The following is a 57,671-nucleotide window of genomic DNA, read 5'->3' on the forward strand; positions in this document are numbered from 1 at the left end:
TCTTCTTGCGTTATTTGAAGGTTTTCAATCAATGATTGATATGCTTCAGCTTCTTCTATTGGTGTAAGGTCTTCACGTTGCAAGTTTTCTAATAAGGCTAGCTCCATCATACGTTCATCAGACATTTCCTTCACGATGACAGGTACTGTGCTTAGACCCGCTTCTTTAGCAGCTCGATACCGCCGTTCACCAACAACAATTTCATAACCTTTAATACTTTTACGAACGATCAGTGGCTGGATAATTCCATATTCAAGAATTGACTCCTTTAATTCTTCAATCGCGTCTGCTTCAAACCTTTTCCGAGGTTGATATGGGTTAGGTCGACATTCTGTAACAGCTACTTCTTGAATTGATTCTTCATCCTTTTGTTCGACATCTTGAAAAAGGGCATCCAATCCTCTACCCAACCTTCTTGTCACTATTCACCACTTCCCTTGCTAATTCAAGATAAACTTCTGCTCCACGGGATTTAGGATCATAGACAGTAATCGGTTTGCCATGACTTGGGGCTTCACCTAAGCGAACATTGCGTGGAATGATTGATTGATATACTTTATCTTGAAAATATTTTTTAACTTCTTCAATCACTTGAATACCTAAGTTAGTCCGTGCATCCAACATCGTTAACAATACACCTTCTATCATTAATGATGTATTTAAATGTTTTTGGACTAGACGAATCGTGTTTAACAATTGACTTAATCCTTCTAATGCATAATATTCACATTGTACTGGAATCAATACAGAATCAGATGCTGTTAAAGCATTAATCGTCAAAATTCCTAATGATGGTGGACAATCTATAATTATGTAATCATATTCGGATTTCAGTTCTTCTAATGCCTTTTTAAGACGTATTTCACGTGAAATAATTGGTACAAGCTCTATTTCTGCACCAGCTAGTTGGATGGTAGCAGGAATAACATCTAAATTGTCAATTTCAGTAGGAAATAACACTTCCTTAGCAGATACTTCGTCGATCAATACATTATAAACACATTTTGCTGCATCTGCCTTGTTAATACCGACACCACTTGTCGCATTTCCCTGAGGATCAATATCCACAAGTAATACTCGATAACCTAATTTAGCTAAACTAGCACTTAAATTTACTGATGTCGTCGTCTTCCCTACGCCACCTTTCTGATTAGCGATGGAAATAATCTTTCCCATAATTACACCTACCTGTTTTGTTTGAATAACACTTTTCTTGCTCGCATTTCCTCGCAAAAAAATATTACTTCCTCTATTCTATCATTTTTTCACTAGATAAACAGCGAATTTACCTAATAGAATTATATTCATGAATAAGACTTAACAATTTTGGTAAATGACTGCATTTCATGCAAAAGTTAACCATTGTCATCTACTTACTTTAATGATATTAACTACCCTATCTACTTAATAAGTCAAAAAACATATTTTAGTTTAGTAAAATAAAAAAGCCTTTCGATATAAAGGCTTTTTAAAAAATAAATAAATATAATATATGATTACTTTTTTGGTATTTTTATCGTGATTTGATAGTAGTCTTCTAATTCTTCTTCATTTGATTCTACATCAATACCAGTCTCTGAAACCATTGTTAATGATTGACGTATTGTATTCATCGCAATACGTACGTCTTTACTAATTCCTTTTAGTCTCGGACGTCGTTTCGTTTTTTTCTTTTTTGGTTCTAATAATTCGCTTACTTTTTCTTCAGTTTGCTTTACATTTAATTGTTGCTCAATAATTTCATTTAATAGATTAACTTGGGTTTCTGCGTTTTGTAATTTAATTAACGCTCTTGCATGACGTTCTGTTATTTTTTTTGCTAATAAGGCTTGATGTACTTCTTCTGGTAAATTTAACAGGCGCAGCTTATTTGCTATTGTTGATTGACTCTTACCTAACCGTTGTGCCAAAGCCTCTTGGGTTAAATCATGAAGTTCTAAAAGCTTAGCATAAGCAACAGCTTCTTCAATAACTGTCAATTCTTCACGTTGTAAGTTCTCTATCAATGCAACGGAAGCAGTTTGTGTATCATTCATATCACGGATGATTGCCGGTACATTTTCCCACTCTAACGTTTGAACAGCACGCCATCTTCGTTCACCCGCTATCAGCTCAAATTGATTTTCATCTAGCTTTCTTACAACAATCGGCTGAATCATTCCATGTGTATGTATCGTTTGAGCAAGTTCACGGATCTTTTCTTCATCGAATAATGTCCGTGGTTGGAATCGATTAGGTTGAATTTGGTTGACAGGAAGTTCAATCACTTCATCAGGACGGTATACAATCGACTCTTCTTCGGATTTATCTTTCATACCAAAGAGACGGTTGAAAGGTTGCAACACGTTTCACCCCACCTTTTTATAATTCATTGTAACATTTTACGGTTCGATCTATATATCAATATCATTATTAGTTAGATCCACCTATTTCATTTCATATATGCCATAGAGGTTATCATTCATTGAACGATTAGCGTGATGTATATATAAACACCCAAATGTTTCACGTGAAACATTTATTGGATGGAACATCTTTCTTATTGACCACATATTACCATAATATCATATTTTAGCATGTTATCCATAGAGAACAAATGTGTTTCTATCTCGTTTATTTAAACGCGTAACAGACTCATCAAAACATTATAGCACGTATGTTCTCGTTATTCAATTGGTGTTCGGTTTGGTGTCCCTGGCTTTCGAGGATATTTCTTTGGTGTCGATTTTACTTTATCAATACATATTATCGTTCTTTCACTACCTTCTTTAGGCAGGGTGAATAAATATGTTTCTTTTACCTGTCCTCCTAGAACGCGTATTGCTTTTTCGGCATTTAATAATTCTTCTTCTCCTTGTGCGCCTTTCATCGCAATAAAAAGACCATTTATCTTCACTAAAGGTAAGCATAATTCACTTAGAACAGACATTCTGGCAACTGCTCTTGCTAAAACAACGTCGAAGGTTTCGCGGAATTGTTTGTTTTTCCCAAAATTTTCTGCACGGTCATGATAAAAATACACATTCTCTAATTCGAGTTTTGTTGCTAAGTGGTTTAAAAATCCAATGCGCTTCTTTAAGGAATCTACAATTGTCATTTCTAAATGTGGGTAGCATATTTTTAATGGAATGCTCGGAAAACCTGCTCCCGCTCCTACATCACAGATTTTTTCTTCTTTATTAAAGTCGTGATAAAAAGCAACGGAAATAGAATCATAAAAATGTTTTAAATATACCTCTTCTTTTTCAGTAATAGCCGTTAAATTCATTTTTTCATTCCAATCGACTAATGTACGATAATAAATAGAAAATTGTTCGAGTTGCTCATCTGTTAGAGCAATGCCTTTTTCCATAAGAGCTTGCTTAAACTGTTCACGATTCATGAATGTCATCCTTTTTATGTATTTTGATTAAAAACCGACGTTAAAAGTCGGTTTTTAATCTAATGAGCAAGTTTAGCAATTTTACCTTGTTCAATATAAACGAGTAAGATTGATATATCAGATGGGTTGACTCCAGAAATTCTTGATGCCTGCCCGACAGAAAGTGGACGCACTTGTTTAAGTTTCTCCTTAGCTTCTGTCGCAATCCCACTAATTTTGTCGTAATCAATATTTTCTGGTATTAATTTTCCTTCCATTTTTTTCATTCGTTCAACTTGTTCATATGTTTTCTTAATATAACCTTCATACTTAATTTGAATCTCTACTTGTTCTTTTACTTCATCTGGTAAATTTCGTTTTTCTATCACGGTTTCTAATAACTCGTATGTCACTTCTGGACGTTTTAATAAATCATAAGCACGAACAGCATCTTTCAGTAAAGATCCATTTACTGATTTGAGCATTTCTTGTACAGAATCAGTCGGTTTGACAATCATTTTATAAAGTCTTTCTTTCTCTTCTTTTACGAGTTGTTTCTTATTAAGAAATTTTTGATAACGTTCTTCAGAAATAAGGCCTAATTGATATCCAAGTTCTGTTAACCGTAAATCTGCATTATCATGTCGCAGCAACAAGCGGTATTCAGCACGTGATGTGAGTAGTCGGTAAGGTTCACGTGTTCCTTTTGTGACAAGATCATCGATAAGTACACCGATATAGGCTTGTGAGCGATCAAGTATAACAGGTTCTTTACCGAAGATCTTTCGTGTTGCATTAATACCAGCCATAATTCCTTGGGCAGCCGCTTCTTCGTAACCAGATGTCCCGTTTATTTGGCCAGCGGTATAAAGACCTGATATTTTTTTCGTTTCTAACGTTGGCCAAAGTTGTGTTGGAACTAACGCATCATACTCAATCGCATAGCCTGGTCGCATAATTTCAGCATTTTCTAATCCTTCTACAGAACGAACGATATCATGTTGTAGAGATTCTGGTAGAGATGTTGATAATCCTTGAACATAATATTCTTCCGTATGTCGTCCTTCTGGTTCTAGAAAAACTTGATGACGCGGCTTATCATGAAAGCGAACGATTTTGTCTTCAATAGACGGACAATATCTTGGACCTGTACCGCGTTTAGCACCAGAGTACATGGCGGATAAAGTAAGATTATCATTAATAATCTGATGTGTCTGTTGATTCGTATGAGTTAACCAGCATGGCATTTGATCTGTTATATAATCAGTCGTTTCATATGAAAAGCCTCTTGGTTTCTCGTCACCTGGTTGAATTTCAGTTTTTGAATAATCAATTGTCCGACCATTGACACGAGGTGGTGTACCCGTTTTAAAACGCGTTAATTGAAAACCGAGCTCTTCAAGATTCTCTGATAACTTAACAGATACTCGTTGGTTATTTGGACCACTTTCATATTCCAAGTCACCCATTAATACTTTTCCACGCATAAATGTCCCTGTCGTAATAATGACAGCTTTCGCATAATAAGCGGCTTTTGTTTCGGTAATGACCCCTTTACAAATGCCATCTTCTACAATTAATTCATTTACCATTGCTTGCCGAAGAGTAATGTTTTCTTCTTTCTCAATAATATGTTTCATTTTTTGAACATAAACAGGTTTATCGGCCTGTGCCCTTAGTGCTTGAACTGCGGGACCTTTTCGCGTATTAAGCATACGCATTTGAATATGAGCTTGGTCAATAACTTTACCCATAACCCCACCGAGAGCATCAATTTCACGCACAACGATGCCTTTAGCTGGTCCACCAAGTGAAGGGTTACATGGCATAAAGGCGATCATATCTAGATTTAAAGTAAGCATAAGGGTCTTTGCACCCATACGTGCTGCTGCTAATCCCGCTTCTACTCCGGCATGACCCGAACCAACTACAATCACATCGTAATGGCCTGCATCATATGTCATTTTGTTTCATCCTTCCTATACAGTTTTTATCTAAATCCATTTTGTAAATATATCATCTTTGAAACGGTATAACACAAAATAATATCGCTCGCTTCAAATCTGTAAGAGATGTTTTTTTGTTTAACATCTTAAAACGTACATTTGTCCCTCTAAAGAAAAGCATGATGAGATCAATTCACTTATTTTCCTAAACAAAATTGCGAAAATAGTTGGTCAATCAATGCTTCACTCGCAGTATCTCCAATGATTTCACCTAAGAGTTCCCACGTTCGGGTAATATCGATTTGGACGATATCAAGCGGCATTCCCATATCCAAACTTGCTTTTGCATCTTCCAATGCTTTTTTAGCTTGTTTCAAAAGCTGGATATGACGGGCATTTGATACGTAAGTCATATCATCTGATTCAATATCACCTCTAAAAAACAGATCACGAATCGCCTCTTCCAATGCGTCGATTCCTTCTTCTTTTATTAAAGATGTTGTAATAACAGGATGACCTTTCGCTAATTCCTTCACTTCATTTAAATCTAAATACTGTTCTAAATCTGTTTTATTAACGATGACAATATATTCTAACCCTTCGACTGCTTTAAATAAATGCCGATCATCATCTGTTAATGGTTCATGATAATTTAAAACGAGTAAAACTAAGTCAGATTGTTTTAACACTTGATGTGATCGTTCTACCCCAATTTTTTCGACGATATCCTCAGTCTCACGTATACCAGCCGTATCTACTAAACGTAAAGGAACACCACGAACATTTACATATTCTTCAATAATATCACGTGTTGTACCTGGGATATCTGTTACAATTGCTTTATTTTCTTGAACGAGCGTATTCATTAATGAAGATTTACCAACATTCGGTCTTCCTATAATCGCCGTAGACAAACCTTCACGTAAAATTTTCCCTTGTTTTGCCACTTGGAGTAATTGCTCAATTTGTTCACTAACTTTATTCGTCTTTTCACGCATTAACGCATGTGTCATCTCTTCAACATCATCATATTCAGGATAATCAATATTAACCTCTACATGTGCAATGGTCTCGAGCAATTCTTGACGAAATGATTGAATCAATTGTGATAACCGACCATCCATCTGTCTTAAAGCGACACCCATCGCTTTATCTGTCTTCGCTCGTATTAAGTCCATCACAGCTTCAGCTTGTGATAAATCAATACGTCCATTTAAAAAGGCTCGTTTCGTAAACTCACCTGGCTCAGCTAAACGAGCCCCGTTTTCTAAAACAATTTCTAAAACACGATTTACCGCTACAATCCCACCATGTGTATTAATCTCGACAACATCTTCTCGAGTAAATGTTTTAGGAGCACGCATGACTGAAACCATCACTTCATCAATAACCACATCTGACTTAGGCTCAATAACTTTCCCATAATGAATCGTATGTGAGTCAACCTCATGTAAATTTTTACCTTTAAATATCCGATTTGCAATCGTCAATGCCTCTTTACCACTCAACCTTACAATAGATATCGCCCCTTCACCAATCGGTGTCGATATAGCCGCAATTGTATCTGTCTCTATCATCATTACACCTCCTAAAGTATAACTTTATCTATTTATATCTATCATTATTTTTAATCTTCATGGCGTATAGGAAATGAAACGTCTATCATCAGGACTTAAGTAACGCCAAATTTTTAAAAATGCATATTTCATTCCATTTAAAACAAATTTAAACAATCCACAAAAGCGTCCTAAGTAAATAGATTACCATAAAAATGAGCAAAAATAAACTTATCCACAATGGAAATCATAAGTTGTTTTACCAAAAAAATAAAAACGGTTATCCACATGTGAATAACCGTTTTTCCCTTTATGTATTTACAAAAAAAGGATGAACGCTTTACTGCCACGTTCATCCCCTAAAATTGAATTTTTAATTATAAAACAGGTTCAATAATAATATGGCGATGTGGTTCTTTTCCATCAGAAGAGGTTCTAACACCATCTTCGTCTTGTAACGTGGTATGAATAATTTTCCTTTCAAACGCAGGCATCGGCTCTAAAGCTACTTTACGTTTAATCCGCTTCGCCCGTTCAGCCATACGATGCGCTAACTTTTCTAATGTAATGCGACGTCGCTCTCGATAACCTTCTGCATCAAGAATAACTTTGTAATATTTATCGCCACCACGATTGATCGCTAAATGGACTAAATATTGGAGAGCATTCAATGTTTGACCACGTTTTCCAATTAATAAAGCAATTTTTTCACTGCTTAAATTAAAAGTAACTTGTTGATCATCGCGTTCAATATCAATTTTTATATCTGAAACGCCCATATGATGACTGATGGTTTGAATATACTTCTCAGCTTCTATCACCGGATCTTTACGTAATATCACTTTTACGATAGCTGGTTTAGCACCAAATAACCCAAGAATGCCTTTTTTCCCCTCATCAATCACTTCAATTTCAACTTGGTCCTTCGATGTGTTTAACTGCTCTATTGCTGAATGGACCGCTTCTTCAACCGTTTCCCCAGTAGCAGTTACTTGTCTCACTATTCGTCTCCTCCAGTACTAGCATCTTTCATCATAGGCTTATTGATGAAAATTGTCTGTGCAACCATAAATATATTCCCGACAACCCAATATAATGCTAAAGCAGATGGTAAAATAAACGCAAAAATTCCGATCATAATGGGCATGACATAAAGCATCACTTTAAATTGCGGATTATTAGCTGTTGCAGGACTTCCTGCCATCATTAGGCGTTGTTGAAGATATGTCGCACCAGCGACGATAAATGGTAAAATATAGTCTGGCGTCCCTAACTGGAACCAAAGGAAACTCCCTTCCTTAATAGCCGATGTTCTCATAATCGCATGATACATCGCAATAAATATCGGCATTTGAATAAATATCGGTAAACAACCTGCAAGCGGATTAGCGCCGTGTTTCTGAAATAATGCCAATGTTTCTTCTTGTAACTTCTGTTGAGTGTTTGCATCTTTAGATTTATATTTTTCCTGTAGTGCTTTTAATTCTGGTTGAATCTCTTGCATCGCTCTTGAACTTTTAATTTGCTTCACATTTAGTGGTAATAACACTAAGCGTATAATTACTGTCACAATCACGATAGCAAGCCCATAATTCGTTCCAAACAACTCTGCAAAGTAAGTAATTAACGATGACATCGGGTATACAAAGAATTTATTCCAAAATCCAGTACTTTGTGCGGTGATTGGTTCATTTACTTGTGTACATCCTGAAAGTAAAAAGACAAGTCCGATCAATGCCGCAAGTATAAAAATCTTTTTATTACGCAACCTATTTCCTCCTAACTACAACCCCGAGTATAAAAAAATGATTTATTTGTTATTTTATCTGAATTCCATAAGATATTCTATACATAACTATTAAATCTACTTCTTTTTTAACAATTTCTTTTTCCGTAAAAGATGTAAAAGGCTATTTTTAATCTCATGAAACGTCATATTCTTCGTCGGCTGTCTTGCTATTACAATCATATCATACGTATCTTTTATATCATCTTCTAATTCTAGAAATGCTTGACGTAAATAACGTTTAATTTGATTTCGTTTGACTGCATTTCCTATTTTCGTCCCGACTGATAGTCCCACACGAAAGTGTTTTTGTTCTGGTTTTTCCAAATAATATAGAACAAGCTGGCGATTAGCAAATGACTTACCATGTTTAAAAATATGCTGGAATTCCCGATTATCTTTTACGCGGTATGCTTTTTTCATTAGATCACCTTGCTAACCTTTTCTTTAAAAAAGACCACTGACTATTTCAGTGGCCTATGCTGATAAAACTTTTCTTCCTTTACGACGACGACGAGCTAATACTTTTCGGCCGTTTTTAGTACTCATACGTGCACGAAAACCATGAACTCGTTTTCTTTTCCGATTATGTGGTTGATAAGTTCTCTTCATTAATGTTGCACCTCCTCTGAGGAATTCACACTCCGTAAACAGTCTTTGTCATTATACTTAACAATAGAGACTGATGTCAAATTTATTCTCATCTAAATAATAGTACATATCATTCGATATAGATCTACCATCTTTTGAATAGCTATCCATTTATCCACATTTTCTTTTGTATTGTGCACAACTTAATGTTATTATTAAATTTCCAGTTTGATTTATTCACACCCTTTATCGACAAGTTAACCACATATTATAAGGCTGTGAACAATAAATATCTACATCCCGTTTGTTTTGTGGATAAGTATAATTGACCCGTTGCGCATCAAGCTTTATTTTGGTATAATTATGATGTTTTAATCTGTGGGTAACTTGTTTCCAATCATGATTATTCACAGATTGTGGATAAGTTGTGTATATGTTTTTTCACATATGTTAAGTCATTTATCAACAAGTTTGTGGATAATGCGAATATCATCTCACAAACATCCCTTTCTTATCTACATCTCTATAGAAAATTTTACAGTAAAAAAACAAGGCAATATTATGTTTTATATTCGCCTTTCCATCTATTTATTCAATACAAAAATAGATCGGGAGAGGTTTTTTCATCTTATCATATGTAAAAATTGGCAAAATATGATTCTTTCCTTGTTTACTGAGCTTATTTCTATGAAAATCTCTTATGAATAAATTTATAAGGAAGGAGTGCGAACTGTTGGAAAATATTAAGGAACTTTGGGACGTTGTTTTAAACAAAATAGAAGAAAAAGTAAGTAAACCTAGCTATGAAACTTGGTTACAGCATACTGTTGCAGAGAAAATCGAAAATAATACATTGACAGTTATGGCACCGAATGAATTTGCCAAAGACTGGCTAGAAGAACAGTACACTGATCTTATTGCGTCGATAGTAGAAGAAGTCACAGGTTCCCTTTTAAAAATTAAATTTTCTATCCCAGATACATTATCAGATACAGAAAATATTAAATCCGTATCAAAACTTAAACAAGACGAAAAACATTCAAATCATAAAAAAACAATGTTAAACCCTAAATATGTCTTCGATACATTTGTGATTGGATCTGGAAATCGTTTTGCACATGCTGCTTCACTAGCCGTAGCAGAAGCACCAGCTAAAGCTTATAACCCCTTATTCATTTATGGTGGAGTCGGCCTTGGTAAAACACATTTAATGCATGCCATCGGACATTATGTTCGTGAACATAAACCAGATGCTAAAGTCGTCTACTTAACATCCGAGAAGTTTACGAATGAATTTATCAATGCCATTATGGAAAACAAAACATCTGAATTTCGTAATAAATATCGTACGGTCGATGTCTTATTAATTGATGACATCCAATTTATAGCTGGTAAAGAATCAACTCAAGAAGAATTTTTCCATACGTTTAATGCACTACATGAGGAAAATAAACAACTCGTTATTTCTAGTGATCGACCACCTAAAGAAATTCCTACATTAGAAGATCGCTTACGTTCACGTTTCGAATGGGGATTAATTACAGATATCACGCCACCTGATTTAGAGACACGTATTGCTATCTTAAATAAAAAAGCTAAAGCAGAAGGTCTAGATATCCCAAATGAAGTCATGATGTATATTGCAAATCAAATCGATACGAATATTCGCGAACTTGAAGGGGCTTTAATTCGCGTTGTAGCTTATTCATCATTAGTTAATAAAGATATTGATGCAGCGTTAGCAGCCGATGCATTAAAAGATATTATTCCGAGTAAAAAACCGAAAAAAATTACAACGCAAAGCATAATGGAAGTCGTTGGTGAGAAATACAATGTTAAAATAGAAGATTTTCTCGCTAAGAAACGTACTAAATCAATAGCTTTTCCACGACAAATTGCGATGTATCTTTCTAGAGAATTAACAGATTTATCTTTACCAAAAATAGGTGATGAATTTGGTGGACGAGATCATACAACTGTTCTACATGCCCATGACAAAATATCTAAACTTATCATTGACGACACATTATTAAATAAAGAAATTGAAGAAATAATTGAAACGTTAAAGTCAACTTAATATAAAAGCTTTGTGAATATCGTTGACAACTAACCAAACTTATCAACAATCTATCCACATGGGGAAAAGTTTCATTCATCAATGTTTTTTATGCTTATCCACATAATCACAAGGCTTATTATTTCTATTATTATTTTTTATAAATAAAGATACATAATATACAGGAGGAAAACAGATGAAATTCGTTATTCAACGAAATCGTTTAGTAGATAGTGTTCAAGATGTCATGAAAGCTATCTCCTCACGTGCAGCTATTCCAATATTAACAGGAATAAAAATTGAGGCAAAAAAACATGGCATTACTTTAACCGGAAGTGATTCAGATATTTCTATTGAATCTTATATACCTAGTGAACAAGATGGTGAAATAAACGTTGATCAAATCATTGAAGGAAGTATTGTAATTGATGCACGTTATTTTCCAGATATCATCCGCAAACTTCCTGAAAATACGGTAGAAATCTCAGTCAGTGATCAACTGTTAGTAACGATTCGTTCTGGTAAAGCAGAATTTAATATTAATGGTTTAGATGCTGATGAATATCCACTACTTCCAGAAGTCCAAACGGAAGATAGCTTTACAATGCCAATTGATTTGTTAAAATATATGATTAGTCAAACGGTGTTTGCAGTCTCAACAATGGAAACAAGACCTATCTTAACGGGTGTTAATATGACCTTAAAAGATAATCGCCTAAACTTTACAGCGACAGATAGCCATCGTTTAGCTTCACGTCATGTACCAATAGATGCGAATGGATTGGAGTTTTCCAATGTTGTTGTACCTGGTAAAAGCTTAAATGAATTAAATAAGATTCTTGATGACACGGAAGAATTAGTCGAAATCAGTGTGACTGCTAATCAAATTTTATTTAAATCTAAGCATTTAAATTTTATGTCACGTTTATTAGAAGGAAATTATCCAGAAACATCACGTTTAATCCCTACACAGAGTAAAACAACACTCTATGCTAATACAAAAGAATTGATTCAAGCGATTGATCGTGCATCTCTACTGGCAAAGGATGAACGAAATAATGTTGTCCGTTTATCAACAATAAATGAACAATTAATAGAGATTATGAGCCATTCTCCTGAAATAGGTCATGTAGAGGAAGAAATTCCAATTAAAGCGATAGAAGGAGAAGAATTAAATATTTCATTTAGCTCTAAGTATATGTTAGATGGATTACGTGCGATCCATTCAGATGAAGTAAGTATTGAGTTTACAGGTTCGATGCGCCCGTTTATTATTAGACCTATTAACGGGGAAGAAGTGCTACAATTAATTTTACCAGTAAGAACATATTAATAAAAACAAGAGTATAAGGAATTGGCATATTTTGCCAATTCCTTTTCTTTTGAGCTAAATTTAGTGAATATCTTATTTAAAAATCGCAATGGAGTAAGTATTTCATCACAATATTCTAATAAATCATCTCTTAAATTTTACAACGTTCAGATAGAACAACCTTAAAGATAAGGTCCTACAGGTTTGAACCAACCCGCAAAGTGGAAAAATGATTTAATTTAATATTGTAAGTCTATGTATCTTTAAGCGAGGTAGTAAATATTGATTCATTTTAATAATAAACAGTGATCAAACTACCCGATAAAAAGCAAAATAAAGCTTTTTGGTGCGTTTTCATCATAAATATGGGGTCGGCCTTTCATAAACATGAAATCTTTAGTAAAATAGATATACAAGGCTTTTAACGGTAAAAGAAGAGGATTTGGTGATTACATGCATGAAAAAATTAATATTACGACTGAGTATATAACACTTGGACAATTGTTAAAGTTAGCAAATATATTTGAATCAGGTGGCATGATTAAACAATTTCTCCAAGAACAAGGTGTTTTCGTTAATGGTGAAGTAGAAAAACGTCGAGGAAGGAAACTATATCCTGGTGATATCATTGAATTTGAAGATGGCTTAACGATTCAAGTTATAAAAGAGTAGGTTCAATGTAGGTGAAAATGAGGAATTTTAAATGCAAATTGAACAGTTATCATTAACAAATTATCGGAACTATAATGATTTAACGATTGATTTTAACAATGAAGTGAATGTCATTATAGGTGAGAATGCACAGGGAAAGACAAACCTTTTAGAAGCCATATACTTACTAGCGTTTACAAAGTCACATCGTACGACAAAAGAAAAAGAATTGATTCAATGGGATAAGTCGTTTGCCAAAGTCGCGGGGATACTGAATAAAAGAAACCAGTCTATGCCACTTGAAATTGTTATTTCACCGAAAGGTAAAAAAGCCAAATGGAATCGTCTTGAGCAGAGACGCTTAAGTGATTATATCGGAGCATTGAATGTCGTTATGTTCGCTCCAGAAGATTTAGCACTTGTTAAAGGCTCACCACAGCACAGACGTCGATTTATTGATATGGAGCTAGGACAAATTCAACCAACCTATATTTATCATTTAGGCCAATATCAAAAAATTTTACGACAGAGAAACCATCTTCTAAAACAATTACAACGTCGGAAGCATGATGATGATATGATGTTAACGATTTTGACGGAACAGCTTGTTGAACATGCTGCAACGATTTTAGAGCGACGTTTTAACTTTCTTGAGCGGTTGCGAGAATGGTCACATGCGATTCATTTGCAAATTAGTCGTCAAACAGAACAGTTAGAAATCACGTATGTTCCGACGATTAACGTATTAGAAACAGCGAATAAGGGAAAAATAGAAACAATATATATGGAAAAATTTGGTGATATTCAACAACAGGAGATTGAACGTGGCACAACCCTTATCGGCCCACATCGTGATGATCTTGCATTTATCGTAAATGGTAGAAATGTTCAAACTTATGGATCTCAAGGGCAGCAACGAACGACAGCCCTCTCTATTAAATTAGCAGAAATTGAATTGATAAAAAATGAAATTAACGAATATCCTGTTTTGTTACTTGATGATGTGTTAAGTGAACTGGATGACCTTCGTCAATCACATTTGCTACATGCTATTCAGGGGAAAGTTCAAACATTTGTAACGACAACAACAGTCGATGGGATTGATCATGACACATTAAATCAAGCTGCTATTTATCATGTTAGCCAAGGTCAGATCAAGAAATAATAAAATGGGAGGCAATTGTGTTTATTCATATAGGAAATGAATCAATGATTCAAACTGATCAGATTATCTCAATTATCAATTATGATGTCCTTTCTTCATCTCACATGATGGAAGCCATGTTGAAAAGTTATAAAGGAAAAATAGTCGGATCAGAGGACAATGCCAGATCTATTATTTTTGCAACTGATGCGATTTATTTTAGTGCTTTGTCTGTTGATACTTTGACAAAGCGTGTCCATGAAAAGGATATTTACTATCAGGTAGAAATGGATGTGGAATAAACGAATGGAAGAAAAAAAGTATACTGCAGATCAAATACAAGTATTAGAAGGACTAGAAGCAGTTAGAAAAAGACCAGGAATGTATATCGGTTCAACGAGTTCTAGAGGGTTACATCATCTTGTTTGGGAAATTGTCGATAACAGTATTGATGAAGCCCTTGCCGGTTATTGTGACAAAATTGAAGTAACCATTGAAGAAGATAATAGTATTACTGTCACTGACAATGGCCGTGGTATCCCAGTTGATATTCAGAAAAAAACGGGAAAACCGGCTGTAGAAGTCATTATGACTGTCTTACATGCTGGTGGAAAGTTTGATGGCGATAGTTATAAAGTTTCCGGAGGTTTACATGGAGTTGGTGCGGCTGTTGTTAATGCCTTATCCACTCATTTAGATGTGTATGTCCATTTAGACGGTAAAATTTATTATATCGGTTTTGAAAAAGGGATTGTAACAAATGAGTTAAAAGTCATTGGTGAAACAGATAAAACAGGGACAAAAGTTCATTTCAAGCCTGATCCAGAAATATTTACAGAAACAACGATATTTGAGTTTGATATTTTAAGTCAACGGTTACGAGAATTAGCCTTTTTGAATAAAGGGATTGAAATTTCATTAGAGGATAAACGTTCTAATCGTGAACCAATTACCTTCCATTATGAAGGTGGTATTAGTGAGTATGTTGAATATATTAATCAAAACAAAGAAGTCCTTCATGAGCCATTTTTTGCTGAAGGTATTGAAGATGAAATTACAGTTGATATCGCTCTTCAGTATAATACAGGATTTACGAGTAATATATTTTCCTTTGCGAATAACATTAGCACGCATGAAGGTGGAACACATGAATCTGGTTTTAAAGCAGCATTAACACGTGTCATTAATGATTATGCGCGAAAAAATAATTTATTGAAGGAAACTGAGGCGAACTTATCTGGTGATGATGTACGTGAAGGGATAACGGCTATTGTCTCTATTAAACATCCTGATCCACAATTTGAAGGACAAACGAAAACGAAATTAGGAAATAGCGAGGTCCGTGCTGTAACTGATTCTGTTTTTAGTGAAGCTTTTTCTAAATATTTAATGGAAAATCCAACGATTGGGAAAATAATCGTTGAAAAAGGCCTCATGGCTTCGCGTGCGCGTGAAGCGGCAAAAAAAGCACGTGATTTAACAAGAAGAAAGAACGCGCTAGAAGTATCGAACTTACCAGGTAAATTAGCCGATTGTTCATCTCGAGATGCAACGATTAGTGAGCTCTATATTGTAGAGGGTGACTCTGCAGGTGGTTCAGCTAAACAGGGACGTGATCGGCATTTTCAAGCGATACTTCCGCTACGTGGAAAAATATTAAATGTTGAAAAGGCTCGTTTAGACCGTATTTTATCTAATAATGAAATTCGTGCGATTATAACAGCGCTCGGCACTGGTATTGGCGAAGAGTTTGATATAGAAAAAGCACGTTACCATAAAATTATTATTATGACAGATGCAGATGTCGATGGAGCTCATATTCGAACTTTATTATTAACCTTTTTCTATCGCTTTATGCGTCCTTTAATAGAAAATGGTTATGTTTATATTGCTCAACCACCTTTATATAAAATTCAACAAGGTAAAAAAGCTTATTATGCTTATGATGATCGCCAGCTAGAGGAGATATTATCTGAACTTCCACAATCGCCAAAGCCTGGCCTTCAACGTTATAAAGGTTTAGGAGAAATGAATGCAGAGCAATTATGGGAAACGACAATGGCACCTGAAAGCCGGACGTTATTACGTGTAGAACTTGTTGATGCTATTGAAGCGGATCAAACGTTTGATGTTTTAATGGGTGATAAAGTAGAACCACGTCGTCATTTTATTGAAGAAAATGCTTTATCGGTGAAAAACTTAGATATTTAGTTATATCTGTCATTACGATATAAATAGGTATGAATCATTTGGAACTGTTATATAGAGACATGTTGTCTTTATCCTTAGGAGGTTATCAAATATGAAAGAACGTCCAACAGTACAGGATGTTAATATAAGTCAAGAAGTGCGCACATCATTTTTGGATTATGCGATGAGTGTTATCGTTTCACGTGCACTTCCTGATGTGCGCGATGGCCTAAAACCAGTGCATCGAAGAATTTTATACGCGATGAACGATTTAGGTATGCATGCAGGAAAAGCATATAAAAAGTCGGCGCGTATCGTAGGTGAAGTTATCGGAAAGTACCATCCACACGGTGATTCGGCTGTATATGATGCGATGGTAAGAATGGCTCAAGATTTTAGTTATCGTTATATGTTAGTTGATGGGCATGGTAACTTTGGTTCTGTTGATGGTGACTCTGCTGCTGCGATGCGTTATACAGAGGCAAGAATGTCACGTATCTCAATGGAATTGTTACGTGACATTCATAAAGACACGATTGATTACACCGATAACTACGATGGTTCAGAACGTGAACCTGTCGTTTTTCCATCACGTTTTCCGAACTTACTTGTTAATGGTGCTCACGGTATTGCTGTAGGCATGGCTACGAATATTCCACCACATAATTTAGGAGAAACAATCGATGCTGTCCTTGCGTTAAGCCGCGATCCAGAGCTTACAATTGAAGAGATTATGGAAGATTATTTACCAGGACCTGATTTTCCTACAGCAGGGAAAATATTAGGACGAAGCGGTATTCGTAAAGCGTATGAAACAGGTCGCGGATCAATTACGCTACGTGCGAAAGTAGAAATTGAAGAACAAAAGAATGGTCGCGAGAGAATTATTGTTACTGAATTACCGTATCAAGTAAACAAAGCAAAATTGATAGAAAAAATTGCTGAACATGTCCGTGAAAAACGCATTGATGGGATTACCGAACTTCGTGATGAATCAGACCGTGAAGGTATGCGAATTGTGATGGAATTACGTCGTGATGCCAATGCAAATGTCGTTTTGAATAACTTATATAAATATACATCTTTGCAAACGACTTTTGGCGTTAATATGCTCGCATTAGTAGATGGACAACCTAAAGTACTTAACATTAAAGAAGCATTATCACATTATTTAAATCACCAAATAGAAATTATTAAACGACGTACAGCATTTGAGTTACGTAAGGCAGAAGCACGAGCTCATATACTAGAAGGTTTACGTATTGCACTTGATCATCTCGATGAAGTCATCACACTGATTCGCAATTCAAAGACGGCAGATATTGCCAGAGTCGGTCTCATGGAGCGCTTTGGTCTCACTGAAAAACAAGCACAAGCTATTTTAGATATGCGACTCCAACGTTTGACAGGTTTAGAAAGAGAAAAAATTGAAACAGAATACAATGATTTAATTAAACTAATCGCTGAACTGAAGGCTATTTTAGCAGATGAAGAAAAGATTTTAGACATTATTCGTAAAGAGTTAACAGAGATAAAAGAAAAATATAATGATGAGCGCCGAACAGAAATTGTTTTAGGAGGAGTCGACTTCTTCGAGGATGAAGACTTAATCCCAGAAGAGAATATTGTCATCACGTTAACACATCGTGGTTATATTAAACGTTTACCATCGTCAACATACCGAACGCAGCGTCGCGGTGGCCGTGGTATTCAAGGTATGGGAACACATGAGGACGATTTTGTAGAGCATTTAGTATCGACTTCGACACATGATACGATTCTCTTCTTTACGAATAAAGGGAAAGTATATAAATTACGTGGATTTGAAATTCCAGAATTTAGTCGGACAGCTAAAGGGATACCAATTATTAATTTGTTACAAGTCGATCAAGATGAATGGGTCAATGCTGTTATGCCGATTAATGAATTTAGTGATGATTGGTATTTCTTCTTTACGACTAAGCATGGTATATCTAAGCGAACGCAAATCTCCCAATTTGCCAACATCCGTAAAGGCGGTTTAATTGCTCTTAATTTGCGTGATGATGATGAATTAATTTCTGTGAAGATGACAAACGGAAAGAAGGAAATATTTATCGCGACGAAAAAAGGCTACATTATTCGCTTTGATGAGGAGCAAGTTAGACCAATGGGGCGTGTAGCTGCTGGAGTTAAAGGTATTACATTACGAGAAGAAGACGAAGTCGTTTCAATGGATATTATGGAGAAAGGTACACAGATTCTCCACGTAACGAATAAAGGTGTTGGAAAGCGAACACCTGAAAATGAATACCGTCTCACAAATCGTGGTGGAAAAGGGATTTTCACGTGTAAACTACCGGATGAAGACAATTACGTCGTATCTGTTAAAGCTGTAAAAGGTGACGAAGATATTATGTTAATTACAGTTGATGGCGTGTTAATTCGGATACCAGTTGAAGAAATTTCAGAGACTGGTCGGAATACGCAAGGCGTAAGACTCATCCGTATTCAAGATAATGAAGAAGTGGCTACAGTTGCAAAGGTCGAAGAAGAAGAGCTTGAAGAAGATGATGAACAATCGAATGATGATGAATGATAAGTGAAGTAAACATTAAACATAACGCATGGAGTCTAAATTTTTATATTTGACTTCATGCGTCATTTCTTTTATAAATAAGCATGCTTAAAGTTAAGATATTTATGCTGTAGCTTTTCTTATACTGGTGTGAAAGTGACACGTTAATGACGACTACAATACTTAATAAGCCCGTTAAATTTTCTTTGTTCTTTTTCTAAGGAGATTATGGATGAAAGAATTTGTTTCGGAGTGCTCTTTCAATTAAATAAGGGATTTTCCAAGCAGTAATTTCTAGGAATTTTATTATAAATGGATAATCAATATCAGCTTTCGACATGAGCAAATCTCCCCACCATCCTGCTTCGTAGCGACTTAACATACTGAGATTATATAATAATAAGTAATGAACAATCATCTCAGAAATAGGAAGAAAAATGTCACGTGAAGTAGGAAAATATACATGTTCATACCGATCGAAGAAAAATGGTGTATGATACTCTCGTATTTGTCCATTTACTGTTATTTTTATTGTAGATTTCGTTATATTCGTATGTAGAATAGGTGGTAAAAAAGGCTTTATACGATTGAGAAAAGCGTGCGCTGTCATATGATAATCGTCCAACAACGTCATTGGAAATGTCAATACTTGCTTTTGGAATGGAAGTTGTACGAGTTTAGGTTCATCGGTTAATAAAAACAGTGATTGTAATTCAGGGATTAAAGATAATAAACGAAGCATCTTGATTTTATCGAAAGGCATTCGCTTCAAAGACAAAATATGCTCTGAAAAATAAGGTAATAATCCTTGATGTTGTATTTTCACTTCATCCTCTAAAAATGTATAATCCTTTTTCTTACGTTTTCTACTTGAGACACCGTGTGCCAACAAAGCGGTTGATTCTGGATAATGAGGGCGTTCGGTGAGAATTAAAGCTTTCATAAAATGCCCCAACCCATAGAAATATAACGTTGGTTGAAAGATCATATCAACGTGATGACCAGCATTGAATAACTTTCTGCCATGGTCTAAATAATACATAAAGGAATGGCAATTTTCATAGCTCTTGACATCGGCTATACTTTTATATGTTTCATTTTGTTTATATATACGCCGAAGAAAGGATTGAGCTGTTTCTTGTGCAGATAAATATATTAACATGGTCTCGTTGTCTATAGACAAAGTATTCACCTCGAGTAGAAATGTGAAAATTAGGAATGTAATTACTTTGCTTTTCTAGCACGATGTTGTTGAAAATTCAAAGTTAATCACGTATTGTAATTAGAAATAGATTTACCGCTTAGCTTGGCCAAATAAACAAAAAATATAAAATAGGAGGTTCGCCATGCGTGAAGATAAGTTTTCAAAAGAAGGATTAACATTTGATGATGTATTACTTGTCCCAGCTCATTCTGAAGTTTTGCCGAGGGAAGTGGATGTCAGTACGGTTTTATCAGAAAGAGTTAAACTTAATATCCCAATTATCAGTGCAGGCATGGATACGGTGACAGAGGCTGAAATGGCTATATCCATTGCCCGTCAAGGTGGTCTTGGAATTATTCATAAAAATATGTCTATTGAGGAACAGGCAGAACATGTAGACCGTGTCAAACGTTCTGAAAGTGGTGTTATTACGAATCCATTTTTCTTAACACCAGAACATCAAGTATATGATGCTGAACATTTAATGGGGAAATTCCGTATATCAGGTGTTCCAATTGTTAATTCTATTGAAGAACAAAAACTTGTTGGTATTTTAACGAACCGTGATTTACGTTTTATTGAGGATTATTCAACGCCTATTCATGAAGTGATGACGAGCGAAAATCTAGTTACAGCTCCAGTTGGGACAACGTTAGAAGAAGCGAAAAAGCTGCTCCAACAATATAAAATTGAAAAACTTCCACTTGTAGATGATGATTTTACTTTAAAAGGACTTATTACGATTAAAGATATTGAAAAAGTTATCGAATACCCGAATGCAGCTAAAGATTCCCAAGGTCGGTTATTAGTCGGCGCGGCTGTAGGGGTTACAAGTGATGTGATGACACGAATTGAAAAATTAGTTGATGCAGGTGTCGATGTCATCGTCATTGATACAGCACATGGCCATTCACAAGGTGTTTTAGAACAGGTAAGAAAAGTACGCGAAACTTATCCTGACCTTGATATTATTGCTGGTAATGTAGCAACAAAAGAAGGTACAAAGGCTTTGATAGAAGCAGGAGCAACCATTGTTAAAGTCGGTATAGGGCCTGGATCAATTTGTACGACACGTGTTGTCGCAGGTGTAGGTGTTCCACAAATTACCGCTGTTTACGATTGTGCACGAGAAGCTGCAAAGCATAATGTCGCTATTATTGCTGATGGTGGTATTAAATATTCAGGTGATATCGTAAAAGCATTAGCAGCAGGTGGTCATGCTGTAATGCTCGGAAGTTTACTTGCTGGTACGAAAGAAAGTCCTGGTGAAATGGAAATCTATCAAGGAAGAAGCTATAAAGTTTATCGTGGTATGGGATCACTAGGAGCGATGAAAGCTGGATCAAAAGATCGTTATTTCCAAGAATCAAACGATATCAAAAAACTTGTTCCTGAGGGAATCGAAGGTCGCATTGCTTATAAAGGAGCTCTAGCTGATACAATTCATCAACTCGTTGGTGGTTTGCGTGCAGGTATGGGCTATTGCGGTTCAAAAGATATTGAAGCTCTTCGTAATGAAACACAGTTTGTTCGAATTACAAATGCAGGTTTACGTGAAAGCCATCCACACGATGTTCAAGTAACAAAAGAAGCACCGAACTATTCTTTACAATAATGATTATAAGCGGATACTTAAGAATAATATATTCGGTCGTATCCGCTTTTTTAATCCCACTTTTACATTGCATAATCATAGAGCTTTTAAATTAAATATTCGTTTAAATGAAAGGCAATGACCGAAAACGAATCTATTTTTTTATTTGTTTTTATGATAAAATACAAGGGTGCCTATTATTCGATAAATTTGATTTTAATTGTTTTTTATTAATATATACAAACTGTAAAAGAGGGGTAGAAGAAGTTGAAGAAAATATATAAACAGATAGCTATACTTTTTGCGGTCATCTTAACGATTGCGTTTGTCGGACCACATTCAATAGAAGCGAAAACATTAAAGTTAAAAGCAGAATCGGCTATTTTAGTAGATGCCGATACAGGGAAAATATTATATTCTAAAAACCCTGACGTTTCTCTTCCACCCGCTAGTATGACAAAAATGATGACAGAATATCTCGTTTTAGAAGCAATTGATAACGGAGAAATCAAATGGGATTCAACAACACAAATCAGTGATTATGCCTATAGTATTTCAGCAAATCCTAGTTTTTCAGGAATCGGTTTAACACAGGATAAAGATTATACAGTCGAAGATTTGTATCATGCAATGGCGATTAATTCAGATAATGCCGCAACCATTGCCCTTGCTGAATTAATCGCAGGTTCCGAAGGCGAATTTGTTAAGATGATGAATAAGAAAGCCGAAGAAATGGGATTAACCGAATTTGAATTTGTTAATTCTAGTGGATTAGATAATGAATCATTAGGAAAAAATCATCCTGAAGGGACTGATCCCAAGGGTGTTAATCTCTTATCTGCTCGATCTGCTGCATTACTTGCTTATCATTTGATTAACGATTACCCAGAGGCGCTGGAAATTTCTAGTATTCCTGAAACTGAGTTCGACGGAAAAACAATTACGAATTGGAACTGGATGTTGCCACATAATAGTGTCAACTTTAAGCAATTTTATTATGAAGGAATTGACGGGTTGAAGACAGGTTATACAGACCTTGCTGGATTTTGTTTTACAGGAACAGCAGAAAGAAATGGGAAACGTTTGATATCTGTCGTTATGAAAACAGATAGTGAAGCGACACGTTTTAAAGAAACCATTAAATTAATGGATTATGGTTACAATAATTTTGAAGATGTCGAGCTGTTTCCTAAAGGTTATCAAATTAAAGGAAAATCTACATTATCAGTTATAAAAGGGAAAGAAAAAACAGTTGATATCGAAACAAAAGATGCCATTACTATTCCAATTAAAAAAGGTACAGAAGATAAATATAGCTTGACTTATAAACTGGATAAAAAGAAATTGACGGATTCAGGTGAATTAGAAGCTCCAATAAAAAAAGGTGAGAAAATAGGCACAGCAGAACTTGTTTATGACGGTGAAGATCTCGGCTATATCATTGATTCTGACAAGCAACATGTCGATGTCATTACGAAAGATTCCGTAGAGAAAAGCAATTGGTTTATGTTAATTTTACGATCAATTGGTGAGTTCTTTTCTAACTTGTTTTCCAGTATGATAGATATGATTAAAGGTTGGTTTAATTAATATAAAAAAGGGGAATGAACTAAAGATGCAACAAGATAACCAAAAACAAATCGTCATGCCTAAAGGTGGCGTCATTATGGACGTTGTTAACGCAGAACAAGCGAAAATAGCTGAAGCAGCAGGTGCAGTTGCTGTTATGGCACTAGAGCGTGTACCATCTGATATTAGAAAAGCAGGTGGTGTTGCTCGCATGGCTGACCCACTTAAAGCAGAAGAAATTATGAATGCTGTGTCAATCCCTGTTATGGCAAAAGTTCGGATTGGACATATTGTAGAAGCAAGGGTACTTGAGTCTATTGGCGTTGATTATATTGATGAAAGTGAAGTTTTAACTCCGGCTGATGATGTTTATCATATTAAAAAATCTGATTTCACTGTACCATTTGTTTGTGGTGCTCGTCATTTAGGAGAAGCCGCTCGCCGTATCGGAGAAGGTGCTTCTATGCTGAGAACAAAAGGAGAACCTGGTACGGGAAATATTGTGGAAGCGGTTCGTCATATGAGACAAATCCAAGCCGATGTTCGTAAATTAATAAGTATGTCAGAAGATGAAGTGATGACTTATGCGAAAAACATTAATGCTCCATACGATGTGTTATTAGCTATTCGTAAAGAAGGAAGATTGCCAGTTGTTAATTATGCTGCTGGAGGTGTAGCAACACCAAGTGATGCTGCGCTGTTAATGGAGTTAGGTGCAGATGGTGTCTTTGTAGGATCTGGTATTTTTAAATCTGAAAATCCTGAGAAGTTTGCTAAAGCAGTTGTACAAGCAACAAAGCATTACCAAGATTATGCCCTTATCGCTGAGTTATCTAAGAATTTAGGTACAGCGATGAAAGGAATCGACTTAAAAACTTTATCACCAAATGAAATGATGCAACACCGTAGTGAGTAATCGCTTGTCACTTGCAACTTTTATAAAAGTTCGTTATGATGAATTTAAATAATTATAAAAGTAATGAGAGGAAATAGTAGCAGGTTATTTTCTTCAAGAGAGTCGGTGGTTGGTGTGAACCGATAGAAAAAACTGTGAATCCATCCTTGAACTGGTTTACCGAATATACAGTAAGTAGACCCGGAGCATGCCGTTATGATGTCAGAGTAGGAAGTCTATATGTAGGACTTCAATTTGGGTGGTATCGCGGGAATATAAACTCTCGTCCCTTTCATGGGGCGAGGTTTTTTTAATTTTTATAAAAAATAGGAGGTTGATGACCGTGCTAGATATAAAATATTTACGAAATAACTTTGAGGAAGTCACAAAAAGGCTAGAACATCGTGGTGAAGATTTATCTGATTTAGAACGATTTGGTGAAATAGATCAAAAGCGTCGTCAATTAATTGTAGAAACCGAAAATCTAAAAGCGAAACGAAATGACGTATCAAAGCAAATCCCAATTTTGAAGAAAGAAGGTAAAGATGTTCAACCGGTTATAACCGAGATGCGTGAGGTAGGGGATCGCATTAATGAATTAGACCAGGAATTACGTGTGATAGAGGCACAATTGAAACAGATTATGTTGTCAATTCCAAACATTCCTCATGAAAGTGTACCTGTCGGTGAAGATGAAGAAGATAATGTTGAAGTTCGTCGTTGGGGTGAAATCCCTGAATTTTCATTTGAGATAAAGCCCCATTGGGACTTAGGCACAGAACTAGGTATTTTAGATTTCGAGCGTGCATCAAAAGTTGCCGGAAGTCGTTTTGTTTTCTATAAAGGATTAGGTGCTAGATTGGAACGAGCACTTTGGAATTTTATGATGGATTATCATGCAGAACACCATGGTTACGAAGAAATGTTACCACCTTATTTAGTGAATCGTAATAGTATGACAGGTACAGGACAGCTTCCGAAATTTAGTGAAGATGCTTTTCATATAGAAGCATGGGACTATTATTTGATTCCAACAGCAGAAGTTCCTGTTACGAATTATCATAGTCAAGAAATTTTGAAAGAAGAAGATTTACCACAAAAATATGTCGCATATAGTGGTTGTTTCCGTTCTGAAGCTGGCTCTGCAGGACGAGATACGAGAGGGTTAATTCGTCAACATCAATTTAATAAAGTTGAACTCGTTCAGTTTGTAAAACCAGAAGATTCATATGATGCTTTAGAACAATTGACAGGTCACGCAGAGAAAATTTTACAATTGTTAAAGCTCCCATACCGTGTGATGAGCATGTGTACAGGTGACTTAGGTTTTACTGCGGCTAAAAAATATGATATTGAAGTATGGGTACCGAATCAGAATACTTATCGGGAAATCTCTTCTTGTTCTAACTTTGAAGACTTCCAAGCGAGACGTGCAGGTATCCGTTTCCGCCGCGGTGCAAAAGGAAAGCCAGAATTTGTTCATACATTAAATGGTTCTGGTCTTGCCATTGGACGTACTATCGTAGCTATTCTAGAGAATTATCAACAAGAAGATGGATCTGTTATCATACCAGAAGTATTACGACCATATATGGGTGGTGTAGAAGTTATTAGATAGTGCGCGACTGGACTATTCGAAGGAAGCTGGTCTTTCTTTCGAATAGTCTTTTCATTACTTTTTATATGTTCATTTAATGTAAATTTTTTTATGTTTTTATATTGACATCTCATAAAAATTCGTGTATATTTAATAATGTTGATTACGGAGGTATACCCAAGTCTGGCTGAAGGGGTCGGTCTTGAAAACCGAAAGGGGTGTCAAAGCCCGCGGGGGTTCGAATCCCTCTACCTCCTCCATTTAATTTATTAGCGCATAAAATTTTGGAGATATAAAAAAATCGCTACATGAGGTGTAGCGATTTTTTTATATCTTTCTCCATTTTCTTGCTTGATTAATGGAATGGCTGATTTTTTCAATGATTGGCTCAATCGATTGTTTATCATTAATGAGATCGTAATCATTAATATCAATTCGTAAAATAGGGCAAGAGTTAAAACTATTAATCCAATTATCATATCGATGATGCATTTCTTTCCAATATGAAGTTGGTGTATTTTTTTCCATATCACGGCCACGTAGTTTAATTCTTTTTAGTATATCTTCTAGTGAACCTTCTAAATAAATAAGTAAATCTGGATGTGGGAAATAAGGTGTCATAACCATGGCTTCAAATAAACTGCTATATGTTTCATAGTCTTCAGGTGACATCGTGCCTTTTTCATAATGCATTTTTGCAAAAATTCCTGTATCTTCATAAATAGAACGGTCTTGGACAAAGCCACCACCGTATTCAAACATTCTCTTCTGTTCTTTAAAACGCTCAGCTAAAAAATAAATTTGTAAATGAAAACTCCAACGTTCAAAATCTTTATAAAACCTTTCTAAATACGGATTATTATCCACCTTTTCAAATGATGTTTTAAAATTTAGAGCTTCTGCTAATGCTTTCGTCATTGTTGACTTACCGACCCCTACTGTTCCAGCAATAGTAATAATACTGTCGTTAGGAATTTGATATTTTTCCCGTAAATTCATCTTGGTGTCCTCCTGTATAAAAATTAAAGCGAATACGCCATTAACTTTTGGTCGACTTGCTTAATAATCGCTTCTAAATCTTTTTTACGATTGACGAAATCCACTTGATCGCCATTGATTTGAATGATAGGTATGTGTGGATTTTTTTGTTTGAATTGTTTCATGAATACGTCATAATCTTGCGAGAGTTGTGCAAGATATTCGGGTTGGATATTTTTCTCGATTTCTCGGCCACGACATTTAATTCGTTTCAACAGTGTGTCTAGACTTGCATGAAGGTAAATAATCATGTTCGGTAGAGGCAAATCATCTGTAATAATATCGTAAATTTGTTTATATTTATCCAACTTATCTCCTTTTAGTGTCCTTTGGGCAAAAATCATATTTTTCGCAATATGATAATCAGCAATTACTGGCTTTTGTTTTTGTAAATAATCGTTGTCAACGTCCTCTAATTGTTTAAAACGATTACACAAGAAGAACATTTCCGTCTGAAAACTCCACTCCTCAATATTTTCATAAAATTTCCCAAGAAATGGATTTTCATCGACAATTTCTTTTAATAGATGGAAACCGTAATGAGAACTTAGTCTTTCTGCTAAAGATGTTTTTCCTACCCCGATAGGTCCTTCTATTGCTATATAAGGGACGTCTCCCATTGCAATCTCTCCTTATTCAATTTACCTATAATTTATTATTCTAGCATAGAGTGCCGGCTTGTACCATGTATAATTGGTAGTATATCATCCTTATGTTTTAATATAGGATATTCACTGAATAGCGATTTTAGTGTATAATATGATTTGTTTGTCCCTGTAGCTCAGTGGATAGAGCAGTAGCCTCCTAAGCTATGTGCACAGGTTCGACTCCTGTCAGGGACGTATGATGTAGTAAAATTTTTTTACGACGGTGGTCAATATGACAGATGAACAATATATGTCTTTAGCGATAGAAGAAGCGAAGAAAGCAGAACAAATGAATGAAGTGCCAATCGGAGCAGTCATTGTTTATAAAGGAGAAGTGATTGGTAAAGGTTATAATGTCCGAGAAGCGACACAAAAAACATTGTCACATGCTGAACTTATTGCGATTCAAGAAGCAAATAAGAAAATTGGTAGTTGGCGACTAGAAGAATGTACATTATATGTCACATTAGAGCCTTGCCCGATGTGTGCTGGAGCTATTATTCAGTCGCGTATCAAACGCGTTGTCTATGGGGCAAGAGATATGAAAGCGGGATGTGCTGGGACGTTAATGAATCTTTTAGAGGAAGCGCGTTTTAATCATCAAGCAGAGGTAACACATGGTATATTAGAAGAAGAGTGTCGTCTGCTTTTAACAAATTTTTTCCAACAGTTACGCCAAACGAAAAAGAAACTCAAGTAAATTTATCCAATTTAATAAATCCCATTGCATTTTATATCAAAAAAAAGTATAATGGATATTACCGTGCTAAGTGGGGAGCTAGCGGCACCCTGTACTCGCAATCCGCTATAGCGAGGCTGAATTCCCAATCGAGGTGGCCAGATTTATGGTCTGCCTTAAGGAATTGGTGTTGACGTTTAGGTCCTGCGCAACAGAAACCCATGAACCCTGTCAGGTCCGGAAGGAAGCAGCAGTAAGTGGTCATTTCTGTGTGCCGTGGGGTTACCGAAACCGAGCCATGAACTTAAGTAACGCATAGGTCTGTTCCATCGACTGCGGGTGCACGGTATACATATAAAAAAACGAACCCCTTGTACCATATTGGTAGTAAGGGGTTAATTTTTTCGGTTGATATACAGGTCTGTTAACTTACGAGCTAATGTCAGAGAAACTAACCCAATTCCAGGAACAACACAAAACATAAGAATAAATAGAAAAACACCCGTAAAATGAAGAAAAGCATCATTGATTAGACCAACAATTTTATATTGAAAGGCAAAGAGAACCATAAAGCTAACTAAATAGATTGTTGTCGCAATTTTATCCACTTAGATCCCTCTTTTATAATAAATCTCCATAAAATTTACTTTAAGTATACATCTATATCTATTATATCAGAGGCATGCCCTGAAAATAGGAAAAAGAAAATCATTCGATAATAGTTCACAATCACCTGATGTTTAAGATATACTTAAGAGGAGACGATGGAAAGGAACATGTGAGATGAGTTATCAGGCATTATATCGAAAATGGCGTCCACGTAAATTTGCGGATGTTGTTGGTCAATCACATATAACAAAAACATTACAAAATGCCATTTTAAATAATCAATTTTCGCATGCTTATTTATTCTCAGGTCCACGAGGGACAGGGAAGACTAGTGCTGCCAAAATATTCGCTCAGGCGATTAATTGTGAGCGAGCACCAAGTGAAGAACCTTGTAATGAATGTCAGGCATGTCGCGGCATTTTAGATGGTTCTATTTCTGATGTCATAGAGATGGACGCAGCTTCAAACACAAGTGTTGAAGATGTGCGGGATATTCGCGAACATGTTAAATATGCATCAACTACTGTCCCATACAAAGTTTATATTATCGATGAAGTGCATATGATATCAACAAGTGCATTTAATGCACTATTAAAAACGTTAGAAGAACCACCTAAGCATGTCGTATTTATTTTAGCAACGACTGAACCACATAAAATTCCACTGACAATTATATCTAGGTGTCAGCGATTTGACTTTAAGCCGATTTCATCACGAGCCATTGTTCAGCGTATGCGCCATATTGTAAATGAGGAAGAGATATCTGCTTCGGATGAAGCGTTACATGCCATTGCTCTTGCTGCTGAAGGTGGGATGCGTGATGCATTAAGTATGCTTGATCAAGCTATTTCTTATAGTGATGGTGAAGTATCATTAGAAGATGTATTGGCTGTTACAGGTGGCGTTTCGCAAGATATTTTAACAAATATCGTAACAGCGATGTATAATGAAGATATTCAACCGAGTTTAGCACGCTTTGATGAGTTGATCCAAAACGGGAAGGATCCTGCTCGTTTTGTTTATGATATGATATATTTTTTACGTGATTTATTACTTTATAAGAGTACATCAACATTAGAGACATTATTAGAGCGTGCCACGGTTGATGAAGCGTTTAAGACACTTGCAGAGGATATATCTGTTGAGTGGATTCAAGATGCTATTATGCGTATGAATGAATGTCAACAGGAAATCAAATGGACGAATAATCCGAAAGTATTTATCGAGATTGCTCTCATTTCTATTACGAATCGAAATCAAAGTCAAGAGAAAGAGCAAGATATAAGCAATTCTTCAGTCATTCAGAAAATCAACCAACTAGAAAAAGAAGTTGCTTCATTAAAGCAAGCAACAACGGCACCACATACAGAAAAAGAAGTTGCCATACAACAGCCAAAAAGAAGACAATCAAGGCCGTCAAAGAACAGTTATAAGGTGCCATTTGAACGCATCCGTTTAACATTACAGGAAGCACAAAAAGATATGCTTCGTAAAGTTCAAGCGACATGGGCGACTTTTTTAGCTCAATTAAAGGCGACGAGTGCGCCAGCCCATGCGACAATTCAAGATTCCAAACCAGTCGCTGCATCATCAAAGGCAGTTGTTGTCGCATTTAAATATGAAATCCATTGTTCCTTATTTTTAGACAATCAGTCTTTGGCAGAATCTATATTAGCGAGTGTTTCACAAAAAAATATGACTATTATTCCAATTCCAGTTACGGAATGGAAATCATTACGACAAGAATACGTGAAAAATCAAGAACAAGCCGTAACGGGCAAAGAGACAGAAACGGAGCCATTAGTAGAAGAAGCAAAGAAGTTATTCGGTGAAGAAGTCGTTAAAGTTCATGATTAAGAATATAATTGGATAACTGATTTAAACTCACGTATAATGTGATTAGTTGAAAATAAGAGAAGAGTTGAATTAAAAAGGAGGCGTTTTCCATGAGAGGTATGGGAAATATGGGGAATATGATGAAACAGATGCAAAAAATGCAGAAGAAAATGATGAAAGCACAAGATGAATTACATGAAATGACATTTGAAGCATCTGTAGGTGGTGGTATGGTAACAATCACTGCGAATGGAAAAAAAGAAATTACAGATATAAACATTGCAGAAGAAGTCGTCGATCCGGACGATATTGAAATGCTACAAGATTTAATCATTGCTGCAACAAATGATGTTTTGAAACAAATAGATGAAAAAACAGCTGAAACAATGGGACAGTTCACAAAAGGATTGCCAGGTGGATTGTTCTAGGAGGCATAAATGATGTATTACCCAGAGCCAATATCTAAGTTGATCGACAGTTTTACAAAATTGCCAGGAATCGGACCAAAAACAGCCGTACGTCTGGCATTTTTTGTTTTAAATATGCAAGAAGATGATGTCATAGAATTTGCACAAGCATTGGTTAATGCTAAAAGAAAATTAACGCATTGTACGATTTGTGGTCATATTACCGACCAAGATCCTTGTGCGATTTGTCAAGATACATCACGAGATGAATCGGTTATTTGTGTCGTACAAGATTCAAAAGATGTCATTGCTATGGAAAAGATGAAAGAATATCACGGGAAATATCATGTCTTAAATGGTGCCATCTCTCCAATGGACGGCATTGGTCCAGAAGATATTAATGTCCCTTCTTTACTAAACCGTTTGAAAGACGAGCATGTGAAAGAGTTGATTTTAGCGACAAACCCGAATATTGAGGGAGAAGCTACTGCCATGTATATTTCTCGCTTAGTTAAACCATCGGGAATAAAAACAACCCGCATTGCTCATGGGTTACCAGTAGGTGGCGATTTAGAATATGCCGATGAAGTAACATTATCAAAAGCACTGGAAGGCAGACGAGAACTTTAGAATTTAGGTGAGACAGCATGAGACGAAAAAAAAGAAAACGTCAAGTTGATGAACAATTATTAGAGGCGATTTTTACCGTTGAGCAGGAATGGAAACGTGTTCAATCAATTGTTGAACAGAGTATCGAACCAACCGTTGAAGGACAAAATAGAGTAGCAATCGCCCAAGCGAAATATGTGTTTTTATTACGAGAAGCGAAACGTAGACAGCTTAACGCGCTGCGGTATGGTCAATCATAAAAAACGAGGAAAGGAAGCATTTCCTCGTTTTTTTATAATTATATTTCATATCTTCTTTTCTTTACTATGTATGAGTCTCAAAGAAAGGATTTTCCATGCTTTTAATTACAAGACAAAAACCTAAGTAGATTACTTGACTAACATTTATAATAGAAAATTAAATAACATAATTTTTGTTTCCTTTTCATATGGATAGGTAAGACGAGATTGAAAAGGAGCGATAGTCTTGTGAGTCCGATACTTGTGATTTCAATAATAGTTGGATTAATCATTTTATTACTGTTCGTTGGTGCCCCACTTCGCATCATGCATCTAATAGGACAAAGTATGGTGAAAGTAGCCATCGGGTTACTCTTATTATTCTTTATTAATTTATTCGGTGGCTGGATTGGACTACATGTGCCAATCAATCTATTTACTGTTATTGTTTCCGGTTTTCTTGGACTATTCGGCATTGTATCTTTAACAGCGATTCATCTCTTAATATTGTCCTAACACTATGAAAAAAGTTTCAAAGACCTTCGTATAATTTCCGTTAGTTTAGGAGATAATAAACTAACGGAGGTGACGAGATGGAAGAAAATCGGTTGTTAAAATGGGATAAATGTGGCATTTGTAACGAAGAAAAAACAGAAGGATACTATTTATATAAGATGTATATATGTATAGAATGTGAACAAAAACTCATTAGAACAGACCCAACAGATGAGAAATACCGTTATTATATAAGGAAATTAGAACAAATTAATCAATCAAAACTTTATTCATAGAAGGAGTCTTTGCTCGTATATAGCAAGGACTCTTTTTGTTTAAAAATATTTGCTAGGAATAGAAGTTAAGTGAAAAATAAGTGCCAGACATGCTACAATGAAGGTAAGCCACCGATGATGGCGTTTTAAAAAAGGCAGATAAAAAGATATGAATTAAATTCTAGTTACTGTGATTAAATATAGATAATAGTTTTTAGTGGAATGTGTATTGAAGGAGAAATGAATGTGGCAGGATTATTTATTACTTTTGAAGGTGGCGAAGGAGCGGGAAAGACGACTGTTCTTCAGTCCATTAGTGAACAACTTCTGAATAAAGGTTATGATATAGTAACAACTAGAGAACCTGGTGGCATACGGATTGCTGAGAGAATTCGTAACATTATTTTGACGCCAGAACATGAGGAAATGGATGGTCGTACAGAAGCGCTCTTATATGCCGCAGCTAGACGGCAACATCTTGTTGAAAAGATATTACCGGCACTCGATGAGAATAAAATTGTTCTTTGCGATCGCTTTATAGATTCTAGTTTAGCCTATCAAGGTTATGCACGTGGTTTAGGTATAGAAGATGTATGGCAAATGAATCAATTTGCCATACAAGATGCGATGCCAGATTTGACATTATTTTTTGATATTGAACCGGAAGCAGGATTAAAACGAATTGCAGCGAATAAAGATAGAGAAAGGAATCGCTTGGATTTAGAAGTGTTATCTTTTCATCAAAAGGTATATGAAGCATATCATTTACTAGTGAAGAAATTTCCAGAACGAATTAAAGTTATCCAAGCAAATCAACCTTTACAACGTGTTGAAGAAGAAACAATGTCTCAGATAATCGCATTTTTAAAAAATAAATCATTTTATTAGGAGGGATTGAATCATGAAGTTATTGATTGCGGTTGTTCAGGATAAAGATTCGAATCGATTGATACAAGCATTAGGAGATAGTCATTTTAAGACAACAAAGCTTGCTTCGACAGGTGGTTTTTTAAAAGAAGGCAATACGACATTGATGATCGGATGCGAAGATCATGAAGTAGATAAAGCATTAGATCTTATCCGTGATAATTGCTCACAACGTGAACAAATGGTTGCACCAATTTCACCGATGGGTGGCAATGCTGATTCATATATCCCAAAGCCTGTTAAAGTAGAAGTCGGTGGAGCAACCGTGTTCGTCTTACCAATTGAATCTTTCTTTCAATTTTAAAGATAGGAGATACAGTCGATGAAGATTACACAGGACTTACGGTCACAAGTTGATCCTACGAAGAATAAGTCGCGTTTGATGACTGAACAGAAACAGTCGACTTTTCATAAACTCGTTCAATCACAAGCACAACATTTAAAGGAAAAAGAACTATCAAAGTTGATGGAAGACATTCATCTTCAGGGCGATCGCTTAGTACGTCATCGTTCTTTTCGTGACTTGGCAATCTTTAAAAGACTTGTTCGCGAATTTTTAGAAGAAGCGGTGTCAGAAGGACTTGAATTGAAGAAAACACATCAATTTAGCGCTTTTGGAGAAAGTCGTCAGCTCACGATTGTCAAAGAAGTTGAGTCGAAATTACTTCTCTTGACAGAAGACGTATTACAAGAGGGTCAAAATGGGGTCGATTTGTTGGCGATGATTGGTGAAATTAAAGGATTACTCGTCAATTTATATATTTAGAAGGAAAGTGGATATGAATGGAAACATGGTCTAAAGCTTTAGAAAAACAACCACTTGTTAGTAAAATATTAATGAATAGTATTAAAAGAGATAGACTATCACATGCTTATTTGTTTCAGGGGAGCCGTGGAACGGGGAAAGAGAGCCTTGCGATTTTATTAGCAAAAACGTTGTTCTGTAAAGAGAAGACCGATGTTGAACCATGTCACCACTGTGTCATGTGTAAACGTATTGAATCTCGAAATCATCCTGATGTTCATTGGATTGAACCAGACGGACAATCGATTAAAATGGCACAAATTGAACATTTACAGAAAGAATTTGCTTATACAGGGTTAGAGTCTAATCGAAAAGTATATATGATAAAAGACGCCGATACTTTAACGGTTAATGCAGCTAATCGAATTTTAAAGTTTTTAGAAGAACCAAGCTTAGAAACAACAGCCATTATGCTAACGGAAAATAGCCAGATGATTATTCCGACCATTCGCTCGCGTTGCCAAGTGTTGGACTTTAAACCATTAGACCCGAAACAATTTCAAACCCATTTATTAAAAGAGGGCTTGCCTAAATCAGATGCTGTATTGATGGGGTCTTTAACGAATAGTGTTAAAGAAGCGATTGAGTTATATCAAGACGAGTCCTTTGTACAAGCGAGAAAATTAGTGATACAATTAATAGAAATGTTTTGTCGGGATTCTGATGATGCTTATTTATTTGTTCATCAACATTGGGTTCCGTTTTTTAAGGAAAGATCACAACAAGAACAAGCATTAGATTTACTATTGCTTGCTTTTAGAGATATTCTCTATGCACATATTGGAATCAATCAGGTCGTCTTTTTTGATCAGGATGATCAACAGTTAGAGAAATACATGCTGCATTTCTCTTACGGGCAAGTGATTTCTATGTTAGAAAATATATTGGAAGCAAAGCGAAAGTTAAAGCAATATGTACAGCCAACTTTCGTGATGGAACAGCTCGCATTGCAAATATAGAGGTGATCATGTTTTGTTAGAAGTAATAGGTGTTCGCTTTAAAAAGGCGGGAAAAATATACTATTTTGATCCGAACGGATTTGCTATGGAGCTTTATGATTATGTTATTGTAGAAACCGTTCGTGGTATTGAATATGGTCAAGTCGTACTGATTGATAAAAAGGTGGATGAAGAAGATGTCGTTTTACCATTAAAGAAAGTCATACGGATTGCCGATGAACAGGACCAATTAACTGTTGAGCGAAATGAACAATATGCCCAAGATGCATTAGAGATTTGTGAAGAAAAAATAGATAAACATGAATTGGAAATGAAGTTAATCGAAGTTGATTATACATTTGACCGAAATAAAATTATCTTTTATTTTACAGCAGATGGTCGTATTGACTTTCGAAATTTAGTAAAAGATTTAGCTGCTCAGTTTAAAACAAGAATTGAACTTCGACAAATTGGAGTTCGTGATGAAGCTAAAATGCTTGGGGGCATAGGACCTTGTGGACGTATGCTTTGTTGTTCAACTTTTCTAGGGGACTTTGAACCTGTATCAATAAAGATGGCTAAAGATCAGAATCTGTCTTTAAATCCGTCAAAAATATCTGGATTATGTGGCCGTCTCATGTGTTGTTTAAAATATGAAAATGACCAGTATGAAGAAGCAAAACGGGACTTACCAGATATCGGTGATTATGTTGAAACACCGTACGGAAAAGGTAAAGTGGTCGGTTTAAATATTTTAGAGAAATTAGTACAAATTGAAATCCTTGAGTTAGAACGTGTCGTTGATTATACGATAGACGAAATGATGGAGCAAGGAATCATCACAACGCAAGCTACAGAATAGTAGGGTGATAAAGCGTGAAAAAACGACAAATATTTGATCAAGTGATGGATATGAAAAAGCAAATCGGTGAATTTTATGAACAGTTAGGTGAACTGAAAAATAATTTGAGCACCTTATTAGAAGAAAATCATCGTTTGGAAATGGAAAACCATCACTTGCGGCAACGTCTTGATAAGCAAACAGAAGATGTAGAAAATAAATCAGAAACAGATGAAAAAGATTTGGCACCAGGAGAAGGATATGATAATTTAGCAAGAATATACGAAGAAGGCTTTCATATATGCAATTATGAATTTGGCTCTCCAAGAGATGAAGATTGTATTTTCTGTTTAGATTTATTAAGTAAGAAAAATGAGTGAAAAAGCTGTCTCCCCAATCATTTGGTAGGAGACAGCTTTTGTATGATACATCATAAATAAGATAGAGAGGTTTTAGGCTGATGGAATTATATGATGATGAGCGCCTTGATTATTTATTAGCTGATGAGAGTATGCAGATTATCCAAAGTCCAACTGCTTTTTCTTTTTCTTTAGATGCTGTTCTTTTAGCACATTTTGCACGGATCCCAATTAGGCGTGGTAAGATTCTTGATTTATGTACTGGAAATGCTGTTATTCCGTTATTATTATCAAAAAGAACTGATGCAACTATCACGGGAGTTGAAATACAGAAGCGCATATTTCAAATGGGAGAGCGTAGCATCAAATTAAATGGCTTATCAGACCAAATTAAGATGATTCACGGTGATTTAAAAGAAATGTTACCTATTTTAGGCCATAGTACATTTGATGTTGTGACATGTAATCCACCATATTTTCCTACCCCAGCTGTCACTGAACATAATGAAAATAAATACTTAACGATTGCGCGTCATGAAGTGTACTGTACACTTGAAGATGTTGTTAAGGCGTGTAAATTACATGTCCGCCCTGGGGGAAAAGTAGCAATGGTTCATCGACCGGGACGTTTAGTTGATATTATAACTTTATTTCGTAAATACCGTTTGGAACCGAAACGCATGCGCCTTGTTTATCCTAAGAAAGATAGAGAGGCAAATATTCTACTCATTGAAGGTGTCCGAGACGGAAAAGCAGATTTAAAAATATTACCACCACTATATATTTATGAAGCAGATGGGAGTTATACGAAGGAAGCTGAGGATATTATTTATGGAACATGAGCATATCGTCTATATATTAAAATGTAACGATGATTCGTTATACACAGGTTATACGAATAATTTGAAACGACGTATTCATCTTCATGAGACTGGTAAAGGTGCTAAATATACACGAGGACGTGGACCATTTCAATTGATGCATGTAGAAACATTTGCCACAAAAGAAGAAGCGATGCGTCGGGAATATGCTATCAAACAGTTATCTCGAACTGAAAAAATCAAACTCATTAAAGAATCAGAGGAAGGCGTGTAAATATGAATATCCAAAAAAGTTTCGCACAAACAGAAACTGGCACGTTATACGTTGTTCCGACACCTATAGGAAATCTAGAGGATATGACTTTTCGTGCGATTAATACGTTAACAGATGTCTCATTAATAGCAGCTGAAGATACGAGACATACAAAAAATTTACTCCGTCATTTTAATATTAATACTCCTCTTATTAGTTATCATGAACATAATAAGAAAGCACGTGAACATATGTTATTGCAACGTCTTAAAGAAGGGGATGATATCGCTATCGTTAGCGATGCAGGAATGCCAGCTATATCAGATCCAGGGCATGACATCATTCAAGCCGCTATAGAAGAACAAATTTCCGTCGTTGTTCTTCCAGGAGCAAATGCAGCACTTTGTGCTTTAGTTGGTTCAGGGCTTTCAACAAATCAATTTATATTTTATGGATTTCTTCCAAGAAAGAAGAAGGAAAAACAAGCCGAATTGGAACGTCTTCAACGTATTGCGATGACGTTGATTTTTTATGAATCTCCTTTTCGGGTTAAAGAAACGGTTAAAACTATACAAGATGTATTCGGCGAATCGCACCGCATTGTTTTAGCACGTGAATTAACGAAACGATTCGAAGAATATACACGTGGGACGGTCCGAGAAGTTCTAGAATGGATAGAGACACAACAATTAAAAGGTGAGTATTGTATTATAGTAGAAAAAAGTTTTTTACAAAATGATCAAACATCTTTATGGTGGAGTGAGTTAACAATTGAACAGCATGTGAATCATTATATAAATGACGGACTATCGACAAAAGATGCGATTAAACACGTTGCTCATGATAGACAATTACCGAAGCGAACGGTTTATCAGACGTTTCATAATTGATAATAAAGGAGGCTGAGACAAAACCTCTGAAAGATGAAAAAATGATTCTTGTTTACTTATTCCTTATGTCTCAATCTCCTTCTCCTAATGATCATGACAGTACGTGAATGATCAATAGAGCGAGCTACTCTGCATAGTTTTCAAGATTTGTGCTTAACCATGCGGAGTAGAGAACTTTACTCATTGCCAATTTGGACTTTTATATTTTATCATTTAATAGATTATAACAAAGAGACTGAAACAATACTCAGCCATAAAAAAGCATCTTTTGGTATGGATTTGGAAGTGAAACGTCAAGAAAATGAGTTATTAATGATTTAGTAAAAACAAAAAAAGAAATTGCGAAAACAACATCTCAATGTTGATTCCGCAATTTTTCTCATTTAAAACTGGTTTTGTCCCAGCCCCTTTACGGTTATGTTATTTTTGAGCGTCTTTTTTGGCGAAACTATTTTGTATTTCTTTAATTAGTAGTTCTGCACCTTCTGGACTTAGAACGAGATTGCCACCTGCAATAGAGATGTTTCGTTCAGAGACTTTTCCAGTAACATGACAGGCCATATCGGGTTTGTATTTCTCGAGTACAATACGATCGCCATCCAAATAAATTTCAACTTGATCTTTCACATTAATTCCAAGAGACCGGCGAATGTCAATTGGAATAACAATTCTGCCAAGTTTATCTACTTTTCGTACGACACCAACTGATTTCATTTTCAATTTTCCCCTCCATAGGTCATTAGAAATAATTTCGTACTGTTGAACTAGCCATTAGTTACCTCCGCCAAAATTCACGCTTGATAAATAAGAATATTAAAAAAATTAATACGATGAAGAAAACACCCATTTATTTTTAGTTATGTAAAATGGGAATCTGTACTTATGTTTTGGAAAATGATAGGAAGCATCATATATATTATATAGTGAATAAAAACATGTAATCAAGTATATGATTTTTCTTAAGGTTAAAAACAAGTTGCTATCATATAGACTGTGAATGGAAATATTTAATTAAAATCGCTACAATAGGAGTAATACGGATTTATGTAAATAAACCGAGGAGGAAAGAAAATGTCGGAAAACAAACAAACATTTTATATTACGACACCGATTTATTATCCAAGTGATAAATTACATATAGGACATGCATATACCACAACGGCTGGTGATGCCATGGCACGTTATAAACGAATGCGTGGTTACGATGTCATGTATTTAACAGGGACAGATGAACACGGTCAGAAAATCCAACGTACTGCTAAAGAAAAAGGTATGGAACCGAAAGAATATGTAGATGGTATCGTAAAATCTATAAAAGAACTATGGAGTAAATTAGAAATTACACATGATGATTTTATCCGTACGACTGACGAGCGTCATAAAGAAGCTGTTCAAAAAATATTCAATCAGTTATATGAACAAGGGGATATTTATTTAGATAAATATGAAGGTTGGTATTGTACACCTTGTGAATCGTTTTTTACAGAAAGACAATTAGAGAATGGTAATTGTCCAGATTGCCATCGTGGTGTTGAAAAGGTGAAAGAGGAATCATATTTCTTCAAAATGAGCAAATACGCCGACCGTTTAATCCAGTATTATGAGGATCATCCTGAATTTATTCAACCTGAAAGCCGTAAAAATGAAATGCTGAATAATTTCCTTAAACCTGGACTAGAAGATTTGGCTATATCACGGACAACATTTGACTGGGGTATTAAAGTACCAAATGATCCGAAACATGTTGTATATGTATGGATTGACGCTTTAACAAATTATATTACAGCATTAGGCTATACGACAGAACATGACGAGAAGTATCAAAAGTATTGGCCAGCAGATGTTCATCTGATTGGTAAGGAAATCGTTCGTTTCCATACGATTTATTGGCCAATTATATTAATGGCACTCGATTTACCACTGCCTAAAAAAGTGTATGCACACGGTTGGATTTTAATGAAAGACGGTAAAATGTCAAAATCAAAAGGGAATGTCATCGATCCCGTTAAGCTTATTGATCGCTATGGTCTTGATGCTTTACGCTATTACTTACTTCGAGAAATCCCATTTGGTCACGATGGTGTATTTACGCCAGAAGACTTTGTAGAGCGTATAAACTATGACTTAGCTAATGATTTAGGAAACCTACTTAATCGAACAGTTACAATGATTGATAAATATTTCTCAGGTATCATTCCACCTTATCAAAAAGGAGAAACAGCTGTTGATCAAGACCTTGAAGCAACGATTGAAAAAACAGTTGAAAAAGTAGAACAAGCGATGGACCATATGCAATTTCATGTTGCTCTATCTGAAATATGGCAGTTAATTAGTCGAACAAATAAATATATTGATGAGAATGAGCCTTGGGTATTAGCTAAAGATGAGACAAAGAAGAATCGCCTAGGTAATGTTATGGCTCATTTAGCCGATTCATTACGAATTGTTGCAGTTATGTTACAACCATTTTTAATCAAATCGACAGATCGTCTTCTCACTCAACTTGGCTTAACAGATGATCGATATAAAGCATGGGAAACCATTTATGAACACGGTATTATTTCAGAAGGAACAAAGGTTAAAAAAGGTGAGCAACTCTTTCCACGTTTAGACATGGAAAAGGAAGTTCTGCAAATTGTTGCTATGATGGGTGGCTCTAAAACAGAACAACAAGAAGAAAAAGAGAAAAAACCTGAAATAACTTTTGATGAATTTATGAAATCGGACTTACGTGTTGCTGAAGTTCTTAAATGTGAAAAAGTAAAAGGTGCAGATAAATTACTGAAATTCCAACTCGACCTTGGAACAGAAACAAGACAAGTGATCTCTGGTATTGCCGAATATTATCAACCAGAACAATTGATTGGGGAAAAAGTAGTCTGTGTGACCAATTTAAAACCAGTTAAATTACGTGGTGAATGGTCAGAAGGAATGATTTTATCAGGAGAAGACGAAGCTACTGGAAAGCTTTCATTAATAACTGCAAACTCTAATTTACCAAATGGATCTGTTGTAAAATAAAAAAGCAAACTAAGGTCAATCTCATGGAGGAGATTGACCTTAGTTTTAATAAAGGAGATTTATTATGTTATTTGATACACATGTTCATTTAAATGCACATCAATTTACTGAAGATCGCCACGATATCATCATGCGTGCTCGTGAAGCAGGTGTTACATATATGAATGTGGTAGGATTTGATCGTAAAACAATAGAATTGGCACTAGAAATTGTGAATCAATATGAAAACATATACGCTTCTATTGGCTGGCATCCTGTTGATGCCATTGATATGACTGAAGCCGACTTAAAATGGATTGAAACATTAAGTAAACATCCAAAAGTTGTTGCCTTAGGAGAAATGGGGCTTGATTATCATTGGGATAAGTCTCCGAAGAACATTCAAAAAGACGTATTCCGTCAACAAATCCAGCTTGCTAAACATGTGAAAATGCCGATAATTATTCACAATCGTGAAGCGACCGAAGATGTACTTCAGATTTTAGCGGAAGAAAATGCGAAAGATGTAGGCGGTATTATGCATTGTTATAGTGATACGCCTGAATACGTACCTGAAATTTTAGACATGAACTTTTATATTTCTTTAGGCGGTCCAGTTACATTTAAAAATGCAACCCATCCAAAGGAAGTAGCTAAGATTGTTCCAATAGATCGCTTGTTAATCGAAACAGATGCTCCTTACTTAGCACCACATCCAAATCGTGGAAAACGTAATGAACCGGCTTATGTCACATTAGTAGCTGAGAAAATAGCTCAACTTCGAGATATGTCAGTGGAAGAACTTGCTAAAACTACAACTAAAAACGCTTTAACACTTTTTAAAATTAATAAAAACGGGCAGTAATTGGAATAAAAAGGAAATTATTTTTCTCATCGCATTGAAAAAAAACGTAAAAATATTGTATGCCTTTTAAACAATTGAATATTCTGTCTTTTTCTAAAAGTATTGATGCTATTGGCTTTGTTACATGGATGAATACTTATTTAACCGTGCATTCCTGTTTGTAACCGAAATGTAATTTATTCGTAATCGGAATAACTTTGACATTGCATTTGCCCCTTTATATAATCAATCACGAATCAAGGAGGCAAGATGCATGCGAAAAATTTCAAAACTATTTCCACCTGCGAAATTTAGACCACTGATTTCAACAATAGGTGTTATCGCACTCACGTTGTTTTCAGTTGTGGTTCTTTATGAAGCATCAAAAGTGGAAGTAGTCTTTGCCGATAATGGCAAAACCAAAACAATTAAAACACATGCTAATACAATACAAGAGTTACTAGAAGAAATTGGAATTATAGTTGGAGAACATGATGAACTATCACATGATATAGACACTGAAGTAAAAAACGGAATGGAAATTGCCTATACAAAAGCAAAATCGATTAATGTCAATATTGATGGTGTTGAAAAACGATATTATACGATTCATGAAACAGTAGGCGATTTTCTAGAAGCAGAAGGACTAGAGGTTTCAGAACATGATGATTTATCCCATCAAGTAAATGATGAGATTGTTGAAAATATGACGATCGATTTAAAGAAAGCATTTCAAGTAAAAGTGAAAGATGGGAAGAAAAAGTTACAGCATGTGATGACAACCGGTGGAACAGTAAAAGATATCTTAGCACAAGCGAATGTTTCCTTCAATCCAAAAAGCGACGATAAAATCAATCAGAAACTTAATAAAACAGTTACTGAGGATATGCTGATTAAAGTAACACGTGTAGATGTAAAAACGATTAAAAAAGAAGAAGAGATTGATTTTAAAACGATTAGACAAGATGATACTTCTCTTGAAAAAGGAAAAGAAGTCGTAGCAGAAGAAGGGAAAAAAGGAATCGTTCAAAAGAAAATTAAAATTACGAAAGAAAATGGCAAAATCGTTGATAAAAAGACAGTTAAAGAGATGGTAAAAGAAAAACCGGTTAATCGTGTTGTTAAAGTTGGAACAAAGGAACCTGTTAAAGTTGCTGAAACAACTGTTTCAAAACCAAAATCAAAATCAAAATTAAAAGCACAACCAAAACCAAAAGTAACAACAGTTACTCCAACTAAGACATCAGCGAAACCAACTCCTAACAAGAAAAAGTCTGAGAAAGTTTTTTACATGGATGCTAGTGCTTATACCGCACAATGTAATGGGTGCTCAGGTTATACTGCTACAGGAATTAATTTAAAAGCTAATCCACATCTTAAAGTGATTGCAGTCGACCCAAGTGTTATCCCATTAGGTTCTACTGTGTGGGTCGAAGGATATGGAGAGGCAATTGCAGGTGATACAGGTGGAGCAATTAGAGGTCACCGTATCGATTTACATTTTCCAAATGCCAAAGCAGCCAATGCATTTGGTAGAAAGAAAGTAAAAGTTATCGTTCTTGATTAATTACGAAGTGAAAACAATGCTCTTACCATGCTATGATGGTAAGAGCATTGTTTTATTTATAGAAGGTGAAAAACGTGCACATTAAGGAAATTATTGTTGTAGAAGGAAAAGATGATACAGTAAAAATTAACCAAGCTGTTCAGGCAGATACAATTGAAACAAACGGTTCGGCAATTAATGCTGCCACATTAGAAGCTATTCGCCATGCCCAAGCTAAGCGAGGGGTCATTATATTTACTGACCCAGATTATCCAGGAAAGCGGATTCGGCATATCATTAATGAAGCTGTTCCAGGCTGCAAACATGCTTTTCTTTCGAGAGAACAAGCTCAAGCGAAACATCAAAAAAATAAAAGTCTCGGTATTGAACATGCTTCTGTTGAAGACATTCGGGAAGCTTTACGTCATGTTTATGAATTAACTGAAACAAACACAAATATCTTTAATCAACAAGATTTATTTGAATACGGATTAATCGGTGGTAAAGGGGCGAGCAAACGCCGCAAACGTCTTGGAGAAATTTTAAAAATTGGGCATGTTAATGGAAAACAACTCTTAAAACGTTTATCGATGTTTCAAATTACTAAAGAGGAAGTCAAACAAGCTTTACGAGACATAGAAAGGGAAGAAAAAGCAGATGACGAGTAAAAAATACATTGCAACACCGACAAAAACGAATAAAATTTTACAGAAATATGACTTTGCCTTTAAAAAAAGCTTAGGGCAAAATTTTTTAGTTGATGTTAATATTCTTGATCAAATTATTTATCATGCAGGTATTAATCATACGACCGGAGTGATTGAAATTGGTCCAGGTATTGGTGCATTAACAGAACAGTTAGCCCTTCAGGCAAATCAAGTGGTTGCCTTAGAAATTGACCAACGCCTTATTCCTATTTTAGATGATACACTAGCTGACTATGATAACGTTCGTATTGTTCATGAAGATGTATTAAAAGCGGACTTAAGGAAGATCATTCATCACTATTTTAAAGAGGAACAAACGATCCAAATCGTAGCTAATTTACCGTATTATATTACGACACCTATATTAATGAAATTATTAAGAGAAGATTTACCTATTTCAAAAATAACTGTGATGATTCAAAAAGAAGTAGCTGAGCGAATGGCTGCTAAACCACATACAAAAAGTTATGGTTCGTTAACGATTGCCGTTCAATATTATACAGAAGCTGATATTGTCATGTCGGTTCCTAAAACGGTGTTTATGCCACAACCAAATGTGGAATCAAGTGTTTTACAATTAACAAAAAGAGAAAAACCACTTGTCGACGTCCAAAATGAAGCTTTCTTTTTTGAAATTGTTCAAGCAAGCTTTGCGCAGCGCCGGAAGACACTCAGTAATAATTTAACAACAAAATTTAAAGGCATACTTACAAAAGAGCGTATCAATCACGTATTGGATATGATAAAGATTGATGGTTCAAGACGTGGAGAAACGTTAACAATCGAAGAATTTGCTATATTGGCGAATGCTTTTTATAAAGAAATATTCGTGTAGGTATTTATCCTATAGATATTGTAATCATGGTTATGCACATTCTTTCAGTTGTTTGATGTGACAGAGACGATAATAAAGCAGTTGAAACAGTGAGATAAAACCTCTTAGGTAGAGCATAGTTATTATGCTCTTTTTTTAGTACATTAAAACCCGCTCTTGCATAGGCTATCGTATAGATCATAAGTCAATAATGAGGTGAAAGGATGAATGAACAATATAAATTCTCAGTAGGAGATCTTGTGACAAGAAAGTCGTATGGGCATGATGTGTTGTTCCGAATTGCATCGCTAAAAGAAGGAGAGGGTTCATTACACGGAGAAGAGGTTCGATTAATCGCAGATGCCCCTTTAACAGATTTAGTTCTAACAGAAGAACGCGACGTAAAAAAACATCGACAAAAATCTAAAGAGAAAATAGAAAATTCATATCGATTATTTAAACAAGATTACTTGTTAATGAAAGAAAAGCGAGATTATATGGTAAGTGACGGCTATAAACACGTAGAATTTTTTCAAATACCGCCACGTGTACTCCATATAGATGGAGATCCTATCTATTTGAAAAAATGTATTCACCTTTATGAACGTCTCGGTCTTCAAGTACACGGTATTCATCTGCTCGAAAAAGATATGCCATTTAAAATCCCCGAACTTATTAAAAAAATACAACCCCATATGATGACGATTACTGGCCATGATTCTTTTTCAGGTCGAAAAGGTGATAAAAATGATTTACGTGCTTATAGAAATTCTAAATATTTTGTAGAGGCTGTACGGGAAGCACGTAAAATGATTCCAGCACTAGATCAACTTGTAATATTTGCTGGTGCATGTCAATCTCATTTTGAATCACTTATACGTGCAGGGGCAAATTTTGCTAGTTCACCTTCGCGAATAAATATACACGCTTTAGATCCGGTGTATATTGTTGCCAAAGTGGCGTTTACATCATTTATGGATAAAATCAATGTATGGGACGTGTTGCGAAATACATTATCAGGTGAAAAAGGATTAGGTGGAATAGAAACGAAGGGACTCCTAAGAACTGGTATGCCTTATATTAAATCAGACAAAACATTAAACAATCATGTATGAATTTTTTCATACATAGAATGTTAACAATTAGTTATACTAATAATAAAAAAATGGATTTATATATTGCAACATTAAACGTTTGTTTGTTATAATATTTTATTTGACTTTTTTGTGTAATCATGTTATTATATGTACAGTGAGGTGGAGTGTAGTGGCAAAAACATTACTCGAAATCAAGCGTGGTTTAGAAAATAAGGTCGGAAAACCGTTACGCTTAAAAGCAAATGGCGGTAGAAGAAGAACAATTGAACGCAACGGTATTTTAGCAGAAACTTATCCATCCGTTTTCGTTGTAGAGCTAGATCAGGATGAGAATGCTTTTGAACGTGTTTCATATAGCTATGCCGATGTGTTAACAGAAACAGTAGAATTATTTTTTGATGATAAAGCAGTTGCAGAGTAGTAGAACGTCTAACTACTCTTTTTTTTATATTTCAATATATTTACTTAGGCGTTAAAAGGTGAGTTGGTTATGTTTAACATGGATAGACCTTCTTTCTATAGCTAATACTAAACGTGTCGTAACATACTCTTTATTACAAAAGGGAGGGTCTTTCACATGGCAAGACGAGGTATTATGTCTGACGAGTTGAAAGAAGAAATAGCAAAGGAGTTAGGGTTTTACGACACGGTTAAAAGAGAAGGTTGGGGTGGAATTAAGGCACGTGATGCTGGGAATATGGTTAAGCGTGCAATTGAAATAGCTGAAGAAAGTATGCAAAAAGGCAGATCTTAAAGGTCTGCCTTTTTTTATAAAGATGGTCGCTTGAAATATATCATTATGGTACAATTTTAATACGATAAAAGAAGGTGACTTAACTTAATGACTATTTATGAAAAAGCACCTGCGAAACTTAATCTTTCACTAGATATTTTAAGAAAACGAACCGACGGTTATCATGATGTGGAAATGGTTATGACGACGATTGATTTATGTGATCGAATTGAGTTAACGCCATTAAGCGACAATCAAATTGAAGTTACACTGTGGAGTCAGTTTGTACCAAATGATGAGCGAAATTTAGCTTATCAAGCAGCAAAAGTATTCAAGGAAACATATCATATTCATCAAGGTGTTCATATTAAAATTGATAAATGTATACCAGTCAGTGCTGGACTTGGTGGTGGAAGCGCAGATGCTGCTGCTGTTTTACGAGGGTTAAATCGCTTATGGAATGTGAATGTGTCGATGAAAGAATTAGCTCAACTTGGAGCGACAATCAGTTCTGATGTATCGTTTTGTGTATATGGCAATACAGCGATTGCAAGAGGGCGTGGTGAAGAGATTGAACCACTACCTAACCCACCACCTTGTTGGGTTGTTTTAGCCAAGCCAGATATCGGTGTTTCTACTCGAACAGTGTTTCAGCAAATCGAAATAGAAAAACTTCAGCACCCGAATACAAATGGTGTTGTACGTGCTTTATATACACGTAACTTTAAAGAGATGTGCCAACACTTAGGTAATGCATTAGAAGATATAACGATGCAAATGTATCCTGAAGTGAAAAGGTTAAAAGAAAAAATGATAAAAGCAGGTGCTACCGGTGTTTTGATGAGTGGAAGTGGTCCAACGGTCTACGGTTTAGTAGAACAAGAAAGAAAAGCAAAGCGTATCTATAATGGCATGAGAGGATTTTGTAAGGAAGTTTTTCTTGTGCGCATGTTTAGTTAAGGTCCGTCCCAAGTAAATAAATGGGGCGGCTTTTTTAATGACTTAATCTTGCTGAAACACGTACAATAATGATATATTTGAACATATCATTCGGATTTATTATGAGGTGTGTATATGAAAAGAGAAGAACGGATAGTAGGTATGGTTAATTTTTTCCTGGAGAACCCTCGTAAACTAAAGCGATTAGCTTTTTTCGCCGAGCAATTTAATTCAGGTAAAACGACAATTAGTGAAGACATCAATATCATAGATAATATATTTAAGAAACAGGAAATAGGCTATATTAAACGTATTATTGGTCCAACTGGTGGTGTCATGTTTGTTCCAGTTGTATCATTTGCCGACAGTGAGCATTTTATACATAATCTTTGTGATCGTTTATCTGAACCGAAACGTATTTTGCCAGGTGGTTATTTATATATGACAGATATTTTAAGTGAACCAAGTACTGTCAAACAGCTTGGTAAATTGTTGGCGACTGTCTTCGTTGATAAAGATATTGATATCGTGATGACAGTAGAGACAAAAGGCATATCATTAGCCTATGCTGTTGCATCTTATTTGAATGTTCCAGTTGTTATCGTAAGGCGAGATCCGAAAGTGACGGAAGGTTCCTCTGTAAGTATCAATTACGTATCTGGATCAACAGGAAAAATTCAAACAATGGTTTTATCAAAAAGAAGTTTACAAGCTGGTGATCGTGTCTGTGTTGTGGACGATTTTATGAAAGCCGGTGGAACGATTAATGGAATGATGAATCTCTTGTCTGAATTTGATGCTGAATTAGCAGCGATCGGTGTATTAGCAGAAGCCGATGAATTGAAAGAATTACGTGTTATTGATGAAGATTATGTATCCTTAGTAAAATTGACCGAGATGGATCAAAGGAAAAAAATGATTCAAGTAAGACCAGGAAATTATCTAAATATACTAAATAAAATAGTAAAAACCTCCTTTTTATAGGAGGTTTTTACTATTTTTGGTCAATACCCTATAAAAATAAAATTTTTTTAAAAATTTAGCAGGAATTCGGACAATTATGTTGAATAGTATAAGTGAGTTCAAGTTGAAAAAGGTGGTGAAGCAGCATGGAAGTCACTGACGTTAGATTACGCCGTATAAACACGGAAGGTAGAATGCGAGCAATTGCATCCATTACATTTAATGGAGAATTTGTCGTTCATGATATTCGTGTCATTGATGGAAATAATGGATTGTTTGTAGCAATGCCTTCCAAGCGTACTCCTGACGGGGAATTTAGAGATATCGCTCATCCGATTAACTCTAATACACGGGCTAAAATCCAAGATGCTGTATTAGAAGCATATCGCCGTGCAGGAGAAGAGGTTAAACTTGAAGAAGCTGGTGTATCTTAATTATAAGATTAAAAGGCTAATCATTGTGATTGGCCTTTTTCTTTTTAAAGAAGAAATATGTATCGTAGCTGAACCATAAATCTCTAGCTTGTATGTGTTGAAATACATACGTTTTTAGGATATATTCATTAATGGATAAGATTCGTTTACCGTTATAAATAAAAAAATGAGAACAAACATCATTTACATCGTGTTCGCTTATTAAAGAGTGGATTCAATGAGTGAGAATGGAGGCTTCCTAATGACAAAACGATATGCTGTCATTTTAGCAGCTGGTCAAGGAACAAGGATGAAATCGAGTTTATATAAAGTATTACATCCCGTTTTAGGTCGCCCAATGGTGCAACATGTTATTGATAATATTAAATCAATTGATGTTGATCAGATTGTGACGATTGTCGGCCATGGGTCTGATTCAGTAATGGCGTATATTGGAAATGATAGTGAATACGTCTTACAAGAAGAGCAATTAGGTACAGGACATGCTGTTATTCAAGCGGAGAAATTGTTGGGAGATAAGGAAGGTACAACACTTGTTGTTTGTGGTGATACGCCATTAATTCGTCAAGAAACGTTTGAGCAATTATTAGAATACCACGAAAAAGAAGGAGCCCAAGCAACGATTTTAACATCAAGAGCTGAAGATCCTACAGGTTATGGTCGAGTTATTCGTCATCCTGAAAAGGGTGTAGAACGTATCGTAGAACATAAAGATGCGTCAGAAGAAGAACGATTAGTTGATGAAATTAATACAGGTACGTACTGCTTCGATAACAAGACGTTATTTAAAGCGTTAAAACAGATTTCCAACGATAATGCCCAAGGAGAATATTATTTAACGGATGTCATTGAAATCATTAAAAAGGATGCTGGGAAAATTGCAGCATATTTAACACCGGATTTTGATGAAACATTAGGCGTTAATGATCGGGTTGCTTTACAAGAAGCAGAAAGAATTTTAAAGGAAAGAATAAATCGTAAGCACCTATTAAACGGTGTAACGATTATTGATCCATTAACAACTTATATACATCCAGATGTTAAAATTGAGCAAGACGCTATTATTCATCCAGGGTCCATTATTAAAGGAAAGTCTATCATTAAAAAACACGCCGAAATTGGTCCTTATACTGAGATTGTAAACTGTACAGTTGGAGAACATACGATCATTAAACAAAGTGTCGCGCGCGATAGTGTCATTGGTTCTGGAGTTCAAATTGGTCCATATGCACATATTCGTCCAGAGACAAATGTAGAGGACGAAGCTAAGATTGGTAATTTTGTTGAACTAAAAAAAGCAACGATTGGTAAACATAGTAAAGTATCTCATTTAAGTTATTTAGGTGATGCGTCTGTTGGTGATCATGTTAATGTCGGATGTGGTACAATAACAGTAAATTATGATGGCAAAAGAAAACATGTCACGACAATAGAAGATGATGCATTTGTAGGTTGTAATTCTAATCTGATTGCACCAGTAACCATCGGTAAAAGAGCTTATGTCGCAGCAGGCTCAACAATAACAGATGATGTTCCTGCAGAAGCATTATCAATCGCACGCTCACGGCAAACGAATAAAGAAGGTTATGTCAACCAGTTAAAAAGTAGAAAAAAATAAACGGAGGGTAATTTTCCATGGCATCCTATGGTGATAAGTCATTAAAAGTATTTACTTTAAATTCAAACCTTAAATTAGCAGAAGAAATTGCGACACATATCGGTACATCACTTGGTAAGTGCTCTGTTTCTCGCTTCAGTGATGGAGAAATTCAAATTAATATTGAAGAAAGTATTCGTGGATGTGATGTTTACATTGTCCAATCTACTTCAGCACCAGTAAATGAGCATTTAATGGAGTTATTAATTATGATTGATGCTGTTAAACGTGCATCAGCTCGGTCGGTTAATATTGTCATGCCTTATTACGGATATGCAAGACAAGATCGTAAAGCTAGATCACGTGAACCAATTACAGCTAAACTTGTAGCGAATTTGTTGGAAACGGCAGGAGCAGATCGAGTGATTACACTTGATTTACACGCTCCGCAAATTCAAGGTTTTTTTGATGTGCCAATTGACCATCTACAGGGGGTGCCGATTTTATCTGATTACTTTAAGGAAAAGAATTTAGAGGATATCGTTGTTGTATCACCAGACCATGGAGAAGTAACCCGGGCACGGAAAATGGCTGATCGTCTTGGAACACCGATTGGAATTATTGATAAGCGACGTCCACGACCAAATGTCGCAGAAGTGATGAATATTGTTGGTAATATCGAAGGTAAAACAGCGATATTAATTGATGATATCATTGATACAGCAGGAACAATTACTTTAGCTGCCAATGCTTTAGTTGAAAGTGGAGCAAAAGAAGTATATGCTTGTTGTACACATCCGGTATTATCAGGTCCAGCAATTGAACGGATTGAGAACTCAAAGATTAAAGAACTTGTCATAACAAATACAATTCCGTTACCAGAGGAAAAGAAAACAGATAAAATTACGCAATTGTCAGTTGCACCATTAATTGGTGAAGCAATCGTACGTGTTCATGAATTAAAATCTGTTAGTATTTTATTTGACTAAATGCATCATATGAAGCAAAAATAATATTTAATAAAGAAACGAAAGACAGAAAAACATCTGTTATAATAGATATTTAACTGATTTCGTTTAAATAGATGGAGGATGATGAAAGATGGCAACATTAAAAGCAGTTAAAAGAGATGATCATAGATCATCTGTTACAAAACAATTAAGAAAAGAAGGCCTTGTTCCAGGTGTTGTTTATGGAAAAAAATACGGCAACGAATCTGTAGCGATTAATGGTGTTGAATTATTGAAATTACTACGTGAGGAAGGACGAAATGCCATTATTTCCTTGGAAATTGGTGAAGAAAAACCAGTAGAAGTCATGTTACATGACCACCAAATGGATGCAATTAGAAATGAATTGCTTCATGTGGACTTCTTTGCGGTTGATATGGATGAAGAAATTGACGTAGAAGTTCCAATTGCAATCGTTGGTGACCCAGTAGGAGCTAGAGACGGTGGAATTTTACAGCAACCTGTTTTTGAACTTGTTGTCCGTGCAAAGCCAAATAAAATACCTGATGAAATTACCGTTGATGTTTCTTCGCTTGAAATTGGTGATGTGATAACAGTCGCCGACCTGAAAACAACTGACGAATATTCGATCTTTGAAGATGAAGATATGACAATTGCAACTGTCTTACCTCCTGAATCAGAAGATGTAGAGGAAAGAGAAGTTGATTTAGACGCAGAACCTGAATTGATTGGTGCGGAAGAAGAAGAAGAAGCATAATTAGCATAATTGAATGGATTAAGATAACCCCCCATTAAGAAGTATTTCTTTAATGGAGGGGTTGTTTTGCTGTTTTATTATTTTAAAAAGGAAGTTGTGAAAGATGAAATGTATTGTAGGTCTAGGCAATCCTGGTAAAAAGTACCATTATACACGCCATAATATCGGATTTTTGGTCATTGATGAATTATTACAACGGCATCAATTAACTTTAGATAAAAATAAATTCAAAGGTGACTACACTGTGACTCACTTAAATGGTGAGAAATGTTTATTATTAAAACCACAAACATTCATGAATTTATCAGGAGAATGCATTAAACCAATTTTAGAATATTACCATATTAATCCAGAAGATATGATTGTGATTTATGATGACCTAGATTTACCAACTGGAAAGATTCGTCTAAGACAAACGGGTGGCCATGGCGGACATAATGGGGTTCGTTCAACAATTGAACAGCTAGGAACGAAGACATTTAACCGCATTCGTATTGGTATTGGTCGTCCGACGACAAATATGCCGATTGTTAATTATGTTTTAGGGAAATTCCGTAAAGAAGAAATCAGTGATGTAGAAGATAGTATCCAACGCGCTGCAGATGCATGTGAAGAATGGATGAAACGTCCCTTTTTAGAGGTCATGAATGAATGGAATAAGTAATGGTATTTAACTATCTCACATATAGTATAAAAGGGCGCTTTTCGGATAAACTGGTATATAGAAATCTTATTCGAGGAGGGCTTTTTATGGCCATTATTTATAACTGTCGTCATTGTGGCTCTGAAATTGGGCGGTTAAATCAGCGCTTTATTGACACATTACAGTTGGGCTGGAATCATTTATCCTTAGAGGATCGTAAGAAGATGATTCATTATGAACCAAATGGCGATGTCTCTATTCAATCCATTTGCGAAGATTGTCAAGAAACGCTAGGACGCTATCCAGAATACCATGAACTAGATTTTTTTATCCACTAATACATGTCAACGGTTTGTATATAAAAGCTTTGGTTAAATGAACCAAAGCGTTTTTGTAGTTATATTAATACGCTATTCTTACGATCTAAGATCGCATTTAGATAAAGAATATGTGTTGTTTGGGGGATTTTTATGAAGGGAATCAATCACTATTTGAAATCAACACAAGATGTGCAATCAATCATTTCAGGTGTTTATTCTGGTATGAAGGAACAGCTTGTTGCAGGATTGTCAGGATCAAGTCGTAGTATTCTTGTATCTATTTTGAATGAATCTTTACAGCGACCGATATTACTTATTACTTATCAACTGTCCCAAGCAGAGGAATTATATCATGATTTGGTCGCATTATGTGGAGAGGAGCAAGTCTATCTTTATCCCGTCAATGAGTGGATCGCTTCGGAAACAGCTGTTTCAAGCCCAGAACTGAGAAGTCAACGTATTGAAGCGTTGATGACATGGCAACGTAAACAATCAGGCATTCTTATTGCTCCGATTGCTGCAGTCAAACGAATGCTTCCTCCGCCTGAATATTGGCATCGTTATCAAAAAGAATTAATCGTTGAAAGTGAAATAGATGTAGAAGCGTTTCTTGCTTCATTAGTAACGATGGGATATACACATGCTTCAATGGTGACGACACCAGGTGAATTTAGTCGTCGTGGTGGCATTATTGATATTTATCCAATTACTGAGGAACATCCTGTTCGAATTGAATTATTTGATATTGAAATTGATTCCATTCGTTACTTTGATGCAGAAACACAACGTTCTTTAGAAAAACTTAAAAAAATACGAATTGGTCCAGCCACAGAAATGTTATTGACTGAAACGGATATGTTATCTGGTGCGACTCGTTTAGAAGAGGCACTCCGTTCATCTTTGAAAAAACTATCAACTAAAGAGGCAAAAGAAACGCTGTCACAAGCTATTACACCAGATATAGAACGATTAAAAAATTTAGAGCATTTTTCGGAAATCAATAAATATAGTAGGTTTCTTTATGAAAAGCCGTCTAGTTTATTAGATTATTTACCGAAAGATGGACTTGTTATTATGGATGAAATGAATAGAATTATAGATACTGCATCTACCCTCGATCGTGAAGAAGCGGAATGGTACAGTAGTTTATTAGAAGGACATAAGATGGTACGAAATCATACATTTTCTTTTGATTGGCTAACTGTACGAGAAAAAATGACACATACGCGGATTTACTTTTCTGTCTTTTTACGTCATATAGCAAATACAAATCCACAAAATATTGTTAATCTCTCATCAAGAGTGATGCAAGAGTTCCATGGCCAAATGCATTTATTTAAAAATGAATTAGAACGTTGGGAAAAAAGCGGCTATTCAGTTATTATTCTTGCGCCAAATGAAAACCGTGCGAAAAAAGTGCAATCTATTCTAGCTGATTACAAAATGGAAGCGGATTTGGCTCAACATCTGACAATTCCTGTTATAAAACCAACTATTATAGTCGGCACATTGTCGCAAGGTATTGAACTGCCTATGCATAAATTAGCAATTATTACAGAAAGAGAATTGTTTAAAAATCGTGTAAGAATGCCACGAAAAAAACAGAAAATATCTAATGCCGAACGAATTAAAAGCTATCAGGAGTTAAAAGTCGGTGATTATGTCGTTCATGTGAATCATGGTGTAGGACGTTACTATGGCATTGAAACAATGGAGGTTAATGGGAAACATAAGGATTATCTTCTTATACAATATGCGGGAGACGATAAGCTCTTTGTTCCAATCGACCAAATTGATCTTGTGCAGAAATTTGTTGGTTCAGAGGGGAAACAACCGAAACTTTATAAGTTGGGCGGGACAGAATGGACGAAAGTGAAACAGCGGGTTCAGTCATCTGTCGAAGATATTGCTGATGATTTGATTAAATTGTACGCTGAAAGAGAATCACGTAAAGGATATGCATTTTCAAAGGATACAGATTTACACCGTGAATTCGACTTATCTTTTCCTTATCAGGAGACAGAAGATCAGTTACGCTGTATAGAAGAAATAAAGCGAGATATGGAAAAAGACAGACCAATGGATAGATTACTCTGTGGTGATGTCGGCTATGGTAAAACAGAAGTCGCTATTCGTGGGGCATTTAAAGCGGTAGCAGACGGAAAACAAGTAGCTGTTTTAGTTCCGACTACGATTTTAGCTCAGCAACATTACGAAACATTTTCAGAGCGTTTCCAAGATTATCCAGTATCTATTGGCTTATTAAGTCGTTTTCGGACACGTAAACAACAGAAAGAGACGATAGAAGGTTTAGAAAAAGGAACGATAGATATCGTTATCGGAACACATCGTTTGTTATCAAAAGATGTGATATTTCGCGATTTAGGATTATTAATTGTAGATGAAGAGCAACGTTTCGGAGTAAAACATAAAGAAAGAATTAAACAGATTAAAACGAATGTTGATGTATTGACACTTACTGCAACACCAATTCCTCGAACGCTTCATATGTCGATGCTAGGTGTTAGAGATTTATCAGTTATAGAAACACCTCCAGAAAATCGCTTTCCGATTCAAACTTATGTGTTAGAGTATGACCCGATTCTTGTTAGAGAAGCAATAGAACGTGAGATGGGTCGTGGTGGACAAATTTTCTTCCTATACAATCGCGTTGAGAATATCGAACGAATGGCTAGACAAATTAGCATGCTCGTTCCAGATGCCAGGATAGCCATTGCCCATGGGAAAATGAACGAAAGTGAATTAGAAAATGTTATTTTTGCTTTCTTAGAGGGTGAGTATGATGTGCTTGTCAGTACGACCATTATTGAAACGGGTGTTGATATACCTAATGTGAATACGTTAATTGTTTATAACGCTGATCATATGGGGTTGAGTCAACTTTATCAATTACGTGGTCGAGTCGGTCGTTCAAATCGTGTTGCTTATGCTTATTTTACTTACCAGAAAGATAAGATATTGACAGAAGAGGCTGAAAAGCGTCTCCAAGCGATTAAAGAGTTTACTGAACTCGGTTCTGGCTTTAAAATTGCTATGCGCGATTTGTCTATTAGAGGGGCAGGGAATCTCTTAGGTGCCCAGCAACATGGTTTTATTGATTCGGTCGGCTTTGATATGTATTCACAGATGCTAAAAGAAGCCATTGATGCCCGTAAAAAAGGTAAACAAGTCCAAGAAACAATAGTATTTGAACCGGAAATTTCTCTTGATGTCAATGCCTATATTCCAGAAACATACATTCAAGATGAAAAGCAAAAAATTGATATGTATAAGCATATTCGTGGAATATCTTCTCGAGAAGATTTGTTAGAAATAAACGATATGTTAATAGATCGTTTTGGTGATTATCCAGAGGAAGTTGCTCACTTATTAACGGTGGCCCGTTTAAGATATGTAGCAAAACGTGAGTATGTCGAATCTATTACAGAGAAGAATCATAAAATAACGCTCCTTTTAACTGAAGAAAGGAGTCAAAAAGTGGACGGTGCCAAACTTTTTGAGTTGGCTCATGAGTTTGGGAGAAGTATACAGCTCGGTACAGAACATAACAAATTAAAAATTGTTTTCCGTCCTGCAAAAAATGAATTTAAAAAACGTTATGAATTAAT

Annotated in this window: 59 protein-coding genes, 2 tRNA genes, 1 other RNA gene and 1 other annotated feature (2 of these 63 cut by a window edge); of the genes, 47 read left to right on the top strand and 15 right to left on the bottom strand. The window is 35.5% G+C overall.

Features of this window, described 5'->3' with window-relative positions; genetic code table 11:
• From HNQ35_RS08490 to rpmH, 10 genes are all read right to left on the bottom strand, one after another.
• Nucleotides 1-422: the 5' portion of a ParB/RepB/Spo0J family partition protein gene (locus HNQ35_RS08490; RefSeq protein ID WP_146937207.1), read on the bottom strand. 418 nt of this gene lie to the left of the window's left edge; 422 of the gene's 840 nt are visible here — the first part of the coding sequence; its start codon is at nt 420-422; the stop codon falls past the left edge of the window.
• Nucleotides 403-1,176, bottom strand: a complete 774-nt coding sequence (locus HNQ35_RS08495) for a ParA family protein (RefSeq protein ID WP_146937209.1) — start codon at nt 1,174-1,176, stop codon at nt 403-405. Before HNQ35_RS08495 ends, HNQ35_RS08490 begins: the two co-directional genes overlap by 20 nt.
• A 320-nt stretch (nt 1,177-1,496) precedes the next feature.
• Nucleotides 1,497-2,345 (bottom strand): nucleoid occlusion protein, encoded by an 849-nt coding sequence (gene noc, locus HNQ35_RS08500; protein ID WP_146937211.1) that lies wholly within the window; start codon nt 2,343-2,345, stop codon nt 1,497-1,499.
• A gap of 320 nt (nt 2,346-2,665) precedes the next feature.
• Nucleotides 2,666-3,382, bottom strand: coding sequence for a 16S rRNA (guanine(527)-N(7))-methyltransferase RsmG (gene rsmG / locus HNQ35_RS08505; RefSeq protein WP_146937214.1), 717 nt, complete (start codon nt 3,380-3,382; stop codon nt 2,666-2,668).
• 59 nt (nt 3,383-3,441) lie between these two features.
• Nucleotides 3,442-5,325 carry a tRNA uridine-5-carboxymethylaminomethyl(34) synthesis enzyme MnmG gene (mnmG, locus tag HNQ35_RS08510; protein ID WP_146937216.1) on the bottom strand — a complete coding sequence of 628 codons (1,884 nt, stop codon included), beginning with the start codon at nt 5,323-5,325 and terminating at the stop codon, nt 3,442-3,444.
• A 179-nt stretch (nt 5,326-5,504) separates the two neighbouring features.
• Nucleotides 5,505-6,884 carry a tRNA uridine-5-carboxymethylaminomethyl(34) synthesis GTPase MnmE gene (gene mnmE, locus HNQ35_RS08515; protein ID WP_221261456.1) on the bottom strand — a complete coding sequence of 460 codons (1,380 nt, stop codon included), beginning with the start codon at nt 6,882-6,884 and terminating at the stop codon, nt 5,505-5,507.
• 356 nt (nt 6,885-7,240) lie between these two features.
• Entirely contained in the window at nt 7,241-7,864 is a 624-nt protein-coding gene (jag, locus tag HNQ35_RS08520) for an RNA-binding cell elongation regulator Jag/EloR (protein ID WP_146937218.1), read from the bottom strand.
• Entirely contained in the window at nt 7,864-8,631 is a 768-nt protein-coding gene (gene spoIIIJ, locus HNQ35_RS08525; protein WP_146937220.1) for a YidC family membrane integrase SpoIIIJ, read from the bottom strand. Before spoIIIJ ends, jag begins: the two co-directional genes overlap by 1 nt.
• A 96-nt stretch (nt 8,632-8,727) precedes the next feature.
• Nucleotides 8,728-9,072 carry a ribonuclease P protein component gene (gene rnpA, locus HNQ35_RS08530; RefSeq protein ID WP_146937222.1) on the bottom strand — a complete coding sequence of 115 codons (345 nt, stop codon included), beginning with the start codon at nt 9,070-9,072 and terminating at the stop codon, nt 8,728-8,730.
• Between the two features lie 54 nt (nt 9,073-9,126).
• Nucleotides 9,127-9,261, bottom strand: a complete 135-nt coding sequence (gene rpmH / locus HNQ35_RS08535) for a 50S ribosomal protein L34 (RefSeq protein ID WP_146937224.1) — start codon at nt 9,259-9,261, stop codon at nt 9,127-9,129.
• A gap of 712 nt (nt 9,262-9,973) precedes the next feature.
• On the opposite strand from rpmH, the gene dnaA reads away from it, so the two are divergent.
• The 7 genes from dnaA to gyrA all read left to right on the top strand — a co-directional run bounded on the left by dnaA (nt 9,974) and on the right by gyrA (nt 19,171).
• Nucleotides 9,974-11,317 carry a chromosomal replication initiator protein DnaA gene (dnaA, locus tag HNQ35_RS08540; RefSeq protein ID WP_146937226.1) on the top strand — a complete coding sequence of 448 codons (1,344 nt, stop codon included), beginning with the start codon at nt 9,974-9,976 and terminating at the stop codon, nt 11,315-11,317.
• A gap of 175 nt (nt 11,318-11,492) precedes the next feature.
• Complete coding sequence (dnaN, locus tag HNQ35_RS08545; RefSeq protein WP_146937228.1) at nt 11,493-12,629, top strand: DNA polymerase III subunit beta; 1,137 nt, start codon at nt 11,493-11,495, stop codon at nt 12,627-12,629.
• 432 nt (nt 12,630-13,061) lie between these two features.
• Nucleotides 13,062-13,280: a S4 domain-containing protein YaaA gene (gene yaaA, locus HNQ35_RS08550; RefSeq protein WP_146937230.1), complete on the top strand. Its 219-nt coding sequence runs from the start codon at nt 13,062-13,064 to the stop codon at nt 13,278-13,280.
• A gap of 31 nt (nt 13,281-13,311) precedes the next feature.
• Nucleotides 13,312-14,424, top strand: coding sequence for a DNA replication/repair protein RecF (gene recF, locus HNQ35_RS08555; protein WP_146937232.1), 1,113 nt, complete (start codon nt 13,312-13,314; stop codon nt 14,422-14,424).
• Nucleotides 14,425-14,441: 17 nt separating this feature from the next.
• Entirely contained in the window at nt 14,442-14,705 is a 264-nt protein-coding gene (gene remB, locus HNQ35_RS08560) for an extracellular matrix regulator RemB (protein ID WP_146937234.1), read from the top strand.
• Nucleotides 14,695-16,614 carry a DNA topoisomerase (ATP-hydrolyzing) subunit B gene (gene gyrB / locus HNQ35_RS08565; protein WP_146937236.1) on the top strand — a complete coding sequence of 640 codons (1,920 nt, stop codon included), beginning with the start codon at nt 14,695-14,697 and terminating at the stop codon, nt 16,612-16,614. The genes remB and gyrB overlap by 11 nt, the downstream gene beginning before the upstream one ends.
• A 91-nt stretch (nt 16,615-16,705) precedes the next feature.
• Nucleotides 16,706-19,171, top strand: coding sequence for a DNA gyrase subunit A (gene gyrA / locus HNQ35_RS08570; protein ID WP_146937238.1), 2,466 nt, complete (start codon nt 16,706-16,708; stop codon nt 19,169-19,171).
• 205 nt (nt 19,172-19,376) lie between these two features.
• On the opposite strand, the gene HNQ35_RS08575 is transcribed toward gyrA, so the two are convergent.
• Nucleotides 19,377-20,333, bottom strand: coding sequence for a YaaC family protein (locus HNQ35_RS08575; RefSeq protein WP_260173515.1), 957 nt, complete (start codon nt 20,331-20,333; stop codon nt 19,377-19,379).
• A 163-nt stretch (nt 20,334-20,496) separates the two neighbouring features.
• Here HNQ35_RS08575 and guaB point away from each other — a divergent pair, with 163 nt between their 5' ends.
• The 5 genes from guaB (at nt 20,497) to HNQ35_RS08600 (ending at nt 26,269) form a co-directional block, all read left to right on the top strand.
• Entirely contained in the window at nt 20,497-21,969 is a 1,473-nt protein-coding gene (guaB, locus tag HNQ35_RS08580; protein ID WP_146937240.1) for an IMP dehydrogenase, read from the top strand.
• Nucleotides 21,970-22,215: 246 nt separating this feature from the next.
• A complete protein-coding gene (locus tag HNQ35_RS08585; protein WP_146937242.1) occupies nt 22,216-23,538 on the top strand; it encodes a serine hydrolase in 1,323 nt (440 codons plus the stop codon).
• A 25-nt stretch (nt 23,539-23,563) separates the two neighbouring features.
• Nucleotides 23,564-24,433 (top strand): pyridoxal 5'-phosphate synthase lyase subunit PdxS, encoded by an 870-nt coding sequence (gene pdxS / locus HNQ35_RS08590; RefSeq protein WP_146937244.1) that lies wholly within the window; start codon nt 23,564-23,566, stop codon nt 24,431-24,433.
• A gap of 54 nt (nt 24,434-24,487) precedes the next feature.
• Nucleotides 24,488-24,706, top strand: a binding site (T-box leader).
• A 49-nt stretch (nt 24,707-24,755) separates the two neighbouring features.
• Nucleotides 24,756-26,030: a serine--tRNA ligase gene (serS, locus tag HNQ35_RS08595; protein WP_146937247.1), complete on the top strand. Its 1,275-nt coding sequence runs from the start codon at nt 24,756-24,758 to the stop codon at nt 26,028-26,030.
• Nucleotides 26,031-26,176: 146 nt separating this feature from the next.
• Nucleotides 26,177-26,269 (top strand) — tRNA-Ser (locus HNQ35_RS08600).
• A gap of 67 nt (nt 26,270-26,336) precedes the next feature.
• Here the strand turns inward: HNQ35_RS08600 and HNQ35_RS08605 are convergent.
• Nucleotides 26,337-27,008 carry a deoxynucleoside kinase gene (locus HNQ35_RS08605; RefSeq protein ID WP_146937249.1) on the bottom strand — a complete coding sequence of 224 codons (672 nt, stop codon included), beginning with the start codon at nt 27,006-27,008 and terminating at the stop codon, nt 26,337-26,339.
• A gap of 23 nt (nt 27,009-27,031) precedes the next feature.
• Nucleotides 27,032-27,667 carry a deoxynucleoside kinase gene (locus tag HNQ35_RS08610; protein WP_146937251.1) on the bottom strand — a complete coding sequence of 212 codons (636 nt, stop codon included), beginning with the start codon at nt 27,665-27,667 and terminating at the stop codon, nt 27,032-27,034.
• A 150-nt stretch (nt 27,668-27,817) separates the two neighbouring features.
• Here HNQ35_RS08610 and HNQ35_RS08615 point away from each other — a divergent pair.
• The 3 genes from HNQ35_RS08615 to ffs all read left to right on the top strand — a co-directional run bounded on the left by HNQ35_RS08615 (nt 27,818) and on the right by ffs (nt 28,720).
• Nucleotides 27,818-27,889: transfer RNA gene (locus tag HNQ35_RS08615), tRNA-Arg, on the top strand.
• Nucleotides 27,890-27,926: 37 nt separating this feature from the next.
• Nucleotides 27,927-28,394 (top strand): tRNA adenosine(34) deaminase TadA, encoded by a 468-nt coding sequence (gene tadA / locus HNQ35_RS08620; RefSeq protein WP_146937253.1) that lies wholly within the window; start codon nt 27,927-27,929, stop codon nt 28,392-28,394.
• Nucleotides 28,395-28,455: 61 nt separating this feature from the next.
• Nucleotides 28,456-28,720, top strand: an RNA gene (ffs, locus tag HNQ35_RS08625) — signal recognition particle sRNA large type.
• Nucleotides 28,721-28,768: 48 nt separating this feature from the next.
• Here the strand turns inward: ffs and HNQ35_RS08630 are convergent.
• Nucleotides 28,769-28,981 (bottom strand): hypothetical protein, encoded by a 213-nt coding sequence (locus tag HNQ35_RS08630; RefSeq protein WP_146937255.1) that lies wholly within the window; start codon nt 28,979-28,981, stop codon nt 28,769-28,771.
• A 175-nt stretch (nt 28,982-29,156) separates the two neighbouring features.
• Between HNQ35_RS08630 and dnaX the strand changes: the two genes are divergently transcribed.
• The 15 genes from dnaX (at nt 29,157) to rsmI (ending at nt 38,677) form a co-directional block, all read left to right on the top strand.
• Complete coding sequence (dnaX, locus tag HNQ35_RS08635; protein WP_146937257.1) at nt 29,157-30,839, top strand: DNA polymerase III subunit gamma/tau; 1,683 nt, start codon at nt 29,157-29,159, stop codon at nt 30,837-30,839.
• A gap of 89 nt (nt 30,840-30,928) precedes the next feature.
• Nucleotides 30,929-31,246 (top strand): YbaB/EbfC family nucleoid-associated protein, encoded by a 318-nt coding sequence (locus HNQ35_RS08640; RefSeq protein ID WP_146937259.1) that lies wholly within the window; start codon nt 30,929-30,931, stop codon nt 31,244-31,246.
• 12 nt (nt 31,247-31,258) lie between these two features.
• Nucleotides 31,259-31,855, top strand: coding sequence for a recombination mediator RecR (gene recR / locus HNQ35_RS08645; RefSeq protein ID WP_146937261.1), 597 nt, complete (start codon nt 31,259-31,261; stop codon nt 31,853-31,855).
• Nucleotides 31,856-31,872: 17 nt separating this feature from the next.
• Complete coding sequence (locus tag HNQ35_RS08650) at nt 31,873-32,094, top strand: YaaL family protein (protein ID WP_146937263.1); 222 nt, start codon at nt 31,873-31,875, stop codon at nt 32,092-32,094.
• 228 nt (nt 32,095-32,322) lie between these two features.
• Complete coding sequence (locus HNQ35_RS08655; protein ID WP_146937265.1) at nt 32,323-32,589, top strand: pro-sigmaK processing inhibitor BofA family protein; 267 nt, start codon at nt 32,323-32,325, stop codon at nt 32,587-32,589.
• Between the two features lie 77 nt (nt 32,590-32,666).
• A complete protein-coding gene (locus HNQ35_RS08660) occupies nt 32,667-32,864 on the top strand; it encodes a sigma factor G inhibitor Gin (RefSeq protein WP_146937267.1) in 198 nt (65 codons plus the stop codon).
• Nucleotides 32,865-33,089: 225 nt separating this feature from the next.
• Nucleotides 33,090-33,731: a dTMP kinase gene (gene tmk / locus HNQ35_RS08665; RefSeq protein WP_146937269.1), complete on the top strand. Its 642-nt coding sequence runs from the start codon at nt 33,090-33,092 to the stop codon at nt 33,729-33,731.
• A 13-nt stretch (nt 33,732-33,744) separates the two neighbouring features.
• On the top strand, nt 33,745-34,074 hold the full coding sequence (gene darA / locus HNQ35_RS08670; protein WP_146937271.1) for a cyclic di-AMP receptor DarA: 330 nt from the start codon (nt 33,745-33,747) through the stop codon (nt 34,072-34,074).
• An 18-nt stretch (nt 34,075-34,092) separates the two neighbouring features.
• The gene (locus HNQ35_RS08675) at nt 34,093-34,536 is read left to right on the top strand and encodes a YaaR family protein (RefSeq protein ID WP_146937273.1); all 444 of its coding nucleotides are present in this window, start codon (nt 34,093-34,095) and stop codon (nt 34,534-34,536) included.
• 17 nt (nt 34,537-34,553) lie between these two features.
• Nucleotides 34,554-35,534: a DNA polymerase III subunit delta' gene (gene holB / locus HNQ35_RS08680; protein ID WP_146937275.1), complete on the top strand. Its 981-nt coding sequence runs from the start codon at nt 34,554-34,556 to the stop codon at nt 35,532-35,534.
• Nucleotides 35,535-35,547: 13 nt separating this feature from the next.
• Nucleotides 35,548-36,375 carry a PSP1 domain-containing protein gene (locus tag HNQ35_RS08685; RefSeq protein WP_146937278.1) on the top strand — a complete coding sequence of 276 codons (828 nt, stop codon included), beginning with the start codon at nt 35,548-35,550 and terminating at the stop codon, nt 36,373-36,375.
• Between the two features lie 14 nt (nt 36,376-36,389).
• Complete coding sequence (yabA, locus tag HNQ35_RS08690; RefSeq protein WP_146937280.1) at nt 36,390-36,734, top strand: DNA replication initiation control protein YabA; 345 nt, start codon at nt 36,390-36,392, stop codon at nt 36,732-36,734.
• Between the two features lie 77 nt (nt 36,735-36,811).
• Nucleotides 36,812-37,555 carry a tRNA1(Val) (adenine(37)-N6)-methyltransferase gene (locus HNQ35_RS08695; RefSeq protein ID WP_146937282.1) on the top strand — a complete coding sequence of 248 codons (744 nt, stop codon included), beginning with the start codon at nt 36,812-36,814 and terminating at the stop codon, nt 37,553-37,555.
• Nucleotides 37,545-37,808, top strand: coding sequence for a GIY-YIG nuclease family protein (locus tag HNQ35_RS08700; RefSeq protein WP_146937284.1), 264 nt, complete (start codon nt 37,545-37,547; stop codon nt 37,806-37,808). Before HNQ35_RS08695 ends, HNQ35_RS08700 begins: the two co-directional genes overlap by 11 nt.
• A gap of 2 nt (nt 37,809-37,810) precedes the next feature.
• On the top strand, nt 37,811-38,677 hold the full coding sequence (gene rsmI / locus HNQ35_RS08705; protein ID WP_146937286.1) for a 16S rRNA (cytidine(1402)-2'-O)-methyltransferase: 867 nt from the start codon (nt 37,811-37,813) through the stop codon (nt 38,675-38,677).
• 420 nt (nt 38,678-39,097) lie between these two features.
• Here the strand turns inward: rsmI and HNQ35_RS08710 are convergent, their stop codons facing one another.
• Nucleotides 39,098-39,391, bottom strand: a complete 294-nt coding sequence (locus HNQ35_RS08710; RefSeq protein ID WP_146937288.1) for an AbrB/MazE/SpoVT family DNA-binding domain-containing protein — start codon at nt 39,389-39,391, stop codon at nt 39,098-39,100.
• A 357-nt stretch (nt 39,392-39,748) separates the two neighbouring features.
• On the opposite strand from HNQ35_RS08710, the gene metG reads away from it, so the two are divergent.
• From metG to mfd, 17 genes are all read left to right on the top strand, one after another.
• The gene (gene metG, locus HNQ35_RS08715; protein ID WP_146937290.1) at nt 39,749-41,698 is read left to right on the top strand and encodes a methionine--tRNA ligase; all 1,950 of its coding nucleotides are present in this window, start codon (nt 39,749-39,751) and stop codon (nt 41,696-41,698) included.
• A 64-nt stretch (nt 41,699-41,762) separates the two neighbouring features.
• Nucleotides 41,763-42,542, top strand: a complete 780-nt coding sequence (locus tag HNQ35_RS08720; RefSeq protein ID WP_146937292.1) for a TatD family hydrolase — start codon at nt 41,763-41,765, stop codon at nt 42,540-42,542.
• A 253-nt stretch (nt 42,543-42,795) separates the two neighbouring features.
• Nucleotides 42,796-44,088 carry a resuscitation-promoting factor gene (locus HNQ35_RS08725; RefSeq protein WP_146937294.1) on the top strand — a complete coding sequence of 431 codons (1,293 nt, stop codon included), beginning with the start codon at nt 42,796-42,798 and terminating at the stop codon, nt 44,086-44,088.
• 74 nt (nt 44,089-44,162) lie between these two features.
• Nucleotides 44,163-44,735 carry a ribonuclease M5 gene (gene rnmV / locus HNQ35_RS08730; RefSeq protein WP_146937296.1) on the top strand — a complete coding sequence of 191 codons (573 nt, stop codon included), beginning with the start codon at nt 44,163-44,165 and terminating at the stop codon, nt 44,733-44,735.
• Nucleotides 44,725-45,609: a 16S rRNA (adenine(1518)-N(6)/adenine(1519)-N(6))-dimethyltransferase RsmA gene (gene rsmA / locus HNQ35_RS08735; RefSeq protein ID WP_146937298.1), complete on the top strand. Its 885-nt coding sequence runs from the start codon at nt 44,725-44,727 to the stop codon at nt 45,607-45,609. Before rnmV ends, rsmA begins: the two co-directional genes overlap by 11 nt.
• 203 nt (nt 45,610-45,812) lie before the next feature.
• A complete protein-coding gene (gene yabG / locus HNQ35_RS08740; protein ID WP_146937300.1) occupies nt 45,813-46,703 on the top strand; it encodes a sporulation peptidase YabG in 891 nt (296 codons plus the stop codon).
• A 151-nt stretch (nt 46,704-46,854) separates the two neighbouring features.
• Nucleotides 46,855-47,106, top strand: coding sequence for a biofilm formation stimulator Veg (veg, locus tag HNQ35_RS08745; RefSeq protein WP_146937302.1), 252 nt, complete (start codon nt 46,855-46,857; stop codon nt 47,104-47,106).
• Between the two features lie 156 nt (nt 47,107-47,262).
• A complete protein-coding gene (locus HNQ35_RS08750; RefSeq protein ID WP_146937304.1) occupies nt 47,263-47,439 on the top strand; it encodes a small, acid-soluble spore protein, alpha/beta type in 177 nt (58 codons plus the stop codon).
• An 87-nt stretch (nt 47,440-47,526) separates the two neighbouring features.
• Nucleotides 47,527-48,378: a 4-(cytidine 5'-diphospho)-2-C-methyl-D-erythritol kinase gene (gene ispE, locus HNQ35_RS08755; protein ID WP_146937306.1), complete on the top strand. Its 852-nt coding sequence runs from the start codon at nt 47,527-47,529 to the stop codon at nt 48,376-48,378.
• Nucleotides 48,379-48,492: 114 nt separating this feature from the next.
• The gene (purR, locus tag HNQ35_RS08760) at nt 48,493-49,341 is read left to right on the top strand and encodes a pur operon repressor (protein ID WP_146937308.1); all 849 of its coding nucleotides are present in this window, start codon (nt 48,493-48,495) and stop codon (nt 49,339-49,341) included.
• A 125-nt stretch (nt 49,342-49,466) separates the two neighbouring features.
• Nucleotides 49,467-49,754, top strand: a complete 288-nt coding sequence (gene spoVG / locus HNQ35_RS08765; protein ID WP_146937310.1) for a septation regulator SpoVG — start codon at nt 49,467-49,469, stop codon at nt 49,752-49,754.
• A gap of 241 nt (nt 49,755-49,995) precedes the next feature.
• The gene (glmU, locus tag HNQ35_RS08770; RefSeq protein WP_146937312.1) at nt 49,996-51,372 is read left to right on the top strand and encodes a bifunctional UDP-N-acetylglucosamine diphosphorylase/glucosamine-1-phosphate N-acetyltransferase GlmU; all 1,377 of its coding nucleotides are present in this window, start codon (nt 49,996-49,998) and stop codon (nt 51,370-51,372) included.
• 17 nt (nt 51,373-51,389) lie between these two features.
• Nucleotides 51,390-52,340, top strand: coding sequence for a ribose-phosphate diphosphokinase (locus tag HNQ35_RS08775; RefSeq protein WP_146937314.1), 951 nt, complete (start codon nt 51,390-51,392; stop codon nt 52,338-52,340).
• Nucleotides 52,341-52,452: 112 nt separating this feature from the next.
• Nucleotides 52,453-53,079: a 50S ribosomal protein L25/general stress protein Ctc gene (locus tag HNQ35_RS08780; RefSeq protein WP_146937316.1), complete on the top strand. Its 627-nt coding sequence runs from the start codon at nt 52,453-52,455 to the stop codon at nt 53,077-53,079.
• Between the two features lie 103 nt (nt 53,080-53,182).
• Nucleotides 53,183-53,743, top strand: a complete 561-nt coding sequence (gene pth / locus HNQ35_RS08785) for an aminoacyl-tRNA hydrolase (RefSeq protein WP_146937317.1) — start codon at nt 53,183-53,185, stop codon at nt 53,741-53,743.
• Between the two features lie 86 nt (nt 53,744-53,829).
• Nucleotides 53,830-54,060, top strand: a complete 231-nt coding sequence (gene fin, locus HNQ35_RS08790) for an anti-sigma-F factor Fin (RefSeq protein WP_146937319.1) — start codon at nt 53,830-53,832, stop codon at nt 54,058-54,060.
• Nucleotides 54,061-54,192: 132 nt separating this feature from the next.
• On the top strand, nt 54,193-57,671 hold the 5' portion of the coding sequence (mfd, locus tag HNQ35_RS08795; RefSeq protein WP_146937321.1) for a transcription-repair coupling factor. It continues 46 nt past the right edge of the window; 3,479 of the gene's 3,525 nt are visible here — the first part of the coding sequence; it begins with the start codon at nt 54,193-54,195; the stop codon falls past the right edge of the window.

The sequence above is a fragment of the Cerasibacillus quisquiliarum genome (assembly GCF_014202495.1).
Classification (GTDB): Bacteria; Bacillota; Bacilli; order Bacillales; family Amphibacillaceae; genus Cerasibacillus; species Cerasibacillus quisquiliarum.

Excerpts from the sequence above, each read along its gene's own strand:
- HNQ35_RS08495 (WP_146937209.1), bottom strand. The coding sequence starts at position 1,176 with ATGGGAAAGATTATTTCCATCGCTAATCAGAAAGGTGGCGTAGGGAAG.
- rsmG (WP_146937214.1), bottom strand. The coding sequence starts at position 3,382 with ATGAATCGTGAACAGTTTAAGCAAGCTCTTATGGAAAAAGGCATTGCT.
- mnmG (WP_146937216.1), bottom strand. The coding sequence starts at position 5,325 with ATGACATATGATGCAGGCCATTACGATGTGATTGTAGTTGGTTCGGGT.
- mnmE (WP_221261456.1), bottom strand. The coding sequence starts at position 6,884 with ATGATAGAGACAGATACAATTGCGGCTATATCGACACCGATTGGTGAA.
- rnpA (WP_146937222.1), bottom strand. The coding sequence starts at position 9,072 with ATGAAAAAAGCATACCGCGTAAAAGATAATCGGGAATTCCAGCATATT.
- rpmH (WP_146937224.1), bottom strand. The coding sequence starts at position 9,261 with ATGAAGAGAACTTATCAACCACATAATCGGAAAAGAAAACGAGTTCAT.
- dnaN (WP_146937228.1), top strand. The coding sequence starts at position 11,493 with ATGAAATTCGTTATTCAACGAAATCGTTTAGTAGATAGTGTTCAAGAT.
- yaaA (WP_146937230.1), top strand. The coding sequence starts at position 13,062 with ATGCATGAAAAAATTAATATTACGACTGAGTATATAACACTTGGACAA.
- recF (WP_146937232.1), top strand. The coding sequence starts at position 13,312 with ATGCAAATTGAACAGTTATCATTAACAAATTATCGGAACTATAATGAT.
- gyrB (WP_146937236.1), top strand. The coding sequence starts at position 14,695 with ATGTGGAATAAACGAATGGAAGAAAAAAAGTATACTGCAGATCAAATA.
- gyrA (WP_146937238.1), top strand. The coding sequence starts at position 16,706 with ATGAAAGAACGTCCAACAGTACAGGATGTTAATATAAGTCAAGAAGTG.
- guaB (WP_146937240.1), top strand. The coding sequence starts at position 20,497 with ATGCGTGAAGATAAGTTTTCAAAAGAAGGATTAACATTTGATGATGTA.
- pdxS (WP_146937244.1), top strand. The coding sequence starts at position 23,564 with ATGCAACAAGATAACCAAAAACAAATCGTCATGCCTAAAGGTGGCGTC.
- HNQ35_RS08605 (WP_146937249.1), bottom strand. The coding sequence starts at position 27,008 with ATGAATTTACGGGAAAAATATCAAATTCCTAACGACAGTATTATTACT.
- HNQ35_RS08610 (WP_146937251.1), bottom strand. The coding sequence starts at position 27,667 with ATGGGAGACGTCCCTTATATAGCAATAGAAGGACCTATCGGGGTAGGA.
- tadA (WP_146937253.1), top strand. The coding sequence starts at position 27,927 with ATGACAGATGAACAATATATGTCTTTAGCGATAGAAGAAGCGAAGAAA.
- dnaX (WP_146937257.1), top strand. The coding sequence starts at position 29,157 with ATGAGTTATCAGGCATTATATCGAAAATGGCGTCCACGTAAATTTGCG.
- HNQ35_RS08640 (WP_146937259.1), top strand. The coding sequence starts at position 30,929 with ATGAGAGGTATGGGAAATATGGGGAATATGATGAAACAGATGCAAAAA.
- recR (WP_146937261.1), top strand. The coding sequence starts at position 31,259 with ATGTATTACCCAGAGCCAATATCTAAGTTGATCGACAGTTTTACAAAA.
- HNQ35_RS08650 (WP_146937263.1), top strand. The coding sequence starts at position 31,873 with ATGAGACGAAAAAAAAGAAAACGTCAAGTTGATGAACAATTATTAGAG.
- HNQ35_RS08660 (WP_146937267.1), top strand. The coding sequence starts at position 32,667 with ATGGAAGAAAATCGGTTGTTAAAATGGGATAAATGTGGCATTTGTAAC.
- darA (WP_146937271.1), top strand. The coding sequence starts at position 33,745 with ATGAAGTTATTGATTGCGGTTGTTCAGGATAAAGATTCGAATCGATTG.
- HNQ35_RS08675 (WP_146937273.1), top strand. The coding sequence starts at position 34,093 with ATGAAGATTACACAGGACTTACGGTCACAAGTTGATCCTACGAAGAAT.
- holB (WP_146937275.1), top strand. The coding sequence starts at position 34,554 with ATGGAAACATGGTCTAAAGCTTTAGAAAAACAACCACTTGTTAGTAAA.
- HNQ35_RS08700 (WP_146937284.1), top strand. The coding sequence starts at position 37,545 with ATGGAACATGAGCATATCGTCTATATATTAAAATGTAACGATGATTCG.
- rsmI (WP_146937286.1), top strand. The coding sequence starts at position 37,811 with ATGAATATCCAAAAAAGTTTCGCACAAACAGAAACTGGCACGTTATAC.
- HNQ35_RS08710 (WP_146937288.1), bottom strand. The coding sequence starts at position 39,391 with ATGAAATCAGTTGGTGTCGTACGAAAAGTAGATAAACTTGGCAGAATT.
- metG (WP_146937290.1), top strand. The coding sequence starts at position 39,749 with ATGTCGGAAAACAAACAAACATTTTATATTACGACACCGATTTATTAT.
- HNQ35_RS08720 (WP_146937292.1), top strand. The coding sequence starts at position 41,763 with ATGTTATTTGATACACATGTTCATTTAAATGCACATCAATTTACTGAA.
- HNQ35_RS08725 (WP_146937294.1), top strand. The coding sequence starts at position 42,796 with ATGCGAAAAATTTCAAAACTATTTCCACCTGCGAAATTTAGACCACTG.
- rsmA (WP_146937298.1), top strand. The coding sequence starts at position 44,725 with ATGACGAGTAAAAAATACATTGCAACACCGACAAAAACGAATAAAATT.
- yabG (WP_146937300.1), top strand. The coding sequence starts at position 45,813 with ATGAATGAACAATATAAATTCTCAGTAGGAGATCTTGTGACAAGAAAG.
- HNQ35_RS08750 (WP_146937304.1), top strand. The coding sequence starts at position 47,263 with ATGGCAAGACGAGGTATTATGTCTGACGAGTTGAAAGAAGAAATAGCA.
- ispE (WP_146937306.1), top strand. The coding sequence starts at position 47,527 with ATGACTATTTATGAAAAAGCACCTGCGAAACTTAATCTTTCACTAGAT.
- purR (WP_146937308.1), top strand. The coding sequence starts at position 48,493 with ATGAAAAGAGAAGAACGGATAGTAGGTATGGTTAATTTTTTCCTGGAG.
- spoVG (WP_146937310.1), top strand. The coding sequence starts at position 49,467 with ATGGAAGTCACTGACGTTAGATTACGCCGTATAAACACGGAAGGTAGA.
- glmU (WP_146937312.1), top strand. The coding sequence starts at position 49,996 with ATGACAAAACGATATGCTGTCATTTTAGCAGCTGGTCAAGGAACAAGG.
- HNQ35_RS08775 (WP_146937314.1), top strand. The coding sequence starts at position 51,390 with ATGGCATCCTATGGTGATAAGTCATTAAAAGTATTTACTTTAAATTCA.
- HNQ35_RS08780 (WP_146937316.1), top strand. The coding sequence starts at position 52,453 with ATGGCAACATTAAAAGCAGTTAAAAGAGATGATCATAGATCATCTGTT.
- pth (WP_146937317.1), top strand. The coding sequence starts at position 53,183 with ATGAAATGTATTGTAGGTCTAGGCAATCCTGGTAAAAAGTACCATTAT.
- fin (WP_146937319.1), top strand. The coding sequence starts at position 53,830 with ATGGCCATTATTTATAACTGTCGTCATTGTGGCTCTGAAATTGGGCGG.